At 42.1% G+C, this 57,671-nt stretch carries 58 protein-coding genes and 1 riboswitch (1 of these 59 cut by a window edge); of the genes, 23 read left to right on the top strand and 35 right to left on the bottom strand.

Going from position 1 to position 57,671, the window contains the following annotated elements; translation table 11 throughout:
• The 14 genes from TY16_RS25370 to TY16_RS18210 all read right to left on the bottom strand — a co-directional run.
• A protein-coding gene (locus tag TY16_RS25370) for a carbohydrate binding domain-containing protein (RefSeq protein ID WP_052342791.1) crosses the window boundary here: on the bottom strand, positions 1-3,458 show its 5' portion. Its footprint begins 394 nt before the window's first position; 3,458 of the gene's 3,852 nt are visible here — the first part of the coding sequence; it begins with the start codon at positions 3,456-3,458; its stop codon lies off the left edge, out of view.
• A gap of 432 nt (positions 3,459-3,890) precedes the next feature.
• On the bottom strand, positions 3,891-4,106 hold the full coding sequence (locus TY16_RS18270; protein WP_043934829.1) for a DUF6366 family protein: 216 nt from the start codon (positions 4,104-4,106) through the stop codon (positions 3,891-3,893).
• A gap of 158 nt (positions 4,107-4,264) precedes the next feature.
• Positions 4,265-4,726: a GNAT family N-acetyltransferase gene (locus tag TY16_RS18265; protein ID WP_052342790.1), complete on the bottom strand. Its 462-nt coding sequence runs from the start codon at positions 4,724-4,726 to the stop codon at positions 4,265-4,267.
• A gap of 326 nt (positions 4,727-5,052) precedes the next feature.
• Positions 5,053-6,132 carry a tartrate dehydrogenase gene (locus TY16_RS18260; protein ID WP_043933246.1) on the bottom strand — a complete coding sequence of 360 codons (1,080 nt, stop codon included), beginning with the start codon at positions 6,130-6,132 and terminating at the stop codon, positions 5,053-5,055.
• 9 nt (positions 6,133-6,141) lie between these two features.
• Positions 6,142-7,140: a hydroxyacid dehydrogenase gene (locus TY16_RS18255; protein ID WP_043933245.1), complete on the bottom strand. Its 999-nt coding sequence runs from the start codon at positions 7,138-7,140 to the stop codon at positions 6,142-6,144.
• A gap of 19 nt (positions 7,141-7,159) precedes the next feature.
• Positions 7,160-8,353, bottom strand: a complete 1,194-nt coding sequence (locus TY16_RS18250) for a thiolase family protein (RefSeq protein ID WP_043933244.1) — start codon at positions 8,351-8,353, stop codon at positions 7,160-7,162.
• Between the two features lie 12 nt (positions 8,354-8,365).
• Positions 8,366-9,517 carry an acyl-CoA dehydrogenase family protein gene (locus tag TY16_RS18245; protein WP_043933243.1) on the bottom strand — a complete coding sequence of 384 codons (1,152 nt, stop codon included), beginning with the start codon at positions 9,515-9,517 and terminating at the stop codon, positions 8,366-8,368.
• Between the two features lie 12 nt (positions 9,518-9,529).
• Complete coding sequence (locus TY16_RS18240; RefSeq protein WP_043933242.1) at positions 9,530-10,306, bottom strand: enoyl-CoA hydratase/isomerase family protein; 777 nt, start codon at positions 10,304-10,306, stop codon at positions 9,530-9,532.
• Between the two features lie 41 nt (positions 10,307-10,347).
• Positions 10,348-11,034, bottom strand: a complete 687-nt coding sequence (locus tag TY16_RS18235) for a 3-oxoacid CoA-transferase subunit B (protein ID WP_043933241.1) — start codon at positions 11,032-11,034, stop codon at positions 10,348-10,350.
• The gene (locus tag TY16_RS18230; RefSeq protein ID WP_043933240.1) at positions 11,015-11,728 is read right to left on the bottom strand and encodes a CoA transferase subunit A; all 714 of its coding nucleotides are present in this window, start codon (positions 11,726-11,728) and stop codon (positions 11,015-11,017) included. The genes TY16_RS18235 and TY16_RS18230 overlap by 20 nt, the downstream gene beginning before the upstream one ends.
• A 154-nt stretch (positions 11,729-11,882) precedes the next feature.
• Entirely contained in the window at positions 11,883-12,731 is an 849-nt protein-coding gene (locus TY16_RS18225) for a 3-hydroxyacyl-CoA dehydrogenase (RefSeq protein WP_043933239.1), read from the bottom strand.
• A gap of 130 nt (positions 12,732-12,861) precedes the next feature.
• Entirely contained in the window at positions 12,862-14,331 is a 1,470-nt protein-coding gene (locus TY16_RS18220; protein WP_442853254.1) for an aldehyde dehydrogenase family protein, read from the bottom strand.
• A 30-nt stretch (positions 14,332-14,361) separates the two neighbouring features.
• Positions 14,362-15,537 (bottom strand): LL-diaminopimelate aminotransferase, encoded by a 1,176-nt coding sequence (locus TY16_RS18215; RefSeq protein ID WP_043933237.1) that lies wholly within the window; start codon positions 15,535-15,537, stop codon positions 14,362-14,364.
• Between the two features lie 757 nt (positions 15,538-16,294).
• A complete protein-coding gene (locus TY16_RS18210) occupies positions 16,295-17,716 on the bottom strand; it encodes an amino acid permease (protein ID WP_043933236.1) in 1,422 nt (473 codons plus the stop codon).
• Positions 17,717-18,001: 285 nt separating this feature from the next.
• On the opposite strand from TY16_RS18210, the gene TY16_RS18205 reads away from it, so the two are divergent.
• From TY16_RS18205 to TY16_RS18190, 4 genes are all read left to right on the top strand, one after another.
• Positions 18,002-19,237, top strand: a complete 1,236-nt coding sequence (locus TY16_RS18205; RefSeq protein ID WP_043933235.1) for a PucR family transcriptional regulator — start codon at positions 18,002-18,004, stop codon at positions 19,235-19,237.
• Positions 19,238-19,602: 365 nt separating this feature from the next.
• Positions 19,603-20,733 (top strand): alanine dehydrogenase, encoded by a 1,131-nt coding sequence (gene ald / locus TY16_RS18200; RefSeq protein WP_043933234.1) that lies wholly within the window; start codon positions 19,603-19,605, stop codon positions 20,731-20,733.
• 72 nt (positions 20,734-20,805) lie between these two features.
• Complete coding sequence (gene alr / locus TY16_RS18195; RefSeq protein WP_043933233.1) at positions 20,806-21,993, top strand: alanine racemase; 1,188 nt, start codon at positions 20,806-20,808, stop codon at positions 21,991-21,993.
• Between the two features lie 548 nt (positions 21,994-22,541).
• Positions 22,542-24,134: a long-chain-fatty-acid--CoA ligase gene (locus tag TY16_RS18190; protein WP_043933232.1), complete on the top strand. Its 1,593-nt coding sequence runs from the start codon at positions 22,542-22,544 to the stop codon at positions 24,132-24,134.
• 49 nt (positions 24,135-24,183) lie between these two features.
• Here TY16_RS18190 and TY16_RS18185 read toward each other — a convergent pair whose 3' ends face one another.
• On the bottom strand, positions 24,184-24,672 hold the full coding sequence (locus TY16_RS18185; protein ID WP_197028422.1) for a hypothetical protein: 489 nt from the start codon (positions 24,670-24,672) through the stop codon (positions 24,184-24,186).
• A 103-nt stretch (positions 24,673-24,775) separates the two neighbouring features.
• On the opposite strand from TY16_RS18185, the gene TY16_RS18180 reads away from it, so the two are divergent.
• The 3 genes from TY16_RS18180 (at position 24,776) to TY16_RS18170 (ending at position 26,794) form a co-directional block, all read left to right on the top strand.
• Positions 24,776-25,591, top strand: coding sequence for a cobalamin-binding protein (locus TY16_RS18180; protein WP_043933231.1), 816 nt, complete (start codon positions 24,776-24,778; stop codon positions 25,589-25,591).
• A 23-nt stretch (positions 25,592-25,614) separates the two neighbouring features.
• Positions 25,615-26,442, top strand: coding sequence for a sulfurtransferase (locus tag TY16_RS18175; protein WP_043933230.1), 828 nt, complete (start codon positions 25,615-25,617; stop codon positions 26,440-26,442).
• 103 nt (positions 26,443-26,545) lie between these two features.
• Entirely contained in the window at positions 26,546-26,794 is a 249-nt protein-coding gene (locus TY16_RS18170) for a hypothetical protein (RefSeq protein WP_043933229.1), read from the top strand.
• Positions 26,795-27,438: 644 nt separating this feature from the next.
• On the opposite strand, the gene TY16_RS25360 is transcribed toward TY16_RS18170, so the two are convergent.
• From TY16_RS25360 to TY16_RS27330, 3 genes are all read right to left on the bottom strand, one after another.
• Positions 27,439-27,966 carry a DUF2268 domain-containing putative Zn-dependent protease gene (locus tag TY16_RS25360; protein WP_052342788.1) on the bottom strand — a complete coding sequence of 176 codons (528 nt, stop codon included), beginning with the start codon at positions 27,964-27,966 and terminating at the stop codon, positions 27,439-27,441.
• 443 nt (positions 27,967-28,409) lie between these two features.
• Positions 28,410-28,499 carry a putative holin-like toxin gene (locus TY16_RS27335; protein WP_442853230.1) on the bottom strand — a complete coding sequence of 30 codons (90 nt, stop codon included), beginning with the start codon at positions 28,497-28,499 and terminating at the stop codon, positions 28,410-28,412.
• A gap of 445 nt (positions 28,500-28,944) precedes the next feature.
• A complete protein-coding gene (locus TY16_RS27330; protein WP_442853229.1) occupies positions 28,945-29,034 on the bottom strand; it encodes a putative holin-like toxin in 90 nt (29 codons plus the stop codon).
• A 243-nt stretch (positions 29,035-29,277) separates the two neighbouring features.
• Positions 29,278-29,387, top strand: a riboswitch (TPP riboswitch).
• Positions 29,388-29,505: 118 nt separating this feature from the next.
• On the opposite strand from TY16_RS27330, the gene TY16_RS18155 reads away from it, so the two are divergent.
• Genes TY16_RS18155 through thiW form a run of 5 tightly spaced genes read left to right on the top strand, consistent with a single transcriptional unit; the run spans position 29,506 to position 33,077 of the window.
• The gene (locus tag TY16_RS18155) at positions 29,506-30,267 is read left to right on the top strand and encodes a 3-oxoacyl-ACP reductase (RefSeq protein WP_043933227.1); all 762 of its coding nucleotides are present in this window, start codon (positions 29,506-29,508) and stop codon (positions 30,265-30,267) included.
• A 13-nt stretch (positions 30,268-30,280) separates the two neighbouring features.
• A complete protein-coding gene (thiM, locus tag TY16_RS18150) occupies positions 30,281-31,105 on the top strand; it encodes a hydroxyethylthiazole kinase (RefSeq protein ID WP_043933226.1) in 825 nt (274 codons plus the stop codon).
• Complete coding sequence (gene thiD, locus TY16_RS18145; RefSeq protein WP_043933225.1) at positions 31,102-31,911, top strand: bifunctional hydroxymethylpyrimidine kinase/phosphomethylpyrimidine kinase; 810 nt, start codon at positions 31,102-31,104, stop codon at positions 31,909-31,911. The genes thiM and thiD overlap by 4 nt, the downstream gene beginning before the upstream one ends.
• A gap of 6 nt (positions 31,912-31,917) precedes the next feature.
• Positions 31,918-32,589: a thiamine phosphate synthase gene (thiE, locus tag TY16_RS18140; protein ID WP_043933224.1), complete on the top strand. Its 672-nt coding sequence runs from the start codon at positions 31,918-31,920 to the stop codon at positions 32,587-32,589.
• Positions 32,586-33,077, top strand: a complete 492-nt coding sequence (thiW, locus tag TY16_RS18135) for an energy coupling factor transporter S component ThiW (RefSeq protein WP_043933223.1) — start codon at positions 32,586-32,588, stop codon at positions 33,075-33,077. The genes thiE and thiW overlap by 4 nt, the downstream gene beginning before the upstream one ends.
• Before the next feature lie 465 nt (positions 33,078-33,542).
• Here the strand turns inward: thiW and TY16_RS18130 are convergent, their stop codons facing one another.
• The gene (locus TY16_RS18130; RefSeq protein WP_043933222.1) at positions 33,543-34,001 is read right to left on the bottom strand and encodes an NUDIX hydrolase; all 459 of its coding nucleotides are present in this window, start codon (positions 33,999-34,001) and stop codon (positions 33,543-33,545) included.
• 116 nt (positions 34,002-34,117) lie between these two features.
• Positions 34,118-34,705 (bottom strand): hypothetical protein, encoded by a 588-nt coding sequence (locus TY16_RS18125; protein ID WP_043933221.1) that lies wholly within the window; start codon positions 34,703-34,705, stop codon positions 34,118-34,120.
• 296 nt (positions 34,706-35,001) lie between these two features.
• Here TY16_RS18125 and TY16_RS18120 point away from each other — a divergent pair, with 296 nt between their 5' ends.
• A complete protein-coding gene (locus TY16_RS18120; protein ID WP_043933220.1) occupies positions 35,002-35,376 on the top strand; it encodes a nucleotide excision repair endonuclease in 375 nt (124 codons plus the stop codon).
• A 529-nt stretch (positions 35,377-35,905) separates the two neighbouring features.
• Here TY16_RS18120 and TY16_RS18110 read toward each other — a convergent pair.
• A complete protein-coding gene (locus TY16_RS18110; protein ID WP_043933218.1) occupies positions 35,906-36,742 on the bottom strand; it encodes an STAS domain-containing protein in 837 nt (278 codons plus the stop codon).
• Between the two features lie 250 nt (positions 36,743-36,992).
• Here TY16_RS18110 and TY16_RS18105 point away from each other — a divergent pair, with 250 nt between their 5' ends.
• Positions 36,993-38,300 (top strand): alkaline phosphatase family protein, encoded by a 1,308-nt coding sequence (locus tag TY16_RS18105; protein ID WP_043933217.1) that lies wholly within the window; start codon positions 36,993-36,995, stop codon positions 38,298-38,300.
• A 115-nt stretch (positions 38,301-38,415) separates the two neighbouring features.
• Positions 38,416-39,687, top strand: a complete 1,272-nt coding sequence (locus TY16_RS18100; protein ID WP_043933216.1) for an MFS transporter — start codon at positions 38,416-38,418, stop codon at positions 39,685-39,687.
• Between the two features lie 37 nt (positions 39,688-39,724).
• Here TY16_RS18100 and TY16_RS18095 read toward each other — a convergent pair whose 3' ends face one another.
• On the bottom strand, positions 39,725-40,543 hold the full coding sequence (locus TY16_RS18095; RefSeq protein ID WP_043933215.1) for an STAS domain-containing protein: 819 nt from the start codon (positions 40,541-40,543) through the stop codon (positions 39,725-39,727).
• A gap of 273 nt (positions 40,544-40,816) precedes the next feature.
• Here TY16_RS18095 and TY16_RS25355 point away from each other — a divergent pair, with 273 nt between their 5' ends.
• Entirely contained in the window at positions 40,817-43,006 is a 2,190-nt protein-coding gene (locus TY16_RS25355; protein ID WP_052342787.1) for a SpoIID/LytB domain-containing protein, read from the top strand.
• 79 nt (positions 43,007-43,085) lie between these two features.
• Here the strand turns inward: TY16_RS25355 and TY16_RS18085 are convergent, their stop codons facing one another.
• The 5 genes from TY16_RS18085 to TY16_RS18065 form a co-directional block, all read right to left on the bottom strand.
• Complete coding sequence (locus TY16_RS18085) at positions 43,086-43,559, bottom strand: SRPBCC family protein (RefSeq protein ID WP_043933214.1); 474 nt, start codon at positions 43,557-43,559, stop codon at positions 43,086-43,088.
• A 201-nt stretch (positions 43,560-43,760) separates the two neighbouring features.
• A complete protein-coding gene (locus tag TY16_RS18080; protein WP_043933213.1) occupies positions 43,761-44,321 on the bottom strand; it encodes a histidine phosphatase family protein in 561 nt (186 codons plus the stop codon).
• 36 nt (positions 44,322-44,357) lie between these two features.
• The gene (locus tag TY16_RS18075) at positions 44,358-45,071 is read right to left on the bottom strand and encodes an alpha/beta fold hydrolase (RefSeq protein ID WP_043933212.1); all 714 of its coding nucleotides are present in this window, start codon (positions 45,069-45,071) and stop codon (positions 44,358-44,360) included.
• Between the two features lie 187 nt (positions 45,072-45,258).
• Positions 45,259-45,993: a hypothetical protein gene (locus TY16_RS18070; RefSeq protein ID WP_043933211.1), complete on the bottom strand. Its 735-nt coding sequence runs from the start codon at positions 45,991-45,993 to the stop codon at positions 45,259-45,261.
• Positions 45,994-46,148: 155 nt separating this feature from the next.
• On the bottom strand, positions 46,149-46,982 hold the full coding sequence (locus TY16_RS18065) for an aminoglycoside adenylyltransferase domain-containing protein (RefSeq protein WP_043933210.1): 834 nt from the start codon (positions 46,980-46,982) through the stop codon (positions 46,149-46,151).
• Positions 46,983-47,398: 416 nt separating this feature from the next.
• On the opposite strand from TY16_RS18065, the gene TY16_RS25845 reads away from it, so the two are divergent.
• Positions 47,399-48,747 (top strand): IS3 family transposase gene (locus tag TY16_RS25845; protein ID WP_155922279.1). Its coding sequence is split into 2 segments (ribosomal slippage): positions 47,399-47,858 and positions 47,858-48,747, totalling 1,350 coding nucleotides; the frame shifts between segments, so codons are not numbered across the junction.
• A 152-nt stretch (positions 48,748-48,899) separates the two neighbouring features.
• On the opposite strand, the gene TY16_RS18050 is transcribed toward TY16_RS25845, so the two are convergent.
• From TY16_RS18050 to TY16_RS18040, 3 genes are read right to left on the bottom strand one after another with little or no spacing between them, the layout of a single operon-like run.
• Complete coding sequence (locus tag TY16_RS18050; protein ID WP_043933207.1) at positions 48,900-49,451, bottom strand: hypothetical protein; 552 nt, start codon at positions 49,449-49,451, stop codon at positions 48,900-48,902.
• Positions 49,452-49,466: 15 nt separating this feature from the next.
• Positions 49,467-50,342, bottom strand: coding sequence for a nucleotidyltransferase domain-containing protein (locus TY16_RS18045; protein ID WP_231505645.1), 876 nt, complete (start codon positions 50,340-50,342; stop codon positions 49,467-49,469).
• A complete protein-coding gene (locus TY16_RS18040) occupies positions 50,275-50,604 on the bottom strand; it encodes a class I SAM-dependent methyltransferase (RefSeq protein ID WP_052342786.1) in 330 nt (109 codons plus the stop codon). Before TY16_RS18040 ends, TY16_RS18045 begins: the two co-directional genes overlap by 68 nt.
• A 150-nt stretch (positions 50,605-50,754) precedes the next feature.
• On the opposite strand from TY16_RS18040, the gene TY16_RS18035 reads away from it, so the two are divergent.
• A complete protein-coding gene (locus TY16_RS18035; protein WP_043933205.1) occupies positions 50,755-51,045 on the top strand; it encodes a DUF5316 domain-containing protein in 291 nt (96 codons plus the stop codon).
• Positions 51,046-51,110: 65 nt separating this feature from the next.
• Here the strand turns inward: TY16_RS18035 and TY16_RS18030 are convergent, their stop codons facing one another.
• From TY16_RS18030 to TY16_RS18020, 3 genes are all read right to left on the bottom strand, one after another.
• A complete protein-coding gene (locus tag TY16_RS18030; protein WP_043933204.1) occupies positions 51,111-51,323 on the bottom strand; it encodes a hypothetical protein in 213 nt (70 codons plus the stop codon).
• Positions 51,324-51,356: 33 nt separating this feature from the next.
• Complete coding sequence (locus tag TY16_RS18025) at positions 51,357-51,812, bottom strand: GNAT family N-acetyltransferase (RefSeq protein WP_043933203.1); 456 nt, start codon at positions 51,810-51,812, stop codon at positions 51,357-51,359.
• Positions 51,813-52,049: 237 nt separating this feature from the next.
• Complete coding sequence (locus tag TY16_RS18020) at positions 52,050-52,979, bottom strand: SDR family oxidoreductase (RefSeq protein WP_043933202.1); 930 nt, start codon at positions 52,977-52,979, stop codon at positions 52,050-52,052.
• Positions 52,980-53,140: 161 nt separating this feature from the next.
• Here TY16_RS18020 and TY16_RS26660 point away from each other — a divergent pair, with 161 nt between their 5' ends.
• Positions 53,141-53,302 (top strand): hypothetical protein, encoded by a 162-nt coding sequence (locus TY16_RS26660; RefSeq protein ID WP_197028421.1) that lies wholly within the window; start codon positions 53,141-53,143, stop codon positions 53,300-53,302.
• Between the two features lie 195 nt (positions 53,303-53,497).
• Here TY16_RS26660 and TY16_RS18015 read toward each other — a convergent pair whose 3' ends face one another.
• Entirely contained in the window at positions 53,498-54,649 is a 1,152-nt protein-coding gene (locus TY16_RS18015) for an acyltransferase family protein (RefSeq protein WP_043933201.1), read from the bottom strand.
• A 238-nt stretch (positions 54,650-54,887) separates the two neighbouring features.
• Positions 54,888-55,307, bottom strand: a complete 420-nt coding sequence (locus TY16_RS18010; protein ID WP_043933200.1) for a VOC family protein — start codon at positions 55,305-55,307, stop codon at positions 54,888-54,890.
• 159 nt (positions 55,308-55,466) lie between these two features.
• Between TY16_RS18010 and TY16_RS18005 the strand changes: the two genes are divergently transcribed.
• The 4 genes from TY16_RS18005 to TY16_RS17985 all read left to right on the top strand — a co-directional run bounded on the left by TY16_RS18005 (position 55,467) and on the right by TY16_RS17985 (position 57,617).
• Positions 55,467-56,216 (top strand): FixH family protein, encoded by a 750-nt coding sequence (locus TY16_RS18005; protein ID WP_043933199.1) that lies wholly within the window; start codon positions 55,467-55,469, stop codon positions 56,214-56,216.
• A gap of 322 nt (positions 56,217-56,538) precedes the next feature.
• On the top strand, positions 56,539-56,859 hold the full coding sequence (locus TY16_RS18000) for a YbjQ family protein (RefSeq protein WP_043933198.1): 321 nt from the start codon (positions 56,539-56,541) through the stop codon (positions 56,857-56,859).
• Positions 56,860-57,087, top strand: a complete 228-nt coding sequence (locus TY16_RS17995; protein WP_043933197.1) for a hypothetical protein — start codon at positions 56,860-56,862, stop codon at positions 57,085-57,087.
• A gap of 326 nt (positions 57,088-57,413) precedes the next feature.
• On the top strand, positions 57,414-57,617 hold the full coding sequence (locus TY16_RS17985) for a hypothetical protein (RefSeq protein ID WP_043933195.1): 204 nt from the start codon (positions 57,414-57,416) through the stop codon (positions 57,615-57,617).
• Positions 57,618-57,671: the final 54 nt, after the last annotated feature.

Here is a 57,671-nt window from a genome sequence, read left to right as displayed (position 1 = left end):
TCACCACCAAGTGCATAATAAATGCTTCCATCAACCCCGACGGTCATGCTGTTCATGAAATCCTCTACAAGCACTTTGTAATCTAGTGTTTTAGGATCAATCACAATCAGGCTGCGTGATAATGTTGTATAGAGCATGCCATCTGGTCCCCATTTAAGGCGATAAGGAACCCATTTACTGCTATTGTATAAACTTGGCCGTATAACTTTACTATCCACCACTTCATAGGTTTCAGGATTCATTTTAAAGATTGTTCCCTCAACGGCACCCCATAAGAATCCATCTGGTCCGATTGATAAATCACCTATCATTCGAGGTGTTACATCAATTCCCGGGATTTTCGGTGTGAACTCCGCAATCTTTTCACCTTTTTCAACATCCCAAACAAAGATTTTTGCTTCATCTGCTTTAGGATTTATTCCTAATCCACCCCAGACAGATGTTCCTCCAAATAGCTTTCCATCGTGGTAGGCCAAGCTAATAATACTTTGATCCTGAACGACATTTCTCTGCTGAGACCATTCATCTGTTTCAGAATCATAGATAGCCAGAGCTCCGCCTAAGACACCATAGTCAGGGATTGTTCCAACAAACAGCTTATTTTCACCTGATGTGATGGCAAAAGGGCGGTCTTGTTCATCTTTTATATCATATTCAAGCTTTGGATTGCTATTTAAATCTACTGGCTTTGTTGAATCATAGCTGTACATAATAGCCCCTACATATGTTCCAAAGTAAACGGTATCGTCCATGAATCCAATTCCCTCTGGCTGGGCAAACGAAGAAACATTCACTTCGACTTCATCAGTGAACGGATTATATACACTCATGCCACGCTGATATCCGCCCATATAAAGCTTTCCGTCCGGACCGGATTCAAGGGATTGAATCGCTACCGCAGTTGCGGCGAGGTCTAACATGACGAAGGAGAACTCATTTGTTTCTGGATGATAGAGCATATATTCGCCATACTGTGTCACCATCGCCAATACTGTTTTGCCAGTAGATAACGTAAGCCAAGCCATATCCTTTACCCGTGGAGTATCCGGAAGAACTGGAAGTCCCTCAATTAATGTTTCTTTATTTTCATTCAGATCATATTTGTACAATTGTGTTCCTTTTTTATAATAAATCATATTGGGCTGATTCGGATCAGGTTCAGATATCATATTGCTAAACTCGAACGAACCTTCAACTTCCATTGTCTCTGGATCAATGACAAGCATATTGATGGTTGAAACGGCAACAAGAAGCTTCCCATTCACAACCCAGATATCTTGAATGATTCCATTTTCACCAGACTGTCCTTCGATTAGTAGCTCCTCTTTTTCACCAGTATGGCGATTAATTTTATATAGATGCTTCGTTGTTCCAATTCCAACGTAAATATAATCACCATCAACAGCTACTCCACGTGCATAATCCTGATTAGTGACACTACTAAAGTCTTTGAATTGGCCTGTGTTGATATCATATTCGAAAATTCCAGCGCCTGGGTATGTAGCGCCATAAATCTTACCATCTTCCGTCGCTTCAATATCCCAGACCCAGGCAGCAGAAGGATTGGCTCCTAGGTATTCAACTGTTTTTAGTTCAGGAACATAACGATATAATTTTCCATCTGAAGTACCCGCAAAGTATACATTTTTATCAGGGCCAATGGCCATCGCCCATACGGCTTCTGTGTTATCAATAACTTTAGAAAATTTAAGTTTCCCTGTTTCTGCGTCTAGTACCGAGAAAGTTCCTGGGTGGCCGTTTGAATGATAGTATACTTCATTCTCACCCAAACTATTTTTTTGAATAGCTCCCGCTTGTCCCAGTTGAACATGGACCATCTCGCCAAGATTAACCGGGTCGACATATTCACGGTCTAATTGGGAATCATCTTTTACTTTTTTGAATGTAACATCGTCAAAATAGACTTCTGTGAAACTAATACCTCCAGAATAGAATGCCAGTCTTGCATATGCTGCATTCTCTGGAACAACACTAAATACTTTTAAATCAATCCACTCATTTTTCGGCAAGTTACCGTTAAGTTCCCTATGGTCCGTAATTTTCTTATCAGCTTTATCAAAATAACGAATTTCGGTCACGACATTATGTGACTGGCTTAGCACATTAGAAAAGACGGTCAATAAATAGGAGGCACCAGGCTCAACAGCAATTTTATCACTTAAAACACTAACACCCGCTTTGTCTGTTGTATCGTGTAAGTGTAAACTTTGCACTCCTGTACGAACACGTTCTGAACTAACTTGAATGCCTGGTCCTTCAAACTCTGAGTTCCAACCTGTTATGTTACCATCCGACACTTTATCTTCAAAGCCTGGATTCACCACTTCTTTGTTAATATCTTCTGTTGGTGGTTCTTCAATGGAAGTACCTTCAATTGTTACATCATCAAAATACGCTTCCGTAATGGAAATATGACCGGAGTTAAAGCGCAGTTCGACTTTGGTTGCACCATCAGGAACCTCAAAAGGAACTTGTATTTCAGTCCATTTGTTTGTTCCTAAAACAGCTGAACCGAAGTTAATAAATGTAGCTGTTCCAACCCTAAGATTGTCATCATTGAAATAATGAACCTCAAAACCAATACTATGTGATTGGCTGACTACATTTACATATGCTTTCGCTATATATGACTCTCCTGCTGTTACAGAAATCTTTTCACTCGTTACTTGTAAATTGCCTCCCGGGTTACTGCTATTTGAATCTTTAAGATATAAACTTTTATTTCCAGTGCGGGATTTTTCTTCGCTGAATGCGATACTTGTGGACGGATTTCGAGTTACGAGACTCCAGCCTGGAAATACGACTTCCGCTTCAAATGATGCGTTTACCGGCAGTGTTTCTGTAGAATCCAAATCACTTACAATTCTCACATCATCAAAGTAAGCTTCAGTTATAGAAGGATTCCCCGAATTGAACCGAAGCTCAGCCTTAGTTGCCCCTTCGGGAACTGTGAATGGCACACTGATTTCAGTCCATTGATTTGTTCCTAAGACTGCTGCCTGGAAGTTAATAAATGTTACTGATCCAACCTTATTATTCTCATTATTAAAATAATGAACCTCATATCCTATACTATGAGATTGTTTAACAACATTAACAAATGCTTTCGCTGTATAAGACTGTCCTGAATTAACAGGTATTTTTTCACTCGTTACTTGCAAATTACCACCAGTATTGCTGCTATTAGAATCTTTAAAATGTAAGCTTTTGTTCCCGGTATTTGCCCTTTCATTACTGATAGCAAAACTTGTGGATGAATTATTTGTGACAAGGCTCCACCCAGGAATGACCACCTCTTCAAACCCAGCATTCAAAACCGCCCCGGCCATAGCACTGGTACCTATTGCTTGTGAATTTGAAAAAGGAGCAAGTAAACTAAAAACAAGAGTAAAACAGAAAAAAAGCGCAGACCGTCTTTTCAATTTTTGTTTCTTCATTATTGACCTCCCCATTTTTAAATAAATTGACCGATACACCAGTGAATCTCTCCCCCTCTTCGAACGTTTGCAGAACATTGTACTAAGTCCTCAATTAAATAAGATAGCTCTCCATTTCCCGGTCTCGTCCTCCTAAACTTTCTCATTAATAGACAAGATTCCTGCTAATACGTACTGACGGGAATATGACCGTAAATAAATAGAGTAATAAGGAGCAGGAATGATGACCTAGATCCTCACAAACTACATGTGAATAAAAAAAATAACCTCCCATCTTAAGTGATAGGAAGGCTATGAATATTTTTAGATTTTATGATTTTCCAACTAACACTAATATTTTATAAGCCTGAGTCAGTAACTAATCTTCTATCCTGCTCAACTGGTTTGAACCGCTAACCTACTAGTTGTAAAAATGATCCGAATTAACTCAAGTTACTTAAAGAAGAATGAGGCGAGAATAAATCCTATAATGATTACAAGAATAAGCACCCCAGTGCCTTTCCAACCCAAACTGCCTACTAAATCCACAAAACTACCACTGTTTAATCTATTAAAACCATCGTTCACATTACCCATTGGATTTCTTTTCAGTTCTTCTTGTCTTAATCTCTCTCTAATTTGTTCAGGAGTTTCTTTATTATCTTGCATGCCCCATCCCCCGGATAACAATATTTTTTTATTCAATAAGAGCTTCAAAATAAAATGGTACATACTCCTTCCTAAATCAACTCATCCGTATATTTAATAAGATTTACTAATAGACTAAAAGTCCGCTTCCTTTCCTCATTAATTAGTCCCTTAGTTTTTCAAGACGGGAAGTATTCCATTGGTTCAGTACATTGAACATATCCATTTTTCTTGTAATAATTAATAGCTTCCTCACTCGGCCAAACAATTGCAAACTCATATTTATTCTCTTTAATCCAATGGTTTATTGAACTTAATACTTTACTTCCAATGCCTGCATTTCTATATTCAGGAATGGTGTACACATTTGTCATATACAAAAACGGATGAGTCACTCTCCCCGGTCTCGGCACTTTTTGTATTACTTCTATGTATATATGCGAAACTATTTTCTTATGGTCTTCTGCCACCCAAATGAACCACTGATTACTATTTAGAGCATTCTCTAAAAATGTTTGACATTCCTTTTCAAACTCTTCAAAGGACTCATCCTTCTTGCTCTCATCAAATTCAATGGTATTATCCCATCTCATTTTAATTAACTGCTTAATATCTCTTAGTTCCGCAAGTCTGATATTCACTTATATCACCTCTTATATTTCTTTGTTTGTAAAACTGCTGCTCCCTCTGCTTATTAAGAAATTCTCCCGGTTATTATTACTAAACTAATACAAATAGACGTTATTATTTCATTCAGCTTTATCCCCCACTCTCTCTATATATTTTATTTATGCTTTTTATGAATTAGGATCCGTTTTGGTTTAATAAAGAGCTTCCATAAAAAGGGTGCTAAATCCTTCTTAATAAAAATGTTTTCTTAAAACCTCCTCAAAACAAAGAGACCAAACCGCTAGGCAATTTGGTCCAGAACTTAATTATTATTGTTTTTTAAAAAGGCAGGTAATCTTTAGCCCAAACGGATTTTAAGTTTTTCACAAATATAGCTGCCTACCTGATCCGTGGTAGCCTTTCCGCCTAAATCAGGTGTAACCATTTCTTTTTCCTGAAGGACATCTTCCATCGCGTCAATTATTGCTCTTGCAGCTTCGGTTTGGCCAAAGTGGTCCAGTATCATGCTGGTGCACCAAATCGACGCAATTGGATTGGCAATGCCTTTTCCTGCGATATCTGGTGCGGAACCATGGACCGGCTCGAACATCGAAGGGTATTTTTTTTCAGGATTGATATTTGCTGAAGGCGCAATTCCCAGCCCACCAACAATTGCTGCGCCTAAATCAGTCAGGATATCGCCGAAAAGATTGGAGGCAACTACAACATCGAATGTTTCCGGCTTGCTGACAAAAAAAGCAGCCAGTGCGTCGATATGTACAGTACTCCTTCCCACATCAGGATACTCCTGGCCAATCCGTTCGACATACTCATCCCAAAATGGCATCGTGTGATTAATGCCGTTGGATTTTGTGGCAGCTGTTACATGCTTTTTCCCGCCGCGCTTTTGTGAAACATCATAGGCATATCGTAAAACCCTTTCAACACCTTTCCTGGTAAAAACACTGTTCTGGATCGCCATATCCATATCGGTGCCCTGATACATCCGGCCGCCGATGCTGGAATACTCCCCTTCGTTATTTTCACGGATTACAATGAAATCAAGATCATCACAGGTTTTTCCTGCAAGCGGTGAGGTAATTCCTTTTAGCAATTTGATTGGGCGTATATTTATATATTGTTCGAATTGGCGCCTGATCGGCAAAAGCAGCCCCCACAGAGAAACATGATCTGGCACACCTGGATAGCCGACAGCCCCAAGGAAAATCGTATCAAACGCTTTTAAGATATCCAAGCCATCATCCGGCATCATCTTCCCATGCCTGGCATAATACTCGCAGCTCCAGTCAAATTCTTTATAGGAAAAAGATAGGCCTCCGTGGAGCGAGGAAACCGTATCCAATACTTTCTTGCCTTCCCTTACAACATCGACCCCGATTCCATCTCCAGGAAGCAGGGCAATAGAATACTTCTCCATAGTTATCTCCTACTCAAATGTTTTAGAAGTTAACACTTCGGGGTTGCCAATATAAGCTGGTTTTTTACCATTCAGCACGTTTATGACATTTTCGGCTACTGTTCTTGCCATGATTTGGTTGCATTCCACGGTTGTTCCCCCAACATGTGGAGTAGCTACAACATTGGGAAGAGTTAATAATAGCAAATCTTTTGGAGGCGGCTCCGGATCGAACACATCCAAACCAGCTCCTGCCAATTGGCCTGCCTTCAAGGCATCATACAGATCGGTTTGATTAACGACCGCACCTCTCGCTGTATTGACCAAATAGGCTGTGGGCTTCATTTGGGAAAACAGCTTTTTATCTATGGAATACTTGGTATGCTGATTTAATGGAATATGGAGGGAAACAAAGTCCGACTCACGGAAAACTTCGTCCATATTGGTTGCTATCTTTATGCCGATTTCGTCTGCATACCCATGTTTTTCCGGTTTATATTCCCTGACCCAAGCGGTAACATCCATATCAAATCCCAGTTTCATGCGTTTTGCCACTTCTTGTGCAATGTTACCAAACCCTATTAAACCGACCTTTTTCCCTTTCAGTTCATATGAAGGGATTTCCATTCTCGAGCCAAAGTTTCCTTCTTTCATATTTTCATGGAAGGGAATCATTGATTTCGCTAGAGCCATGATTAACATGACCGCATGCTCGGCGGTTGAAACCTTATTGACGGATGGAGCATGGAGCACGGGTATTCCTTTTTCGGTCGCATAAACAACGTCGATATTGTCCAGCCCGACACCTGCTCCTGAAATAACCTTTAATCCCGGACCAGCAGCGTCGATTACTTCGCGGGTAATTTTAGCTGGCGCCCTGAGGACAATTCCATCTACATTTTTTACCGCCTCGCATAAACGGGGAATATCATATTCATCTGTCCGGATGACCTCGGCTCCCTCATTCAACACCCTTTCCCCGTCTGGATGATACATCGACAGGATTTGCAATACTTTTGGCTTACTCATATTTTTTCCTCCCGAATCCTTAAACCCGAAGATTTTCAACAATCGTAGCAATTCCCTGACCGCCCCCGATACAAGCGGTTATCAACCCATACCTGGCACCGCGCCGTTCCAGCTCATTCATAATTTTAACTGTCAGGATTGCACCTGTACCGCCAATCGGATGCCCAAGTGCAATTGCCCCGCCATTGACGTTCAGCTTCTTTTGATCAACTCCAAGCTCCTTCACACAGGCCAGCGCCTGGGCTGCGAATGCTTCATTTAGTTCTATTAAATCTATATCATCTAATGTTAAGCCTGCAAGTTTAAGAGCTTTGAGAGTTGCTGGCACTGGCCCGATTCCCATAATTTCAGGAGCCACACCGACTGCTGCCTGTGAAACAATCCGAAGACGGGATTTGAGGCCGCGCTTCTCAGCTTCTTCTTCTGCCATAACAATAAGGGCCGCGGCACCATCATTCCGCCCGCTTGCATTCCCGGCTGTAACAGTACCGCCCGATTTAAATACAGGCTTCAACGAGCCAAGCTTCTCAAGGCTTGTCATCCTCGGGTGTTCATCTGTGTCAAAAACAATTATATCTTTTTTATGCTTGATTTCATAAGGAACAATCTCGTCTTTAAATTTGCCGGCTGAGATTGCCTCAGCAGCTTTTTGCTGGCTGTGGAGAGCAAATTCATCCTGTTCTTCGCGGCTGATGGAGTACCGCTCGGCAAGGTTTTCCGCAGTTAACCCCATCGTTAAATTTCCATACACTTCGATTGGCTGTGCTCTCGGCTGGCTTTCTGTATTGGGGTCGACTAGTTCTGCATTTCCGGCCCCATAACCGTATCGAGCTTTACGCAAATAATAGGGAGCTGTACTCATGCTCTCTGCACCGCCTGCTAAAATTACATCGGATAACCCGCACATAATTTGTTGTGCCGCATTATTGATAGCCTGCAGCCCTGAACCGCATTGGCGGTGTACAGTGTAACCGGGAACCTCAATCGGTATCCCTGCCCGAAGCAGCGCTAGGCGTGCCAAGTTAGGTACATCTGAACTTTGCTTGGCATGGCCCCAAACCACTTCGTCTACATTTACTTCATCTATATTAGATCTTGTTACTGCTTCCCGCATGACTTTCCCTGATAAAAAATCAGCTTCTACATCCTTTAACGCTCCGCCCATTCTTCCGATTGCTGTACGGACACCATCAATGATTACGACATTTCTCATTTCCAACCCCACCTATTTTAAGAACTCGCGTTTTAGTTCATTGGCAATAATATTCCTTTGAATCTGGCTTGTTCCTTCATAAATCTTCGTAATTCGGGCATCACGGTAAAATCTCTCAATCGGATAATCCCTCATATAGCCGATGCCCCCGTGAATCTGGACCGCTAAATCAGCAACACGGTTGTAGACTTCAGAACCGTACAGCTTAGCCATCGCCGCTTCCTTTACTACCCTCATTCCTTTATCCGCCATCCAGGCGACCCGATAGGTAATCGAACGGAGCAGTTCTATTTCCATCGCCATGTCTGCCAGCATGTGCTGGACTGCCTGCTGTTCGAAAATCGGCTTGTCAAACTGGGTCCGCTGCATCGCGTAATCCGTGCTCAGTTCCAGCAGTTTTTCACAGGAACCGAGATTTCTTGCTGCTAGTCCCGCGCGTCCGTTGGCAAGGATTTTCAAGGCATTGACGTATCCTTTTCCCTCTTCTCCCAGTACATTTTCAGCTGGAACCTCGCAATCTTCAAAAAATAGTTCAGCGGAATGTGAGCCGCGCAGACCCATCTTCTTCTCGACGTTTCCTACTATGAATCCTGGAAAATCTTTTTCTACGATAAAGGAGGTAATACCCTTGGCACCCTTGCTTGGGTCCGTTACTGCCATTACCGTGAATACGTGGCCGCAAACGGCATTGGTAATATAATGTTTGGAGCCATTCAGAATGTATTTATCGCCTTTTTTAACAGCTTTTGTTTTTAAATTGGCTGCATTCGACCCGGCACTCGGTTCTGTTAATGCGAATGCACCTATCCACTCACCGCTCGCCATTTTCGGCAGGTACTTTTCTTTTTGTTCGTTCGTGCCTAGCTCGACAATTCCTACAGAACCGATTCCTGTGTGAGCCCCAATTAATGTCGTATAGCCGTTATGGGTCATTCCCAATTCTTCATATATCGCGCATTTGCCGACCATATCGAGCCCAAGTCCGCCGTATTCTTCCGGGATGCTCAGCCCGAAAAGCCCCATTTCCTTAGATGCTTCTACAATATGTTCTGGAATTTCATCGTTGTCCTCGATTTCCATTGCTACTTTTTCTACTTCCCCTTGAACAAAATCATGAACAGCCTTTTTTAAAAGCTGGATATCTTCTGAAAATGTAAAATCCATTTATACTTCCCCCTATCTCCCCTGAAAGTTTGGCTGCCTTTTTCCCAGGAATGCCTCAGTTCCCTCACGTTTATCATCTGAGCCCATTAATAATGCCTGGGACAGCTTTTCGAGGTAAAGAGCTGTTTCCATATCAATATCGGCGCCGCGGTTCACAGCAGCTTTTGCCAGCCTTAGCGCAAGTGGTGCCTTCCTCGATAATTTATTTGCATATTCCTTTGCAGTTTCAAGTAAGACTTCGGGCGGCACTGCCCTGCTGACAAGGCCTATTCTTTGGGCTTCTTCAGCAGTAAGAATATCGCCTGTTAAAATAAGCTCCATTGCTCTCCCTTTTCCGATGATCCGGGTAAGCCTTTGTGTTCCCCCGGCACCAGGGATAATCCCCAATCCCGCTTCTGGCAGGCCAACCTTCGCATTCAGTGAGGCAACTCGGATATCACAGGCCAACGCTAGCTCGAGCCCTCCACCTAGAGCAACCCCGTTAATTGCTGCAATGGTCGGTTTTTCATAGTCTTCGATTTTACGATAAGTGGCGGTCATATTCGGCTGAAGCGCTTCAATCATCGTCCGCTTATTCAACTGGGAAATGTCCGCGCCGGCGGCAAACGACTTTTCACCTGCCCCGGTAAAGATGACAACACGAATGTCCTGGCTGCTGCGCCATACGTCTAAAGCTTTTTCTATTTCATGCAGTGTATCTAAATTTAATGCATTCCTCAGTTCGGGCCGATTTATAACAATCCAGCCGATATGCTCTTCCTGGCGGGCTAGGATATTGGTAAATTCCATTTCCTCAACACCTCTTTGAAATTGAAATTGTTGCAGTTCCCCTAATCAACACTCATGGTTTTAAGCTTTTCAGATACCGTAAACTCGGCCTCTGTTAGTGCCCTTATTTCCTCGAGACTTGAATCAGAGGCGATCTCCTCTAAAATCAATTCTCCCTGTTCAATGCGGAAGACCGCTTTTTCTGTGACGATCATCTCGGCGCTTTGTATCCCGCTTGTTGGGTAAGTAAGCTTTTTTACTATTTTAGGCGAGTTGTTCTTGGTAACATGCGTAATTGCAATGATGATTCGCTTCGCACTCGCAACGAGGTCCATGGCTCCTCCTACACCGAGAATGTCCTCTCCCGGTACAGCCCAGTTGGCAACTTCACCCGTTCCGCTGACCTGAAGCGCACCCATTACCGCGGTATCCACATGACCGCCGCGAATCATCACGAATGAATCCGAGCTTGAAAATATCGATGCCCCCACCCCAGCTGTTATCGGGTGTTTACTCGCACTAATTAAATCCATATCAATCTGATCTTTTGGCGGTGTCGGGCCCATCCCTAACAATCCGTTTTCAGACTGAAGATAAATCCCGCTGTCCGGTTTTAAATAATTTTGAATCAGAGTCGGAATCCCGACCCCAAGATTCACAACAGTTCCTTCATGCAGTTCACGGGCAATCCGTTTCGCTATTCTAATCCGGTATGCTTGCAGCTGATTTTTATCCGTTGCGTTCAACATACACGCCTCCTACCTTTTCATACCGTTCATTCATGACAACGATGTCCACATAAGCATGTGGGGTAACAACCTGTTCCGGGTCAAGCGAACCCGCTTCTACAATCTCATCCACCTCGGCTATCACAAGGTTTGCAGCAGTTGCCATCATCGGATTGAAGTTCCGTGCCGTTTTTGAATAAACCAGATTGCCAAGCGTATCAGCTTTAGCTGCTTTAATTAACGCTACATCCGCCTTAATTCCTCTCACAAAAATAAACCGTTCGCCGTCAAAAACTCTTTCTTCCTTTCCTTCAGCAAGCTTTGTCCCGACCGCTGTTTTCGTATAGAAACCGGCAATCCCGGCACCGCCTGCCCGAATGGCTTCAGCCAATGTTCCCTGAGGAATCAGTTCTATTTCCAGTTCTCCGCTCTTCCACGCTTTTACTGCATCACGGTTGGAGGTAAAATACGATCCAACCGCTTTTTTTACATGTTTTGAGAGTAATAGCTTTCCCAGGCCCTTTCCAGCCTCGCCAAGATTATTGCTGATGATGGTAAGCTCCCTCGCATGGTCTGATTCCGCTATCATATCAATCAGCGTAAATGGTGTGCCGCAAAGGCCAAAGCCGCCAACCAGTACCCGGTCACCCTGCTTGATCCAATTGATAGCATCCTTAGCCGATCGGAGTTTTTCACACTTAAGCGTTTTGCTCATCGTTCGCCCTCCATTTTGTAAAACTTATAAGCCTAGTTAGTGCCGATATTAGCCGAATCAGCACCGATATGAGCCAATTCTGTACCGATATGAGCCTCATATGAGCCATTTTGGCATTGATATGAGCATTTAGACATTTACTGGAAATTCCTTGTTATTTTTCATACGTATAAAATCCCTGCCCTGATTTGCGGCCCAACCTGCCTGCTTTGACATATTTAATAAGCAGCGGACATGGCCTGTATTTTTCTCCGAGTGATTTATAAAGATATTCCATGTTTCGAAGCCTGGTATCAAGGCCGACAAGGTCTGCAAGTTCAAGCGGCCCCATTGGATGGTTCAGGCCAAGTTTCATTGCTTTATCGATATCTTCAGCTGAGGCTACTCCTTCCATCAGCATGTTCATGGCTTCGTTTCCAATCAGGCAATTCATCCGGCTCGTAACAAACCCGGGGAATTCATTGACCTCAACTGTTTCCTTGCCTAATTTCCGGCTCACTTCTCTTGCTCTATTCATCGTTTCATCAGAAGTTTGCAAGCCTCTGACTATCTCAATAAGCTTCATTTTGTGGACAGGGTTAAAGAAATGCATGGCGATACATTTTTCTGGTCTGGAGGTTTGTGCAGCTATTTCTGTAGGACTCATCGTAGATGTATTGGTTGCAAGGAGAGTGTGGGCCGGACAGATTGCATCCAGCTTTTTAAAGACTTCAACTTTCAGTTCGATCAATTCAAAAACGGCTTCAATAACGACATCTGCATTGCCTGCAGCTTCTTCAAGGCTGCTCGTATAATGTATGTTTTGTAAAGCCGTTTCAACCTCTTCTCTTTTTAAAAATCCCCTATCAGCACTCTTGGACATTTCGGTTTCAATATATACCTTCGCTTTTTCAAGATTTGCTTGACTAACATCGTTTATAAAAACCTGGTAGCCGCCTAAAGCAGCTACATATGCAATTCCGCGGCCCATTACTCCGGAGCCGACAACCGTTAATTTTTCCACGAGCGTTTCCCTCCCAATCTGTTGGCTGCATTTAAACACGTTACAGGAAAAGAATCAGCAGAAACTCTCCTGCTGATTCTATTTTCAGGTTTTAGATAATATAAATTTGAGAGTTTGTTGTTGATGGTTACTACTGGTTATCAATCTGTGCCCGCTGCAGTTTGCCGCTGTAATCAACATAGATCGATTTCCATTCTGTATACACATCCAGCGCCGCGACACCGGAATCTCTATGGCCGTTGCCGGTTCCTTTTGTTCCGCCGAATGGCAGGTGGATTTCCGCCCCGGATGTTCCTGCATTTATATAAACAATACCGGTATCAATATCTCTCATTGCCTTATAAGCCTGATTAATATTGGCGGTATAAACTGAACTTGAAAGACCAAATTCAACGCTGTTGTTAATCTCGATTGCTTCTTCAAGGCTTTTAACCCCAATGATTGAAACGACCGGCCCAAAGATCTCTTCCTGTGCAATTCTCATATCCCTTGTTACATCGGTAAAAATAGTAGGCTGATAGAAATTGCCTTCTCCCAACTCATTTTCATCGGCTATTTTTCCGCCGGTAAGAAGTTTGGCTCCCTCCTGCTGCCCAATTTTGACGTAGTCATCTATCCTTTCAAGGGAAGAACGGTTGATGACAGGCCCAACCTTAACAGATTCGTCCAAACCATCGCCAAGCTTAAGTTCGCCTATTCGTGAAAGCAGTTTTTGTTCGATTTGCTCTTTAACCGATTCATGGACAAGTACGCGGCTTGTTGCGGTACATCTCTGGCCGCTAGTTCCGAAAGCTCCCCACAAAATCCCTTCGACAGCAAGATCAAGGTCTGCATCTTCCAACACAGTAACAGCATTTTTCCCGCCCATTTCCAGCGAGGTTCTTTTTAAAAGCGAACCGGCACGGCCATTGATTGCCTTTCCAACCTCATTTGATCCGGTGAAGGAAATTAAATCAATACCTGGATGTTCGACCATGGCATTGCCTACCTCGCTTCCAGACCCATTTACTAGATTGATAAGCCCTTTTGGCAGACCGGCCTGTTCGTAGATTTTTACAAACTCCTCAGCAACCATCGGCGTTTCTGTCGCCGGTTTCCAAACAACTGCATTCCCGGAGACGAGGGCTGGAAGTGACTTCCATGAGGCAATGGCAATCGGGAAATTCCATGGAGTAATCAATCCCGCAACACCAACCGGCACCCTAACACTCATGGCAAATTTATCGCGCAGCTCGGAAGGGACCGTATCGCCAAAAAGCCTTCGTCCTTCACCGGCCATATAAAAAGCCATATCAATCGCTTCCTGTACTTCCCCCCTGGCCTCTTCAATCACTTTGCCCATTTCGCTTGTTAGTGTCTTGGCGAGTTGTTCCTTTCTTTCTTTTAATAAAAAGGCAACTTTATATAAGTAATCAGCCCGTTCAGGTGCCGGTACCAATCGCCATAACTTTTGTGCCTGTCTTGCCGCCTGTACAGCCTTGTCGACATCTTCCTTTGAAGATTGGGCAACCTCACCAAGCACCTCTCCATTTGCCGGATTCATAACTGGAACAAATCTCCCGGTTGATGGCTCGCTCCATTGCCCATTGATATAGTTCATTATTTTTCTCAAGTCCTATCCCTCCATTTGTTAATTGTTTGTTGATTTTAGTTTTTGTTTGATTCTATTTACTGCTTCAAATAATCTCTCGGTTGGCACTGAAAGTGAAACGCGGAAATATCCCTCTCCGGAAGGGCCAAAAGCACTGCCTGGAGTGAGGATGACTCCGGTCTGTTCCAGTACATTCGTGACAAACTCTGCAGAAGTATATCCATCTGGTACGGGCGCCCATATAAAGAAACTCCCTTTTGGCGGTTCGACTTCCACCCCAATTGTTCTTAGTCCCTCTACCATGGCCGCCAAGCGTTCCTGATAAATATGATTGTAGGAAGAGATGCAGCTTTGATCACCAGTTAGAGCATGAGCAGCCGCCTTTTGAATCGGTGTATACTGCCCTGTATCTGTATTACTTTTTAAAATTGACAATGCCTGTATTATTTCTTTATTTCCTGCCACATAGCCAATCCGGAAACCAGTCATGCAGTAGGTTTTTGATAACGATCCAAACTCGACAGCGATATCTTTAGCACCTTCAACCTCTAGGATGCTCGGTGCCTTATACCCACCAAAGGTGACCATGTTATAAGCCGAATCATGTGCAATCGGGATTCCGTTCTTCGCTCCAAACTCTACAGCCTTTTTAAAAAAATCAATATCTACTGTTGCTGCAGTAGGATTACCAGGATAATTTAAAAACATGAGCTTTGATTTGGTAAGTATCTCTTTGGGAATTTCCTCAAAATCGGGCTGGAAATTATTTTCTTTTAAAAGCGGCATATTATAGCACTGGCCATTTGCCAGCAATGTTGCCATCCGATAAACCGGGTAGCTTGGGTCTGGTATTAATACATACTCCCCAGGATCCACAAGGGTTGGCACGATATGAGCAATCCCTTCCTTGGAACCAATCAATGCCAGTACTTCCGTATTGGGGTCCAGCGATACCCCGAAATGTCCCTTGTAATAATCGGCAACTGCCTCTCTGTATTCCTTGATTCCTATAAAACTTGGGTATTTCAAATTCCTCGGATCCTTTGATTCTTTTACTAATTTTTCAATGATATGTGTAGGTGTAGGTAAATCAGGATCACCAATTCCTAAATCGATAATATCTATTCCCGCCTCTGCCATTGCTGCTTTTTTCTTATTGATTTCGGCAAATAGGTAAGGAGGTATCTGTGACATACGAAGCGATTGGAAATTCATTTGTTCACCCGCTTTCCACTTGTCAATTCAGAAAATTCAATCTACATCATAAATTTATCGGTTTTCCACTTTTATAACTATGGTCGATTTATACAAAAATGAGTGAAAATACCTCACTTATTCCGTATTGTTTTAACAAAAGGTGGTATAGGACCACTTCATAAGTAAAGGGTGCGTAGGGGGCAGCCATAAGCTGATGGAATTTTATGTAGGTTACTATATAAAATAAATTTAAGCATTTCTTTTTAAATCCCGTGATTTCCGTTCCACAAAGGGAAGCACCTAAGAATAATCATCGCAGGGCCAGGCGTTCTTTGCCTGTCGCGAGGTGCTTCGCTTTCCGTGGCGCGGGCGGTGAGCCTCCTCGGCGTGTACGCCTGCGGGGTCTCACCTGTCCCGCTGCTCCCACAGGACGTTGAATTATCTTCCCTGAAAAAGCACCGCAGGAGAAAATGCGCTAGCATTTTCGAACGAGTCTTCGCACCTTCCACTGCAATCACTTGATATCTTCAAATCCGTTTTTGTTTAGTACAGCATATGTATTTAAGCTTTTGCATTTTTGCTTAAGGAGCGCGCTGGTCACCTCTATAAAAATTACTCATTAGCTATTTAAAGACTTCCCTTCCCGATGAATTCCTTTAGTCGTGGTATCAAACCGCCACTCATAATACACCGTCGTCTCTAAGCCACCTTCATAACTTTGACTTCCGCAGCAAAAAAACAGGTTCCTCCCATAGGGTAAGGAACCTGTCTACATTTAAGCTTCTTTTATAGGTCTTTCTAAATCTACTGTGGATTGTTGATTAGCTATCTGATTTTTCTTATGATAGCCCTTGCCATAATAGAAGGCTACTAAGGTTGCCAGGAATAACGGTCCGACAATAACCGCTATTCTTGTATCTGGCGAATATGCCATCATTCCAATTACCATTGCCAGGAAAGCGAGCGAAAAGTAGGAAGTGAACGGGAATAGCGGCATTTTATATGTAAGTGATGAAGCATGCTTCTTAGACAAAGTTCTACGGTACTTGATTTGTGATAGCAGGATCATAGACCATGTCCAGATTGCACCAAAGGTAGAAACAGCAGTTAACCATATAAAGATTTTTTCCGGCACCAAATAATTTAGGACAACACCGAACAATAACACGCTCCCTGTAAGCATAACTGCTTTGCTTGGAACGCCATTTTTATTCACCATCCCAAGTTTCTTTGGTGCATCGCCGTTTTCTGCGAGGTTGAAAAGCATCCTTGCTGTACTGAATATTCCCCCGTTACAGGAAGATAGCGCTGCGGTCAAAACGACAAAATTTATAATTCCCGCGGCTGCCGGAATGCCCAGCTGGTCAAACACCAATACGAACGGGCTGCCTTTTACACCGATTTCCTGCCATGGGTAAATCGACATCATGACAATCATGGTCCCGACATAAAACAGGAGAATTCGCCAAAAGACTGTGTCGATTGCCCTTCTTAATGTTTTCTTCGGATTTTTGACTTCCCCAGCGGTAATGCCAATCATTTCAACTCCTAGAAACGCAAACATAACCATTTGAAGGGAAAGGAGAACACCAGTCAGACCGTTTGGAAATAAACCGCCATTTTCCCAAAGATTACTGATACCTGTTGCAATGCCTCCGTTTCCAATTCCGAAAATGATGATGCCAAGTCCACTAACAATCATAAAAATAATTGTCACGATCTTAATAGCCGCAAACCAAAATTCAAGTTCTCCAAAGGCCTTAACTGCCAAAAAGTTTACAGCGACCATGATTCCCAGTGCAAGAAGCGCCCAAATCCAACGAGGGACATCAGGAAACCAGTACTCCATGTAAATTCCTGCCGCGGTTATCTCTGCCATACACGTAACAATCCATAGCAGCCAATAGTTCCAGCCAGTCAAAAAACCTGGTAATTGACCTAAATAATCTCGCGCATATTGGCTGAATGATCCGGCCACCGGTTTTTCAATTGCCATTTCCCCTAGCGCCCGCATGATAAAGAAAATGATCATACCGGCAAACGCATAAGCAATAATAATGCCAGGTCCGGCGAGCTTGATAGCCGAAGCCGAACCGAGGAAAAGGCCAACCCCGATTGCTGCACCAAGTGACATAAGCGTAATGTGCCGTTCTTCCAGCCCTCTTTGAAGCTGATTTGGTTGCTTAGTTTTCTGCATACATCTACCCCCACGTTTTAATTTTCCCTGTCCCCCACTTGTTCCCAACTACATACATTTAACCCAAACTATTATTCTAGTAAACCTAGCAGTTGAAATTTATTATACAATTTTTTGATAGCGCTTACATTACCATTTTATTCTTAAAAGTGTCAAATTGTTGACAATTCTCATAATTTTAAGACAAAATCACATTTGTGGTATATACACAAATCGACTCTTTGTGTATTGTGTAATTACGATAAACACTATATAAAAATCATATCATAGAAAAAGGTGTAACGTATGGCTGCAAGTAAACAAGATCCTTTTACCGAAAGTTTTGATAGTCTTGATGAAATAGCGGATAGGATTAGTGAAGTTCTGCACTGCCCGATTACAATCGAGGACGCAAACCACCGTCTGCTTGCCTATAGTACTCATGATGACAGAACAGACCCTGCCCGGGTTGCAACGATAATGGGCCGCCGAGTTCCAGAAAAGGTCATCAATTCATTGTGGAAAAATGGTGTGATTCCACAGCTTTTGAAAACCAGGGAACCAGTACGGATAAAAACCGTTAGTGAAATTGGACTTGGCGACAGGGTTGCTATTTCGGTTTGGAAAAATGATGAGCTGCTGGGGTTTATTTGGGCACTAGAGGTTGAAAAAACGCTTGGCGAAGAAGGAATGGGTCTGCTCAAACGGGCAGCTGAAGCGACAAAAAATAAATTAATTCAAGTTCATGCACGAAAACACAAAACGGACGAACAATCTCACGAATTTTTTTGGAAGCTGCTAACAGGCCATTACCATTCAAACGAGGAAATCCACCTGCAATTCCAGTCGCTAAAAATTACACCCCCTCCTTCCTATTCGATTATGGTGTTTAATTTTTTAAGTGACATAAAAAATGAAACTGAAAAGCAGGTTTCGTATCAATTGCGGACGATTCAAAAACCAGCCGTTCTCCTTTATACCTTTGACCAGCAGCAATTGGTGATGCTCATTTCTCTTGACCGTAATGTAAATCCGGTTGAAACATTGACTATTTTCAGTGAGCAGTTTATTTACAAGATGATGGACAGATATGATGTTCCCTCACTCGTACAAGGATTTAGCGGTATATACAGCGATTTTTTACACATCGAAAAGGCGTATGTAGAGGCACAAAAGGTTTTAGCTATTAAACGAAAATTTCCGGCCGAAACTAGGGAAATATACAGCTATCAAAGCTTGGGAATTTTTAAACACCTAGACATCCTTTTGGAAAAATCAACAAAGGGAGAGCTTGGGAACTCTGCTCTTAAACAATTGCAAGACTATGACAGAAAGAACCATACCGACCTGATTGAAACCTTGGAGACGTATCTGAATAAAGATTGCAATATACAGGATACGGCCAAGGCCCTCAATGTCCATATCAACACGCTGAATTACCGCTTAAAGCGAATTTCTGAAATAGGAGACATTAATTTGAAAGACCCAAATCAGAAGGTGAGTTTATTTGTTGATATTAAGCTGGAAAAATTCAATCACTGACTTTCTCGTCGTTTATCAGGAAGTTATAAATTTCGCGACTGTGGATAACTTTTATATAAAGTGTGTCTACATCTAGCTCCAGCACCTATCGCCTAGCAAACTTCAAGCCTCCTCCCTACGATAAGTCATCATCGAATCGCTTACGCTCTTCGTGATTCCTTTATCTCAGTCAAAGTCCTTCCAGTTTGTACGGCGATGACCAAGGCGCTTGCGCTTTTGTTTATTTGTGAATTACTGAACGATTTGTGAAATCCACACAAAAGAAAGCGCTTACTTTCTCTTCTTTGAACAATGTAAATTTCCTTTTCCATGGATTATTCTAAGGATAAAGAAACACAAACCCATTTTTCAAGGAGGATTTCCGAATGATTATTGGTGTACCGAAAGAAATTAAAAACAACGAAAACCGTGTAGCCCTCACTCCAGCAGGGGTTCTTACACTTGTCCAAGCAGGCCACAAGGTGCTGATTGAAAAAGAGGCCGGCGTTGGAAGCGGCTTTACGGATGAAGATTATATCCAGGCCGGTGCAGAAATAATTGAAACAGCTGAAAAGGTATGGCAGGCTGAAATGGTTATGAAAGTTAAGGAACCACTTGAAAGTGAATACAACTACTTCGGTAAGGGATTAATCCTGTTTACCTACCTTCACCTTGCTGCTGAGCCATTCCTTGCCAAGGCACTTAAAGAGGCCGGCGTAACGGCTATCGCGTATGAAACGGTTTCCGTAAATCGCACGCTCCCACTTCTTACGCCAATGAGTGAGGTAGCTGGACGGATGTCTGCGCAAATCGGCGCTCAGTATTTACAAAAAGTCAATGGCGGACAAGGCATCCTTCTCTCGGGAGTACCTGGGGTAAGCCGAGGCAAAGTTACAATCGTCGGCGGTGGGATCGTCGGCACAAATGCAGCCAAAATGGCAATTGGCCTCGGCGCAGAGGTTACCATCATAGACTTGAGCGCTGACCGTCTCCGCTATTTGGATGATATTTTCGGAAACAACATCAAGACATTGATGTCCAATCCTTACAACATCGCCCAGGCTGTAAAGGAAGCAGATCTTGTCATCGGTGCTGTCCTGATTCCAGGTGCAAAGGCACCAAAGCTCGTAACAGAAGAAATGGTCAAATCCATGAAGCCAGGTTCGGTCATTGTGGACGTAGCCATTGACCAAGGTGGAAGCGTTGAAACGATTGATCATGTAACAACTCATGACAACCCTACTTACATCAAGCACGGAGTTGTTCATTACTCTGTTGCGAATATGCCTGGTGCCGTACCAAGAACGTCTACCATGGCTTTGACAAATGTAACGGTTCCTTATGCGCTTCAAATTGCCAACAAAGGCATTGAAAAAGCCATCTCTGAAAATCCGGCACTGAAGCTCGGAGTCAACGTGGCTAACGGTGAAGTAACGTACGAAGCAGTTGCACGCGACCTGCAATATAACTATGTATCCGTAGACGATGCTTTTGGCAAAATTGCAGTTGCAAGATAATAATAGCTAATACATCCCTCAAGGTATTTTTCTTGAGGGATTTCCCATCTAAGTTGAACTGGGGGGATCAGCGTGATTCAGCAGAGCTATCGGGATACATGGGCAGAAATTTCATTAGAGGCCATAACATACAATACAGAACAATTTAAAAAGCACATTGGGGAAAACGTGAAGTTAATGGCGGTCGTAAAAGCTGATGGGTACGGCCACGGTTCTGTCCGAGTCGCAAAGGCGGCATTGCTGGCTGGTGCGGAATATCTGGCAGTCGCCCTTCTTGATGAGGCGCTTGAACTTAGACAAGCTGGTATAAATGAGCCCATCCTCGTATTAGGGCATACCCCTGCCCGCTCTGTGAAAAAAGCTATTTTGGCAAATATAGAGCTGACGGTTTTTTCAGAGGAAACCCTACAAGAAATTATCAATCAATCGAGGGAAATGAAAAGAAGTGTTGCGGTTCATCTAAAAATCGACACTGGAATGACCAGAATTGGTGTCCAAACGAAAGAGGAAGCCTTGGCGTTGGCAAAAATGTGCGAGTCTGGAGACAATGTACTCTTAAAGGGAATCTTCACCCATTTCGCAAATGCGGACAGCGAAGACCCTTCTTATACGGCTAAACAGTTTTCACAATTCCAAATGGTGGTTTCATTTTTGGAAAAGCACAAAATCGACATTCCTTTCAAGCATTGCTGCAACACTGCCGCAACAATGTCTTTCCCTTCCATGCATCTTGATATGGTCCGCGTCGGCATTGGATTGTATGGTTTGTATCCAGATGCATCATTGAAAAAGCGTATTGTAACGCTAAAACAGGCTATGACGCTGAAAACGAAAATCGCCTCTCTTAAAATTGTCCCTGCCAACCAGCCGATCAGCTATGGGTGTACATTTTTACCACCGAAGGAAAGCGTCATTGCCACCCTGCCGATCGGGTATGCTGACGGCCTTTCAAGGCTGCTCTCAAACCGCGGCCAATTCCTTGTTAAGGGACAAAAGGCTCCAATTGTAGGCCGGGTTTGCATGGATCAGACCATGATTGACGTAACTGATATCCCCTCATGTCAATTTGACGATGAGGCAGTCATTTTTGGCCAAAACGGCAATGCATTTCAAGAAATTGACGAAATCGCCCGCCTAATGAGTACAATAAATTATGAGGTTGTTTGCCTGGTTGGCAAGCGGGTGCCGAGAGTTTATCTAGAATCGAGTAGAAACTCGTCCAAGGGCTCGCTTGGTTCCTCTTTACTCGAATATGTATAGAAAATCCCCGCTACTGCTTTGGCGGGGTTTTTAATTTTGAAATTTCATAATCATCCTTACTGACCGACTTTGCGTAGCGGCGGCATAATAAATCTTATTGGAATAAACATAGCTAGGGTAAAAATGGTTACCCTTCCTAGTCCGATTTTGATAGTTATGACTATATACCATATGGCCCGGGTCTGACCCTCACTACCTTATCAAGAGGAATCTAGTCAGTTACTACTACGGTATTGAATAGTAATTACTATTTAAATATTCTCTTTTCACTAGCCGTCTTATTAGTCAATACTATTACGAAGTTCACCTGGGCCAGGCCCCTACTATATTCTAGTTACAAAAGTAGTTAGTATTTGCTATGGCTTTTATAGTCATTGCTATAAAAATAACTCCGCATCTAATTCCAATAATGGAATTCAAAATATTGATAGTTTTCTATTCTATAAAATGATTGAAATTCCTTTCTTCCACCATCTTACTGCTCATTTTTATAAGAATATGTTAAAATTGGTCTGTCAGAAAATTCAAATTAAAAAGGAGGCAATGGGATGAATGTACCTTTAGTTTTGAATGAATTTTTAGATCGGGCGGCGAATTTATATGGTGACAAACAAGCTGTGTTTTGTGATGATCGGGTGTTTACATACAAGGAACTGCTTGGCAGGGTCAATCAGCTGTCACATGGATTAAGGTCGCTAGGTGTCAAAAAGGAAAACAGGGTTGCCTACCTCGCGCCGAACACCGTTGAGATGCTTGAAGGCTTTTATGGTGTGTTCCAGCTTGGCGCAGTGATGGTTCCACTCAATATCCGCTTGAAGCCGGAAGATTATTTGTTCATTTTAAATCATAGTGAATCAAAGGTTCTCCTTGTTGATGAGGATTTGTACCACCTCATTCATCCGATCAAGCAGCGCTTAGCCACAGTCGAACACATCATTGTTCACTATAAATCCGCTGAAACAAATGAAACCGATTACAATAGCTGGCTCGGAAGTTTTCCAAACACAACCTTTGACCGTGAAGAACTCGATGAAAACGATGTGTGCAGCTTGTTATACACGAGCGGGACTACTGGAAACCCAAAAGGCGTCATGCTCACCCACCGAAACAACTATTTGCATGCTTTGAGCACGATGCATCATTTACGTGTCCGTGACGAGGATGTTTACTTACATGTCCTGCCAATGTTCCATGTTAACGGCTGGGGATCGCCATTTTATTATACAGCCAACGGCTCAACCCATATTTGCTTGAAAAATGCAACACCAGAATCGATTTTCAATGCCATACAAGACCACAAAGTAACAGTTTTACATATGGCACCAACCGTCCTGAATTCCTTGCTGCAATACAACGAGAAACATCAGTTGAAAATTGAGCAGCCGGTCCGAGTGGTCATCGCTGGCTCTGCCCCTCCTCCGGCATTCGTTACCCGGGTTGAAAAAGAGCTTGGCTGGGAATTCATCCAGGTCTATGGAATGACGGAATCAACACCGTTAAGCTTGGTTTCGACAATCCGTTCCCAGCATAGCCACCTAACCTCCGATGATAAAACGCGTATTAAGGCTAAAGCCGGTTACCCAATGATAGGCTGCGATGTCCGGGTCGTAAATGAGCATGGTGATGATGTAGCCCGCAATGGCAAGGAGATTGGCGAGATTGTTACAAGAAGTCATGGTGTAATGCTGGGCTATTGGAAAAATAACGAAGCAACAATGGAAACGATTCGCAATGGCTGGCTCCATACAGGCGATATGGGGACCATTGACGAATACGGCTATATTGAAATAGTCGACAGAAAAAAGGATATCATCATAAGCGGCGGTGAAAATATCTCTTCGATTGAAGTTGAAGGGGTGTTGTATGAGCACCCTGCAGTCCTGGAAGCGGCTGTCGTTGCCGTCCCTCATGAAAAATGGGGTGAGACACCACACGCATTTGTTGTCGTCAGGGATGGACAACTGGTCACAGATGCAGAACTTATCGCTTTTTCACGGGAAAAATTAGCCCATTTCAAGGCAGTAACCGGGATTACCTTCGTCGAGGAACTTCCGAAAACAGCATCCGGTAAAATACAGAAGGTTCATTTACGGAACGAGTATTGGGAGAAGCATGGCAAAACAGGCCGTTTTGTGAATTGAGGAGATTCACTGAAGTGTTCCCCAGCGCTTTTCGGCTGGGGTATTTCTTTTAATAAGAAGAATCTGTACGATTCCCCTTCAGTTTTTCAAACAAATATTGCACCCCATACAAAAGATATGCTTTATAATGCAGGTAAACAAAAAACTGGAGATGGGTTAATTTATTCAGGCCGATGATTTTCAGTTTCTTGAGGATTTTGATAAAAACGAAAGCAAAAAGCCCGTCGGCAACCACATTCATCACCACAAATTTTTTAAAATTCCCATACGAAAATTTTAGGATCCACATTGAAAGTGGCATATATAGCCCGACAGTAAATGGCAATTCGTCCTTAAAAAACGATTTTCGTCCATCATAGAATTTCCACCAATTTCTCCTGTGTCCATAAATATGGTTTAATAGTTCAAAAAAAATAATGAATACGCCGCTAAACCAGTAACGTTTGAAGCTTCGCTTACCAATAAACAGCAATGTCAGCCAGGGAAAAAGTATAATCGATACGTTAAATGCAAGGTGGCGCCTGGTTATTTTTCGCACAATCTTCACCTCAAGCAGTTTGGTCTGTTTTTAATGTATCCAAAAATAGAATTAAAACACACGGTCTTTTACGTGTATTTTTAAATTAGGGAGGGATGATTCTTTGAAACTAATCTCACTTTGTCCTAGCAATACCGAACTTGTTGCCTATTTAGGGTTGTCGTCATCCTTGATTGCTGTTGATGATTTTTCCGACTGGCCAGCCGAAGTTAGTACCCTTCCAAGGCTAGGGCCTGATTTGAACATTGATATGCAAATGGCTGCAGCTTTAAATCCCGATTTGGTGCTGGCCTCCTTATCTGTCCCTGGAATGGAACGGAATATTGAAGAATTGGAAAAGCATAACCTGCCATATGTAATCGTTCCTAACCCAAAGACACTTAAGGAAGTTGGCGATTGTCTTTTGTTTGTCGGAAAGGTTACCGGTACACTAGAAAAAGCAACTCGCGTGCATGAAAAGTTCAACCGTATTTTGGAACACTATGATTTGCTAAGTAAGAGAGTAACTGTCCCGAAAACGGTTTACTGGGAATGGTGGGCAAAGCCGGTCTTCACTCCTGGCGGCTCGAATTGGCTGACTGAAATGAGCAGGCTCGCTGGCGGAAGGAATGTATTTGAGAACCACTATGAAGCTAGTGTCCAAACTGATTGGGACGATGTCAAACAGCGAAACCCTGACGTCATTGGCGTTGTTTGGGTAGGTGTACATAAAAAGAAAGTGAATCCAAAGGTCATTAAGAAGCGCCCCGGCTGGGACGAGATGCAGGCCATGCAAAACAATCAGCTTTATATCCTTGATGAGCCATTATTTTGCCGCCCCTCTCCCCTTTTACTGAACGGTCTCGCTCAAATCGCTCATATCCTTCACCCCGAGATTTTTCCAGAATACAAGGAAGGCACTGACTTGCTGCTAAGTTGATGGACTTATAGGAGGAGAATTAAATGAACTATATTATTGAAAAAGAATGGCTGCTAGAAAAAATGAAAGACGAAAATGTACGAATTGTCGATTGCCGGTTTGCGCTAGGTAATCCAATTAAAGGACAGCAGGAATACGAAAAGGGCCACATACCGGGAGCAGTTTATTTTGATCTGGAAAAAGATCTGTCCGGTGAGGTACGAACACACGGCGGGAGGCATCCGCTTCCTGACCTGAATGTCTTAATTGGAAAACTTGAAGAAGGTGGTATCGATGAAAATAGAGTGATTGTGGCGTATGACAATGGAGAAGGTGCGTTTGCATCAAGGTTTTGGTGGATGCTCACCTATCTCGGCCACGAGAAAGTCTATGTACTAAACGGCGGTTACAAAGAGTGGCTTGTAGCTAATTACCCTACAACAACTGAAGTCCAAGTATTTGAAAAAGGCAATTTCACAAAAAACATTCAACGTGAACTGCTAGCTGATGTTGAAGAAGTACGTAAAATTGCTTCAGGAAGAAATCCCGGTGCAGTCCTAATTGATTCACGTGAGGAAAAACGATACCTGGGAATTGAAGAACCGATCGATAAAAAGAAAGGCCACATCCCTGGTGCAGTTAACAAGCAGTGGATGGATGGTCTTGAGAAGGGCCGTTTCAAGCCGGCTGCTCAGCAATCTGCAAGATTTTCTGACCTAAATAGACAAAACGAAATCGTCGTTTACTGTGGATCCGGGGTAACCGCTGCCCCGAATTTCCTGACATTGAAAGAAGCAGGTTTTGAGAATGTAAAGCTATATCTTGGCAGCTTCAGTGACTGGATTTCTTATGAGGACAATGAAATAGAATGAGATTAAAACAAAATATTTCTTCTTAAAAAAACCCTGGTATTTTTAATTCACTCCTGCAATAAATAAGGAAACACTTGGAAAAAATTTCAGAGGAGTGATAAGAATGGTGTGGAAGCTGCGGATTCCTTTATTTTTATTGACCCTGGGTACTCTTTCTGGCCTTGTCCAGAAGTACCCGGAATTCTTTCTAGTTAACTCAACTTACCTCATAAGAAGTGCTTTTTTCCTTGGACTAGTGGGTGCTCTTTATCTTCTTTTAGAGAAGACAAAAATTAATGACATCAAAGTCCATTACTCAATTGGCATTGTCTTAATTTCAGTAGGAATTTTAGTGGATTATATTTTGATATAAATTTTCCTTTCATTTAGATGAAAGGTTCTTTTTTTGGACTTGTTTAACAAGTAGAGAAGCTTTCATAAATAATGATCGCTTAGAGCAACAACTCCTATTGATTTAGTTGCTCATTTTTTAACTGTCGGATACTTACCATAAGACCAGTGAGCCCAGCCGAAAACGAAGGAATAATACTGTATACTAAATACTTCCACTCTCCAGTAAGTAAAGAAGGTATAAGAAAAATAACTGGTAATCCGACTAATACAAATAACGATACGAACAGTCCAAGTTTAGGATTACTTTTCATTTAACATCACCTTTGTTTCGTAATAAGAGCTTCCTGTTATTTTCCTCCAGCATGTTTATTATCTTTCAACACTTCTCTTTTATAGCATTCAATTAATTTAGCAGATTCTAGCTTAAACAGCTCTCTTATATCTTTCGTTGGGTTAGTTGAGACATAGTTTGAAACGAGGCTTAAGGCGAAAAGATAGCCTGCAAATACCGGAATTCCTCTTTTACGGCTTCCATAGCAAAGCGGCCCCTTTATCATATCGTCCGCCGATTGAAGATGATCCTTACATTCATTCCAATACCAAATTTCTCTTTCTTTTGGAAGGTTATCTTTCCACCATCGCTTGTCTTTATATAATGATAAGCTAAACTAATTCCGCTGTCCCTTCCATCCTGAACCAGTGTTCTAATGTAAAGCTGCTTAAGGATATTTTGTATATAGGATTTTCAGGGCACGCGTGATGCATTTCATGAGCAAGCAGGTATTGTAAAAATTCGATATCTGGTTGTGGCGGGATTGCTACAATTATGTTGCCGGGACCATTTGTAAAAGCATTTGACCAAAGAGATAAAGGCTGATTTTCAAAATAAGAGAAAGGCAAGGCTGGTACAATCATGATACGCATTTCATCGAAGGGTAGATAGCGAGAAACGATTTGAAATGTTTCTTTAACTATCTGTTCTATCTCAGCAGTATTCCATTCCATACTAATTAGTTCAGATTCAGTTAGTTCCAAGAATTTAAACATCTGAAACCGTTGGGCAAGTTGGTCCCATTCAGTCATCCAAGTTCTTTCGGATACATGCCCAGCAAATTCTTCCCGCAAAAATTCTTCCAGATGATTACGGTTCGATACAAGATCAATAGGAGTAATTTGTTTAGTCTCAAGCATTCTATAGCCCCCTTTCAAAAAATTGAAAAAATTCTTAATCCTAGTATAGCAAAAAATTCCAAATTAAATTAGTATGATTTTAAGAGATGATTAAAATGCTGCTGTATGGCCCCCTGTTGTTATTAGCTATTTCATTGCTAATCCTTGGTCTTTGTTTTACTTTACGCTCTCTTTCTTCCAATACTTGCACCAAAATGATGAACGCGCGATGCTGCAGAGCAAGAAAGCAGCAACTCTTTGCCTGATATTAGCTATTGGATTAATCCCATTTGGAGGCAGTCTAATTCGTTTTCTTTTCGGCTAAATATGGTATAATTATTCCAACACATCATATACTAAAAACCGGACCATGCTGGGAACATGGGCCGGTTTCAATAGACGGTTCCCACTAAGGGGCCGGCGTTGGAAGATAATCCACCTGGAGCCGTTAACTCAAGGGTGGATTATTTTTTTTGTGAAGAAGACAGAATCGCGACTACAAGACCTGCGAACGTGATCATCAGCGTTAACGATTCGAATACTGTCACCGGCATCCCCCCTTTCAAATCGGAGTAAACCGGCCACCCTTGAGAAAAACCTATTCTATTGTCTTTCTATTATACCATTTTTCTTTCAAAAACTCGAACGTGTATTCGTATTTTTAGAAGTGAAGATTGGGAAATTCCTTTTTATTTTTTTCCAATCTAGTAAACATGAAATTTATTTACTGCCCAATTGATCCTCTCCTCCTACAGCATAATACACAGGAACACGAAATGTTTTAATTTTTAAAAATAGGATAAGTACATAAAGAAAGAATCTAACTGGTCAGGTTATTAGAAGTTTGAAATTCTTTAAAATATGGTATAATGATTTCTGTTTAGACGTATATAAAAAAGACCGAACATGCTGGTACCATGTTCGGTCTACAATAGGCGGTTCCCAGAAGGGGCCGGCATTGAGGCGCTTAATCCACCCGGGCTTGCACTTAAGGGTGGATTATTTTTTATTTGTAAAAGACAGTATTGTGACAACGAATCCCGCGAATGTAATCATTAGCGTCAGTGATTCGTATACTGTCACCGGCATCACCCCTTTCGTATGGAGTATACCGGCCACCCTTGGACAAACCTATCCTATTGTCCTTCTATTATACCATCTCGTGTATAATAATACGGACATATATTCCCATTTATAATTTTCCCAACTTCGTTATTGTTAAAAACAATTGAACCACTAAGAAGTAATGAAAAATCTATATTTCCCCACCCCCAATCCTAATTTCTTTACTTATTCCCTGAATCGTTTTACTATTATAATAATTGCATATTTGATGACTACTAGGGGTGCCCTGTTATGGGCTGAGAGAAAAACGCAAAGTTTTTTAACCCTTCGGACCTGATCTGGATCATACCAGCGTAGGAAAGTAGAGGAGAAGCAGTTTCCGCTTACTTTAGCTATTTGGCCAGGTCCGTTTCACGGATCTGGCCATTTTTGTTTCTTCCTCCTATAGTTCCGAAAGTCTCCCTCATGCAATTACATTATTAAGGGGGAATTTTAATGGAAATCAAAGACCAAATTGTTCTTGTTACGGGTGCAAGCCGCGGGCTCGGCCGGGAAATTGCAAGATCTTTTGCACGCAAAGGAGCAAAAGTTGTCATTAACTACTTCAACAGTGAAGAGCATGCAGTTACTCTTGAAAGGGAACTCGGAGACCTGGCTATTGCCATCCGGGCAGACGTCCGAAATGCCGACCAGGTCATCGCCATGTTCGAAAAAGCAAAAAATCATTTCGATACACCAATTACCACCATTATTAACAATGCTCTTGTCTCGTTTAAGTTTGACCCTGTCAAAAACAAAGATGCCTTTAAAGTTGCGTGGGAGGATTATCATCAGCAGTTGGAAGGCGCAATTCGCGGCGCTCTAAATACTGTTCAGGCAGGATTGCCCCGAATGAAGGAAATTCAATTTGGGCGAATCATCAACATTGGAACCAATCTTGTCCAGAATCCAGTCGTCCCCTACCACGACTACAATACGAGCAAAGCAGCTCTGCTTGGGTTTACCCGATCAATGGCCGCAGATCTTGGCCAATATGGGATAACCGTTAACATGGTATCAGGAGGATTATTGCAGACCACTGATGCAAGTGCGGCAACCTCTGACGAAGTCTTTGACCTTATCAAAGCCTCCACCCCATTGAAAAAGGTTACAACGCCAGCGGAAATGGCAGATAGTGTGCTGTTTTTTGCTTCACCATGGTCAAGAGCTGTTACCGGCCAGAACATCATGGCCGATGGCGGACTCGTAATGTCTTAAGGAGGTTATTAACATGAAAAATACTGAAATTACTACATTGGTAGATAAGGTTCGCCAAACAAACCCGCTTGTTCACAACATAACCAATGTGGTTGTCGCTAATTTTACCGCAAATGGACTGCTGGCACTCGGTGCATCCCCTGTCATGGCCTATGCGGCGGAAGAGGTTGCCGATATGGCAAGAATAGCCGGCAGCCTGGTTTTGAATATTGGCACACTGACTCCGTCTGTAGTCGATGCAATGGTAATAGCCGGAAGCTCAGCCAATGAACATGGTGTCCCCGTCATCCTTGACCCTGTTGGGGCCGGGGCAACTCCTTATCGGACAGAAACCGCAAGGCAGCTGGCAAGTCAGCTCCGCCTTTCAATCATTCGAGGAAATGCTGCCGAAGTTGCCAACCTGATCGGGGAGCCGTGGGAAATTAAAGGTGTCGATGCCGCCGATTCTGACAGAGGTATTCGGGAACTTGCAGTCCTCGCCGCGCGTCAGTTAGAGACTGTTATTGTGATTACCGGTAAAGAAGATGTTATTACGGACGGCAAGTCAACCTATGTGATCCATAACGGCCATCCCCTGCTAACTAGGGTGACCGGCGCAGGATGCTTGCTTACATCTGTAATTGGGGCGTTTTCAGCTATTGAAAAAAATAGCATTAAAGCTGCCGCGGCTGCAGTAATTACCTATGGTGTTGCAGCAGAAATTGCTGCAGAAAAAGCCGGAGTACATGGGCCAGGCAGTTTTCAATCTGAATTCTTAAACCAGCTTTATAAGATAAACAGCACTGATATTGAAAAACGAGGCTCGTATCAATTTTTCAAGGAGGAATTGCAACCATGAAAAAGGTGTTAACGATAGCCGGTTCAGATAGCGGCGGCGGTGCCGGTATTCAGGCTGATATAAAAACATTTCAGGAGCTTGGAGTGTATGGCATGTCTGTACTTACAGCTGTTACTGCACAGAACACTCTTGGGGTCCAGGCTGTTTATCCAATGTCAGTGGACACTGTCGTTGAACAAATCCGTTCGATTGGGAATGATATCGGAACCGACGCACTTAAGACCGGGATGCTGTTCAATGCCGAAATCATTGAAGCGGTGTCGAGAAATATTGCAGTCTATAACTGGAAAAATGTCGTCGTCGACCCGGTTATGATTGCAAAAGGCGGAGCCTCTTTGCTCCAGCAGGAAGCTGTCACCGCTATGAAAAAAGACTTATTGCCGCTAGCAAAAGTTGTAACACCAAATATTCCTGAAGCCGAGGTGCTGACGGGGTTGAGCATTACAACCGATGAAGATAAAAAGAAAGCAGCTAAACAACTCTATTCCTTAGGCGTGCAAAATGTGGTCATTAAAGGCGGCCACGATGAAAATACCAGTCAGTCTATTGATATCCTTTTTGATGGAAAGGAATTTTTATATTTTGCTAGTGAGCGAATACAAACAAAGAACACTCACGGTACCGGTTGTACCTTTTCTGCGGCAATAGCGGCGGAACTGGCTAAAGGTAGTACGGTTTTTGACGCTGTTTCTCACGCTAAGCGGTTTATCCAGGCAGCTATTGAACATCCGATAGATATTGGCACTGGCCACGGGCCGACTAACCATTGGGCCTACAACCAAACTATTCTTGCGGAAAGGCGGTAAGCTAAAATGACAAGAATCGAACCAATAAAGATGAAAGAGTTACTTAAGGTTTATTTTATAGCTGGAAGCAATAATTGCCTGAAACAGCTAGAAGAGGTTCTTGAAGAAGCGATTAAAGGCGGCATCACACTGTTCCAGTTCCGTGAAAAAGGAACGAATGCCCTTAAAGGTGAGGATAGAACAAATCTGGCAAGGCGGCTTTTCAATATATGCAAACAATATAATGTTCCGTTTATCGTAAATGATGATGTTGATCTTGCGCTTGCAATTAATGCGGACGGTGTCCATATTGGCCAGGATGACGGATGTGCTGAGGAAGTTAGGAAAAGGATCGGTGATAAGCTGCTGGGTGTTTCCGCTCACAGCGAAAAGGAAGTCCAGCTTGCTATCCAGGCAGGTGCCGATTATGTAGGAATTGGCCCCATTTTTTCAACTACAACAAAGGAAGACGCAAAATCAGCACGAGGAACTTCCTTGATTAAAGAGCTGCGGAAAAAGGGTTATGATATTCCGATAGTTGGAATTGGCGGAATTACAACCAGCAATGCTGCCTCGGTCATCGAAGCTGGCGCAGACGGAGTATCAGTGATTACCGCAATCAGCCTGGATGAAAATACGATTGATGCCGCGCGCCAACTTAAACAGGAAGTCACTGTGGAAGGAGGGATTATTCTATGAAACCTACACAAAAGCTCACGCTGACCGCGATGTTTATTGCAATTGGAACATTGACCAGCCACCTTTTCTACATCCCGCTCGGCGTGGTCAAAGCTTTTCCTATTCAGCATGTTATGAATGTATTGTCTGCCGTTTTGCTAGGACCCTTTTACGCGGTCGCCCAGGCGTTTGGCGTGTCCCTTTTAAGGAACCTGATGGGAACTGGATCAGTGTTCGCATTCCCTGGCAGCATACTAGGCGCCTTGTTCGCAGCTTATTTTTATAAAAAATCCAAGAGTTTTGGAATGGCATTTACAGGTGAAGTGATTGGAACCGGAATTCTGGGCGCGTTTGCCTCCTATCCTATCGCCTTATTAGTCATTGGCCAGGAAGCCACCCTGTTCGGCTTCATTCCGGCATTTGTAACAAGCTCCTTTGTTGGCGCGGCAATGGGCTTTGGCGTCCTAAAGGTAATTGGACGCACTAAAGTGACAGAACTGAAATTATAATGTAGGTTTTGAACTCATGAATAAGCAATGGTTCCGTTTTCGGGTGGTTTCTTATTAATATTCACAAGAAAAGACGTATGACTCGGCATACGTCTTTTCTCTTATTTATCAAGGTTTTTTACAGTTTTCTATTAATTACTTTATTGGTGGATTAGGTTAAGTACCGAGCTGATAATTAGACGGAAGGATTCCGCTTAATTAATTAAAGCATTAAAAATATCTTGCATAGACGGAGAGATTCCGCCTATTGATTCAAGACCGTATGTAAATGAGGGCTTTTGCTTTGCAAAGACGGAAAATGTCCGCTTATTTACACCCAATCAAAGCTCCATCCTCACTCAAACCGGAAAATCTCCGCTTATTTACTTTTGCTGGTTAACGATTAAGGACATGACATCAAATTTAAAAGGAGGTAAACCCGTATTACGAGTAAGTGAGGTTTCGGCTTTTTTCCTAGCAGTACCCTTATTTTTTTACCTTTATAGCGGGTGATACCAGTTTCAGTGCTTCACTCACTGCCCAGCTTTGATGTTCATGGAAAAGAGAGTTGATAGCCTCTTCCGGCTTCATCCAGACGAGGTTATGGTCTTCCTCTGTTGGCATTTGTACCTTTTCACCGGCTTCGCATAAGTAAAAATAGCCATCACTAAGATAATAGGTTTCATCCAAAGTTGAAACGAAGTAACGCTGTGCTCGGCCAATAAATGGGCCAATTTCGCTCTGGATCCCGAGATCCTCCAGGTTCTCCCTTTTCAGGCATTCCTCATGGGTTTCGCTCCCTTCCAGCCCTCCCCCCGGCAGGAAGTACTTCCCCCCGCATTCCACTAGTCCGATTTTAGCTTTTGTACTGTTGAACATCAGGCCATATACTGCGGGCCTCTCCAAATATTCTTCCCCTTCAATCTTTTCCCCAAAAATTCTCATTGCCTCTCCCCCTTTCATAAAACCGCAAGCGCCTTCGCGACAGGCAAAACCGCCTGTCTCCCTTGTGGAGCTAGACAGCACAGAAAAAGCAGCGATTGTACGCTGCTTCCCTTCTTCTATCCTATTTTACCATTTTCTGCTTTATCAATCAGCTGGAACAGAAAGCGATATATCCGGCTAAATGCTTCACCGATCGTCATATTTTCAAAAAAATCCTTGAGCTTGTTAACGGAGAAATTGAAATTCCATATGCCCTCGTTTGCATCAAACATTAATCCATAATCAAGCTTGTCAAAACCAAATTCTTCTTCCAGTACTTTCCTTAACTGTTCGCCGTATTTTTTCTGAAGCTTAAGTCCAACCAGTGCAGAGTAGTGGCCAAAGAGGTCGTCCATCTCAAGTGAGACCGCATCGACGCCAATAAGTTCAAACCATTCCGACTCCATGTAAAGAAATTCATTTTTGTTTTCCTGTAGATAGGTGAGTGGCTGTTCAAGCAGCTCTGGCCCTGCTTCGGCAATCAGCTGTTCGGTTTCCTTGTTACTTCGTTCAATATACGCATTCATGAACCGGTCCCGCGCATCCCGTTCAGCTATCAATCCTGCCTGAACCATAGCATGTTTTTCGGCAAATTCCTTTTCTTCCTTAAACAACGCCTGGGCTTCATTCTCTTTTAAAAATTCTTCAAATTTGTATTTAAGCATATACGCTTCCTCCGAAACATAGTTTTGTTTGTCTTTACTTGGTTATACCATTAATAGTGGGATTTACAAACTTCTAGATATGAAGGGATTTAGCTTTTTCTTAAAAAAACTCTCTGCTTCGGTTGAGATGGGTACGGTTAAAGTACTGTAACTACTGCCTATTGCCAATGCAGATTGGATGCACTATCTAGCTGATATTTTCTGTTTTTTTGGCAAAAATAATCTTTGCGGGGTTTGATTGGATTATTGTCCAGGCTATGGTAAAGTAAGTGAAGTAAAGAAAGCGAGTGATTGTAATGATAAAAATTGATCTTCCATCACCTGATGTGGTCCTGACTCGAAAAAGCCAGTTAGGGGAGCCAGTTGAAGCAGTGATTAGCAGTAAATATGGGTTTACCGATTATAACCGGATTCCACGCGATAAAGGCGGCATCATTCTGTTTTACGATGCAAATGATGACTTGATGTTCGTCGGCAAGGCTAGAAAGCTGCGCCCGCGCGTTAAGCGCCATTTCGAGGATACCGTTTCGCCAATCAAGAATCATCGTGACGACGTAAAAAAGATTGCAGTCCTTGTCATTGATGACCCAATGGAGCGCGAAATTTATGAAACTTATGCCATCAACACACTGAAGGCAAAGTATAATGTTGATAAAGTTTTCTACAAATAAACCTGTGATGTAACGCTCAGATTTAAATCTGGGCGTTTTTCGTTGTTTTTTTCAGCTATGGAGGCTATAGTGTCCGCAGAATAAGGCCTAACACTGGCAGCAAGACTAGTACAAGTATGCTTTGAAAAAAAGTTAGTATACTATCTCGTTTCCAAGTATTTTGTTTCGGATAACGGTTTGTTAGCCTTTGAAAAACAAACAGACAGAACCACCAGAAAATTAAGGAATACAGCACCGAATTAAAGTCTTGATAAATCATCAGTCTCCTCCCCATTCGTTCACTCGGATAATATTTTTAGGTAGACATGGATAGCGGCATCTCTTGATAAATCTAATATTGTGTTACATAAATTTTTGGAAGTGTCACATAAAACCTGAAAAGTGCGCATAAAATCAAAACCGTGTTCCATAAGCCCGAAAAAGTGCGCAAATCTTATTTCTAAATTATACCATAAACACTCTAATTCTAAGGTATGCAGAAAAGCCCAATTCGCAGGCGAATTGGACTGTTAGTTTTATTTTTATAAATTTAAAAAGTTTCGATGGAGAGGTATTTTTTGAGTGTTTCTTGTAAGGTGCCTTTTGTTTCGGCTTTGTCGATAAATGTAATGCCAAAATGAATCATTTTTCTGACCAAGTCTGGGCGAAGACCTGTTATAACACCTTTGCAGCCCATCATATTTATACCATTCAATACTTTCTGTAAGTGGTCGATGACATCCATTTCCATAGTTGCGATACCTGACAGATCCAGGATCAACGTTTGGACTTTCTGGTTGGCAATTTCTATTAACACCTTTTCCTCTATTGTCTGCATCCGATACGAATCAATCAAGCCAATAAGTGGAAGGACTGATACAGTGGGACTAACTGGAATGATTGGAACGGATAAGTGCTCGACAAGCTTGCGCTGCGTGTTTAAAAGCTCGTCCTTGAAGGTTGAATAGCTTAAAAAGAAATTGTTGAGGAATTGGTCTATTTTATCGTTAATTCGTTTCTCCAGACCAAAGAAATCTTCTTTTTTCACCAGGCTGTCATTATGTTGGTCGAATTGGTAGATAAATTTCCATAAAGTACGGCGAACCGCCTGAATCCATTCAAGTTTAAAAGCAAGGGTCAGCGCATGTTCAGCCCAAATTTGCCCTTCCTGCTCGGCAAAACGGATTAGTTCCTCTTCCTTTTCTTCTAAAACATAACTTGCAAGCAGTTCGGCATTCTTTAACAGATCAATATTCCCTTTTTGAAGAATCTCGTGGATTTTGGATGCAACACCCACGGCCTCCGAGAGTAATTCTTGTTTAAAATCTTCACGGTTCTCCGTAACGTACTCGGAAATCTGCAACCCTAAATTTACGGTAGATTCCATTTTATCTCTTTCCCCTTTTTATTTATTTCAAGTTAGTTCCTAACTTACATATAGTGTTAAAAGTATAACACTGATACTTTCCTCAGAAAAATAATTAACCCTTCCTTTTTAACCCAACTTATCTCTACCCTTCTTTCGTTTAGTCTAAACATGTTTTTTATCCTTTTTCCTACAGCTAGAAGGATTTTCCTTTCTATTTTTCCTAATATTTTTTATTATTAACATAGTACTATCTAAATTGGAGGCATTTATGGCTCGACTTACTGATCATTTATTTGTCATTTCTTTTGATTGCCTCGCCACACTTGATGTTCCTTTTTTAATGGAGCTTCCAAACTTTAGAGCTTTTATTGAAAAAAGTTCCTTTTGCAAAGGAGTTGAAACGATTTATCCGTCAGTGACTTATCCGTGTCATACAACTATTGTGACCGGAAATTTCCCTAACAAACACCGAATTGTAAATAATAAACTCGTCCAGCCCGGCCGTCCTTCTCCCGACTGGTATTGGCACCGCCATCATATTCAGGGAACGACTCTTTACGATGAAGCAAAAAAAGCCGGAATGTTGACTGCTGCCCTGCTGTGGCCTGTGACTGCCAGGGCAAATATCGACTATAACCTTCCAGAAATATTTGCAAACAGGCGCTTTAAGCATCAGATACCAGTGTCGCTCATGAATGGCACACCGCTTTATCAGCTTGAACTGAACAGCAAGTTTGGAAACCTGCGCAGAGGAATCAGCCAGCCCTACCTGGATGATTTCGTCCTTGAATCAACCGTACATACCATTTTAACAAAAAAGCCAGGATTGATGCTCACTCATTTGGTTGACCTCGACTCCATGCGGCATTACCATGGATTCTCTTCAGAGCAAGCCCATGCCGCGCTTCACCGCCATGATGAGCGTCTAGGCAGGATTCTAACAGCTATTAAGGAAGCGGGGCTCGAAGACAAATCGACGGTCGTTCTTCTTGGAGATCACAGCCAGCTTGACGAGTCTAAAGTAATTAAGCTCAACGTATTATTTAGGGAACACGGGCTGATCAAGCTGAGTGCGAGCGGCAAAGTTACTGAATGGAAGGCTTTTTGCAATAGCTGTGACGGCTCTGCCTATGTCTATTTAAAAAATGAGAGCGATGAGGAAACAAAAAAAATTGTCGCTAGCCTTCTCGAACGCCTATTAATAGAAGGCAGCAATGGAATTGAAGCTGTGATAACAGGCGATGAAGCTGCCTCGAGAGGCGCAGATGGCAAAGCGGTCTATATGCTTGAGGCGGAACGAGGTTTTTATTTTGAGGAGGCGATTGAAGGAAATTTTATTGAAGATGTGACAGAGGAAACTGCCCGTGAGAAAAATTACACCTTTTCGTGCCACGGCTATTCGCCAACTAAGGAAGATTATAAAACAGTGTTTTTTGCAGCCGGGAAAGGAATACGCCCTGGCGTCGAAATACCAGCCATGAGGCTAGTTGATGAAGGTCCTACCCTGGCGAGGCTGCTCGGTGTTAGTCTCGGAGACACCGATGGCCGGGTCATCGAGGAACTATTAATGGGTTGAGTGTGGTGCTGTGAAAATCATTGTTATAAAAACAGCACATATATATCAAAAACTCTTCGGTTAAATCATCATCTACATGAAAGCAAAGAAAACCAAATATAAGGGGGGTACGTTCATGAAAGGTTTTACTAAAGAAGAAAGCAGCTGGATCCGCTATGACTGGGCCAGCTCGGCCTACTCGATTATCATTTCGACAGCCGTGTTTCCCCTTTTTTACAAGGCGTCTGCAAAAAGTGCGGGAGTCGCTGATGCGGATTCCACGGCCTATCTTGGTTACACGATTGCGATTGCCACGTTAATCCTTGCGATGATAGGCCCTATTCTCGGGACAATTGCCGACTACAAAGGCCTGAAAAAGAAATTCTTTACGATTTTTTTCACCCTGGGCATCACCGCAACAGCTGCCCTGGCATTTGTACCGGGTGATAACTGGCTGGCATTGCTTGTCTGCTATACACTCGCGGTGCTCGGTTCAACGGGGACTAATGTATTTTACGATGCTTTCATTGTCGATGTTACATCCGACGAACGGCTCGATCAAGTATCGGCACGCGGATATGGGATGGGTTATATTGGGTCGACGATTCCATTCATTATCTCGATTGCGGTTATCATAACTGCCCAGCAAGGCATCCTGCCTATTTCCGTGAATGTCGCAAGTAAAATTGCCTTCCTGATTACAGCTCTATGGTGGGGCCTTTGGGCGATTCCAATGTTTAAGAATGTGCACCAAAAACATTATATTGAGCGGGAACCGCAAATTATTTTAAACAGCTTCAAACGCCTTGGCAAGACTTTCAAAGAAATTCGCAAGTACAGGGCATTATTCTTATTTCTATTAGCTTATTTCTTTTACATTGATGGCGTCGGAACAATCATCACAATGTCAACCGCCTATGGCACCGATCTTGGCTTGAACTCCACTACCCTATTGATTGTCCTTTTTGTGACTCAGGTTGTGGCCTGGCCGTTCGCCATCCTGTTCGGAAAGCTGTCAGCCAAATATACGGGCAAAAAAATGCTTTATGTTGGTATCAGTGTTTATATAATTGTTTGTATCTATGCGTATTTCCTCGAGACAGCAGCCGACTTCTGGATTCTTGCGATGCTGGTCGCTACTTCCCAGGGCGGTATCCAGGCGCTTAGCCGTTCGTATTTTGCTAAGCTCGTCCCGAAAGCGAATGCCAACGAGTTTTTTGGATTCTATAACATCTTCGGCAAATTCGCTTCAATTATGGGGCCTCTGCTGGTCGGTGCGACAGCGCAGTTAACTGGAAACTCAAGTATGGGTGTTTTCAGCCTTGTCATCCTGTTCATTATCGGAATCATTATCCTTGCGTTTGTACCTGAGCCAAAAGTGGAAGGCCACGCTTCTCGAATTGCATAAAAAACGAAATCCACTCTGAGAGCCAGAGTGGATTTTTTTAACGAAATTTTTTAAGGGCTTGCTTTACATTTGCGAAGATTTCAAAACTTGAAATCGATAAACCGCTATGTACGATTAATTTCGCAAGGTCGGGACGCAGACCTGTGACAATCGTTCTAATGCCCAAAAGCTGGAAAATATTGCCGATATCATGGAGAGAGCGAGCAATTTCTTCATTAATATTTTTAATTCCGGAGAAATCAACAATAATATGCTTTATTCCCATAGCCGAAACTCTTGGGACAACTTTTTCAACGATATACGCTACTCTGTAAGGATTAATATCCCCAATAAGAGGAATGACTGCAATATTATCAAGAAGCGGGACTATTGGCGCTGACAATTCCGCCATTTCAACTTCTGCCCCCGCTTTGAAGTGATCAGAAATCCGTTCGAACGCCAAAACTGTTTCATTCACGCTAACATCCATGAGCTTATTTATCCATTTTATCAGGAAAGAGGTTTCTTCTCGGGACAGGTCGAATTTCTCGCCAATCGCTGTTAAAAGGTCATTAAAAACTTCTCGTGTAGGTGAATACCGGACAATAATTTTTGAAATGCTGCCCCCTGTTTCAGCCTGTGCTTGAGCATTCTTTTTACTCCAGGTGACAAGCGACTCCGGGATTCCATCGCCCTCGCCATTAAGAAGGGTTTGGCTTAAATAACCCATTAATTCCCGGTACATCTTTTTTGCTTGTAAAACCTCCCATTCAGGAATCGTGTCATCAAGTCTGCTGATCACTTCATGGACAATTTGTTCCGCAAGCTGTTTTGCGTTTTGTCCTAAATAGGTGGATACATTTAACATGGAGCTCATCGCGTGCCTCTCTCTTTCTATTAAATAATATAGTAAAATTTCACATTATCTAAGTGTATAACTCAATTAACTTGTTTGCAATTTTTTCGATTTAATGACAATTATGCCTTAAAAAATGTCTAGCTTATGTAAAAAAACTGTAAAGAATTTAAATAATACTATAAAAGTCGTATTTTGGCAAAAATTAGCTCTTGTTGTATTTAATTGGCTGATATACTATTAATTTGAAATTGATAGATTATCATTCTATGAAAATAGGGAGAGGAGCACTTTTTGAAAGCAATTAATAGACTATTCTTGTTGGCTCTTTCACTGGCTCTTATTTTTTCATCCGTTCCATTCAACACAGTTGAAGCGGCGGAACCAACGGAACCTCTTATCTCAGTAAAACTGGTTAACACAGCATATGTAGGCAATAAATCGGAATTAACGATTATTCCGGAGATGGCCTACACAACCAATCTTCCGGGTGTATCTCTTGAAGCACAGCAAACGTACCGTCTGAAAGTTAACGGTACAAATGTAGACCTTCTAAAAGGGACAACCCGTCTTGGAAGTGCAGCCATAGTCGATTTGAAACCAGTTAAAGGAAATGGCCCGCTTTCCATTAATGGCAATCCGTATTTAGGCAGCTTTAGTTTTTCAAGTGAAAGCGGCAAGTATGTCCGCCCTGTGAATACACTTGGCCTCGAAGACTACCTAAAGGGTGTCGTACCGGCGGAAATGCCCGCTCTATGGAATATGGAAGCCTTAAAATCCCAGGCTGTTTCCGCTCGCACCTATGCATTGGGTTATGTAAATAAATTACCAAATGACACAGTCAGTTATCAAGTATATGCCGGTTACAAGTGGCATGAGAGAGCAACTCAAGCTGTCGAAGCAACTGCCGGAGAAGTGATTACCTACGGAGGTAACTCTATTGGAGCAGGTGCCGTCTTTTCTTCTAGCAATGGCGGTATGACAGAGTCCAACAAAAATGCTTGGGGAGGAACCCAGTCCCCCTACCTGAATGTAAAGCAAGATCCTTACGATCCAAAGACTGTTTGGACCTTTGGTATGAAAAAGCAACAAATTAATCTTACCGGCCTTGACCTTAACAAAGCTGACTCCTGGTGGGCAACCACAAAAGAGGCAGAACAAACAAAAGTTATTAACAACATCAAAACCTGGATTAAGGCCAATGGATATACCGGTAAGGATATTAAGCTTACCTCCATTCCTTCCCTTTCGCTCGGCAGCAAAACCTCTGGCGGGCGTGTAAGTAAAGGAAGCATCACAATTCAGTTTTTGGTTAAAGAGCTAGGAATAGCATCTGTAAAGACTATTCAGCTTACAGATGTATCTGCTTCGAAAATCCGATCAATTATCGGACTTGACCTGATGAAAAGCTATCTTGTGGATAAAGTGGAATCCTCCACTGACACATGGTCAGTATCAGGATTAGGCTATGGCCATGGAGTGGGATTAAGCCAGTATGGCGCGAGGAAAGCTGGAGACTCCGGGAAAACTTATAAGGAAATCCTGGCCTTCTATTATGACGGTACTGCTTTGAAAAAAATGTATCAGCCAGCACCTGAAATTGTTGAGCCAGTCACTCCCGACCCTGCACCAGCTGTTCCCGCTCCGCCACCTGTAACTCCGGCGCCGGCACCAGCACCAGCCAAGGATGAAACTGCTCCTGTAATCGAAGGAGCCAAAGCTACCTTTAATGCGAAAACTAATCAGGTCAATGTTAGCTTTACAACAAGTGAAACATCGAAACTGACTTTAAAGGTTAAAAATTCAAAAGGTACTGTCCTTGCTACCCTGTTGAACGGTACCGAAAAGCAATCAGGTATCCAAACCGCTATTTGGAATGTATCAAAAATAGCCAACGGCAACTATACATTTGTTATTGAAGCAGTGGATGGCAGCGGCAACAAAGCCACAGCTACATTGCCATTTAAGCTCGCAAAGCCTGCGCCAAAAGATACAGCTGCACCAATCATAAAGAATACAGCAACTTCTTATGATGCAAAAGCAAACAAAGTTTTCCTTAAGTATGAAATCAATGAGTCCGCAAAAGTAACGATTGTCGTTAAGGACTCAAAAGGGAAAACTGTTGCGACGCCAGCTACAAACCTTGCAGTGAAATCAGGTGTCCGCTGGGCATCCTGGGATGCCTCAAAACTTGCAAATGGCACATATACGGTTACCATTACAGCTGTTGACTCCAGCAGCAACAAGCGTATCGCAACTGTTACGAACAAATTAGCGAAGCCCGCCGCGAAGAAATTGACCGGTAAGGTAACGGCTACGACCCTTAATGTCAGGGCGACAGCATCATCGAGCGGCAAAAAAATAGGATCCTTAAAAAAGAACCAGATTGTTACGATCATTTCCAAGCATGGCAGCTGGTACAAAATTCAATACCTTAAAGGCACCGGGTATGTCCACTCATCCTATGTAACGATTTTAAAATAGGTTGAAAGAATAAAGCAGAGCAGAATCCACTAATGTGAATTCGCTCTGCTTTTTTTGTTTTGGTGTTGATAATGAAGTTTTAAATCTTGAAATCAAATTCAACTGAAGATTCAGCAATGTCTTTTAATCCTTTGGCACGGGACTCAATAAATACCTTCATATACTTTTCTAAAAAGAGCTTATCAGCAAGGATTCCAATTACACCGAGCGGCGACTTATACTTGAATGTATCCATCATTAAAGTACCACCCTTTTCTTCAACAAACTTATGGGTATGAACAAAAGACGCGAAGGCTCCCTTCACCATAATATCCACAAAAATATGAGGCCTTTCCATCATAGTCACTTTGGCTGTCAATCTTTGTTTAATACCAAAATGAACGGCTTCCCACGTAACAGTATTCCCTAACTCTAATAATCCTTTTGCTACTCCGCCGACTGCCCGTTCTTTTGTCGCAGAAGTCGTTTGTATATGTATGTCTACGTTCCTTGCAAGGTCAAAGCATACCTCAATTGGTGCATTGATCCATTCTTTATGCTGAATAATTGGCATGTTAATTCCTCTCTTTTGAACTGGGCGAAGCTCTTTGGACTAAAAACTTTAAAAGAAGTAATCGGCATATCGAGATATCATTGGTATTCCTATATACCCAACAAAAATTCCAAACAAAAATACCCCAAGATAACTCCATTTCAGATATTTTTTCATCCCGATCCCCCACTTTATATACTATTTAATGCTCTGTCTTTACTGTCAACTTCTTTCCCATATTTTCCTCACTTCTATTAATTCTGTTTTATAAAAAGTAAGTTTATAAATATCAGGCATATCAAGGTGCTTCCAAAACTCGAAATCGTATTTATTATCAAAGTGGTTCATAATCAACACCATAATATTGCCGTGGGTTCCTATTACTATGTTATGACCCTGGAACCTTTCTAAAACCGTTAATGTTGCCTTTGTTCCCCGCTTTTGGGCAATCATATTGGATTCCCCGCCTTCCCAGGAAAATGAAGGGTCCTCCCAAACTTTATTAATAGCATCTTGAAAATCATCAATAGGACCACCAGCTAAATTCCGCTCTCTAAAGTCGTCTTCCAGAATAATTTCCTTTCCAATACAATCCGCTATACCCGTCACTGTTTGAATCGCTCTTTGGTATGGACTCGCAACAACAAAATCGATAGATTCTTTTTCAAATAACTTTGTAACTTTTTGTGCGTCAGTTCGACCTTGAAGGGATAACGGCCTTCCGAGTTCATCCGGCGTATAGTCGGAGTGTGCATGCCGGACAAAATACAAATTCGTAAGCAATATTGCTTTCCCCCATCAAGTGATAGATTCGTTGAATTAGAGTTTATCAAGCGTATGTAAAAAATCCTTGATCACGTTTAAAAACACATCTCGATTTGGCTCCCAAAGTTCATGCCCAGCTTCAGCTAATTCGACTGCCCTCACATTTGGAAGCAGCTTTTTGTATTTATCTGTTTCAGCCTCTGTCAAAAGAGATTCCGTCGTTCCTCCCTTAATTATCAATACAGGAACTTCTATCCGTGTTAAATTTTGATCAAGATTAATAGCTGCTGATTCCCTCTGAATGCCTTTTACTACATGTACCATCTCCTGATTTATATAACTGCGGCTGAGAACTCTTTCTGCCCATGATTTTGGTATAAACGGATACGCGGCAGGATAATCACAAAGGATTAGCCCTTTTAATCCCGGCGTTCCCGCGGCATATTCTATTGCATATGGAACACCCATGGAATAAGCCATGAGACAATACTCATGAACCTTGCTATCCATTACTACAGATTCTATATCATGAACATGGTTGTAAAATGAGTAACCAGAAATCGGAGCATCACTTTTTCCCCGCCCTCGTAAACTCATAGATATCCATTTTCTAGGCTTGAACTCCTCTAATAATTCAACCGCTTGTTCAGCATGATTTAAAGCCCCAGGGACATAAACCAAAGGAGTTAATCGCCCATCGTACCGACTGCTCTCCAGGTAATGAAGTTTTACTTCTTTCGAACGGGTCCATCTATCAGCAAATTCCACTTTCAACCCTCTTTTCTTCTATTACAATAGAATTCGCCCAACTTCGCCTATTTCCTTCCAATATTCTTGATTCAAAAAAAACACCTTCATCAGGCGGCATATGGACTTCATATGTATGTGTTAAAATATTTACTAAAGTTTTTTTATCCGGAATTTAAAGGCTAAATTTATTCTCAAATTTGGGATTCTATTCGTGCTGCATAAAGAATTGATCCAAATTGTCTTCGGTTACCCCTTTCTGCAAAGAATTCTTGGAAAATCTCCAGCTAAATGAAGGGATTCTTTCCTTCATTTCAAATACGTCTTCGCTTTTTTTCCCGCTATTAAAGTAAAGCCATTCTATTGAAAAGTCATTCAAATCCCGATTCAACGCATGGTTTGCCACTTCCATTATTTTGGCTGTTTCTCTTTCCTTATCAAAGGAACTTTCAATCTCGCCGATGAATAGGTACTCACGCATATTATGTTTGTGTACCTTGTAAATATCACCGTATGTATCGTCCACGCTATATTGATTGGCTATTTCTTCAGGAATATGGATATTAACTGCATACGAGATATCTCCAAACCGGCTCATAAATGGTTCCCATAATTTGATTGCCTCGCTTCTCCATTTGGTTTCTTTATAGGATTCATGAATAATACTTCCGCCTTCGGAAACATGGACCTGGAATTCCAAGTCTCTTTGATCCTGAGGATAAACACTGGCTGTATAAATCCCTTCTTCATCTCCCAAAGCTTTTGCAAACTTGGTTTCACTAACTTTAAAAGGAATTCCGTATTCCACCGATAACTCCTTAAGCATTCTCGTTTCCAAAGTATGCAGCTGTTTCGGCTGGAAGTAATAAATCTCTGCCAAAATGCCTCCGAGCACTAGTAAAACAAAACAACACCCAATGATCATAAACACTTTTTTCTTCATTTGAATCTTCTCTTTCCCCTGTTATTAGAATTTCTTCCAACAAATAGACGAAAGACATTTTTATTAGTTTCACATCTTGACTGAATTAGCGTAAACCAAAAAGTGTGAGCGCTACACATAGAACTTAAAGGGAAACTGTTGCAACTCATTATCCTTTAAGTTAATTTGCACTCTATTATATTATTACAAAGCCTAATTAAAAATTTTGAAAACCTTATAGTATGAGCCATACGCTCCATCTCTGTTTTGAAAATCTTTGCCTTTATACCCATACGTAAATTCATAGCTTCCTTGATAATATCGTGCCATTCAACTGCAATTTCCGTTAATCCATACTCCCCTGCACCCAACTTTGAAACAATATCAAATTCCTTTAGAGTATAGAACTGGCGTAGTAGCCCGAGCACGATCCATTCTATTTCAAAGTCAATCTCATCTGTCGGCAGCTTAACTAAATCATCAATTGAATCCTCTGCCTTTTGAATCCTATTAACCCAGTAAGTGTTCATATTTTCAAGTACATAAGAAAACAACTCTTGTGGTTGAATATCAAACTGAAAGTCTCTGGGGTCTGTTCCTAATATATTAATTCCCTTTTTTTCAAATACCCACCAAGTTACAGGGTTAAAATTAAAGTAATTACCGAAACTCAGTTTTTTATTGTTGTAAAATGGATAGTTATAATTTACATCATTACTTTTTTGATTGAGTTTCCCCAAATCCTCCCAAAGAATATATACTCCGTCCATTTCCGGTTTTTTATATTTTTTGGCTAGGTGGGAGTGAATAAAAGACAAAGCATCTGAATCTTTCTCTGTTAAAGGACGGTTTGTTACAGTGATAAAGTCAATATCACTTGAATCATCAACATAGGAATTCAGGGCAATCGATCCGTGTATATATAACCCTTCCATCGTTTCAGGAAAATGCTCATAAAACAGGTTAATATACTCTTTTAAGACAGTGTCTACGATACTTGGAATTCCCATCAATAATTCTCCCGTATAATTCTTTTTACCTATATTTTACAACAAGTTTAATTTTCAAAAAACAATTTGTTTTTTACTAACCTGCTCCGTTATCAGAATAAGTGTTCGAATAAAAAAGCCGTTAATCTCAACGGCCACTCAGTAACACCAAGAGAGCAGTATGTCACTAGATTTATCGAATTGGTCACGTTTCGTTATGATGCAATAATAGGTCACTAATTTTTTACAAACAACCAATTTATCAACTTAGCATACTAATTAGTATCACTACGTCATAATATGTAAGGAATTGAGCTTCTAATTGGCCCTCGATTCACTAAAAATCCTTTAAATACAACACAAAGAAGCAGTCCAATTGTTTGTGAACTGCACCCCAATTGTTAGACACACCTGACAATTGGAGGTGCAGTTTTTTAATGGCAAAATATACTTTTGATACAAAACTACAAGCCGTTCTTGCTTATCTGGAGGGCAAAGAGTCATACCGTGAAATTGCGAAACGGTTCAATATAAGCCTTACCCCTCTCAAAACCTGGGTTGCCCTATACAAGGAGAATGGTGAAAAGGGTTTGTGTCCTAGCTATACAAACTATGATTTTCAATTTAAAATGGACGTACTAAACTACATAAACGATACTGGAGCGTCCTTGAAACAGGCTGCGGCACTATACAATATTCCATCTCCTCGTAACATCCTAGAATGGAAAAGGCAGGTAGAGGAGAATGGAGTGGACGCTCTTATACCAAAGAAAAAGGGGCGTCCATCCATGAAAAAAGAACCGGGAAAACCAGCACCTCCAGAGGGATCTTTTGAAGCTTTACAAGCTGAAAACGAGCGTTTACGCATGGAGAATGCCTATTTAAAAAAGTTACGAGCCTTAATTCAAGAAAAAGAGAAATCACCGAACGGGACAAAGCGCAAATAATATATGAGTTAAGGCATGAGTTTAAGGTGATAGAGCTAGTGAAGGTTGCCGGAATTCCAAGGAGTACATATTATTATTGGGTAAAACAGATGGATCGTCCCGACAAATACAAGGAAATAAAGGAGTTAATCAAGGAGATATTTGAGGAAAACCATGAGCTTTATGGATATCGCCGTATTACTTTGGAGCTGCGTAAAAAAGGAGTGAAGATCAATCACAAAACTGTCCGTCGTTTAATGATCGAGATGGGGCTGAAATGTCTGGTTAGGATGAAGAAGTACCGATCTTATAAAGGGCAGGTTGGCAAGATTGCCCCTAACATCCTGAACCGGGATTTCAAAGCTACTCAACCCAACCAGAAGTGGGTAACGGATGTGACTGAAGTCCATTTACACGGGGAAAAGCTATATTTTTCACCAGTCCTTGACTTATATAATGGAGAAATTATTGCTTACCATATGGAAAACCGCCCGGTATACACGCTTGTTTCAACCATGTTGGAAAAGGCGTTCACACGCTTGAGAAAGGGGGACGCTCCCCTCCTTCATTCCGATCAGGGATGGCATTATCAGATGGGTCAGTATCAATTTGCATTAAAAGAAAGAGGCATTACCCAAAGTATGTCCAGAAAAGGAAATTGTTTAGATAACGCAGTCATGGAGAATTTCTTTGGCTTATTAAAATCTGAATTACTCTATCTAAGAGAATTCGAGAGTATGGAGCATTTTAAAAAAGAATTGGAAAAATACATTTATTACTATAACCACAAACGGATTAAGGCAATATTAAAAGGCATGAGCCCGGTTGAATACCGAACTCATGCCCTGGTAGCTGCCTAAAATCCTGTGTCTAACTTTTTGGGTTCAGATCATTGATTTGGACTGCTAAAATGGTGTGCTAATTTAGTTCCTTTACTCGAAAACATACCATGTTTCTAAAAAAATTTAATTATAAGGCTAATGCTGTACTTGCACCCATTTAAAATAATCTCTTATTTATTCCGCCAAACTGCTGCGTATTTCTTCATATATTTCGGATCTTCCTCAAGTTCTATAAGGCTGAGAGCGGTTGTTTTTAAATCTTCTTTTCCTGTGGCTATGTAGAGCTTTAGGAAGTCTTCTATGATGTCGTACCTGACTAGTGTGTGATTTTTTTCGGAGCTGCAATTTTGATAGCGATCCTCGAGATGCCGTATAACGAGTTCGAGCTGTTCCTCACCGGCAAGGCCAATTCTCCAAATTGCCTGAAGGCTATGCCGAGCGGTCACAGTCTTTGGATCTTTGGTCACTTGCCAAATTGGTGGAAAATCAGACAGAATCCTTTTTTCTGGGTCGCTAATGGCCAGATTGGATAGAAACTGTGCGGCTCTGGACCGTTTGTGGTTGTCTTTGTTTGTCAAATCTGACTTCAAATCATCCCAGACTTCATAGGCCCAGTCCACCTTCTCTTCTGTTATTGCCAAAAGATTTAACAGGGCTTCGTATTGGAGATTCTTATCGCTTGATTCAAGCTGTTCAAAAAGCGTACTAATTGAAGTTTCCATCATAATTACCTCATTTCATAGGGAGACCATATCCAAAATAGGAATAAGGCTTTCTTCATCAGCTGGCAACCCAACTTTGTTGCTTAAAGTTCGATTTAAACGCAGATATTCAGGAAAAATTGAAGATAGCGTTGCGAGAATTTCCATGTTGTTACGGCTGCATTCCCAGTTGGCAAGTGCTTTTAGCTGCCATTCATGCAACCTGCTTCTCTTCCCTTCGATCTTTGACCAAACTCCATAAGGACTATCCAGATGCTCGTCTTTTTCCATATACCAGCCAGAAGCAATCAGCCAACGAATCCGGTCGATGTTTGCCAGCGCATAATATAGTTCTTCCCTCATAACTGCCCGGTATGTTTCATGGGCAAAAGCAAGTACTTTGGTCCGCCAAAAAATGACTTCTTTGCTGGTTGGAGCATAGTTAAATTCAGTTGATTTCATGATAATCTCGCTAATCAAGTTATGAGGGTCAAAAAGGACCTTTAACCCTTTCAGCCAGATAGAAGGCGAAACTTCAGAGGGCTCGTGATACCAGCTATCTACCTTTACAAATGAAGTATAATGGGTCACTATGACTGGGGACGAGGGATCCCAATCCTCATAAAACAAAACATCTCCCCATCTTTCCGATCTACTTGCTTTCGCTTTAATGAATTCACCCTTCCGGCCAGGAGCAACGATAATATGCAAATCAATATCCGAGTACCAATCAGCGTTTCCTTTTGCGAGGGAGCCATTTAGGTAGATTGCCAAAACATCTTTATCGTTCGTTAAATCTTCTAGCGCCTGTTTTAGCAATTCTTCACGGTGAAGAGAAAGCAACTCATCCCACATCGAATTTCTGGTGGATGCTGCTAAGGTCGAGAGCATTTCCCTGAATGAAGCCTTCAAGGAAGACTCCGCTTTCTGCCGTTTTGATTTTGGCGGTTTCAAGATTGCGCTTTGAAAGGTCAAGCAATGTGACCCTGTGCCCTTTTTCGGCCAGAAAAATTGAATATCGGCCAGGACCGCCGCCTATGTCTAAAATATTGAGATTGTCTCCAGTTATGTAATCGTTCAGGTAAAGCTTTGTAATATCGAACTCAATCCTATGCCTGGCCAGCCGTTCCCACTCATCATATTCTTCATCATAATAACGCTGGATCTGTTCCATTTGAACTCCTCCCTTACTGTAATTTAATCAAACCACAATTTCCGAAAAACTAATATACTTTTTGAAAAAAATGGGATATCTTTGAGTCAGTTATCTGGTTTAGTGGTAACCCAACAGCAAGAAAAATTCAGTTTAGGAGTGTGAAAGACATTGAAATTCCTTACAATCGGAATTATGATATCAGTTATTTCGGCTATTGTTTCGTATTTCATGTGGGATGCTGCCCATGCTTATCAATTGCCTGGTGTTGCAGGTGTGGCATTCATCATATTATCCGCCATTTTTTCAGGTAATCTTGTAAGCGGCGACAGGATGCGAGCTAATTTTGCGACTGAAACGGAGGATACTCGGCGTGAACGGCATCAAAACATGGTCCATTTTGCCTTACTCGGACTTCCAAGCCTGGTTGTTGCTGTGTTCCTTTACTACCTTTTTCAATAGCCCGTAATGTTAAAAATACAAGCGCATTAGTGTTTCAAAATGTACCCTTTCGCAACCAACCTCTTCTACTGGCCACGCTTTTGCTTTTGAATTAGCTTTACCACCTGTTCCTTTGGATTCCAGCAATTGAACTTATAGGCCGGTTTTGTTTCATAACCCAATCGGCTGCATAAATAGTACATTCCAGCAGACGTCTTGCTAGCTCTAAAATGCTGGCAAGTTGCGCAACAATGGAAGTCCTTTATACTTGCATTCAAAATTTCATCCACCCTTTTCATAAGATAATCTCCTATTTTCACACCACTGAGCACTTAAATTTCTAAGGACATAAATACACTATTCGGGTCTTCCGCGTAATCGGAAAACGGCTTGCAATGCTGGAAGCCAAATCCTTCATATAGTTTTCTGGCAGGCATAAAGGCAGGCTGTGACCCGGTTTCTAGACTCAGGCGTTGATAGCCACGTTGGTTAGCTACTTCGATGATGTGGTGGAGAATCATTTTGGAGATCCCTTTTCTAAGGTAATTCGATGCAGTCCTCATTGACTTTACTTCGCCATGGACAGAGTCCAGCTCCTTTAATGCCCCGCAGCCAAGCAATTCATCTCCATTCCAAGCACTCCAAAAGGTAATAGAAGGCTGTCGCAGTTTTTCAAGCGGCAATGCATGGATGCTCTCCGGTGGGGAAAATTCCCTCATTCCGTTCAAGTGTTCGTTTATTAGGCCGATGACTTCTGAACTCGTTAAGTCGTCTATTTTTATATTCATAACATTCCTCCGAAAAAACTATAAGTATGTAAATCATGCTAAATAATTCTAAAACCTGCAACTAGTTTGTCAGAAAAGTTGGCAAAAAAGCCTCAGCAAGTTAGGAAGCGAAGGCTTTTCTGCAAACATAGATCATATGGCCGCTACCTTTCGTTAACGGTGATTCGTCAAAGCCACCGAAGCATTGATGATTTCAAATCCGTGTGTTTTCAATAAACAAACCATTTCCTTTGGATTTTAGGAACCAGTTACTTGCCCTCCATTCACATGGAGCGTTTGACCGGTGACGAATCTGGAATCATCGGAGGCAAGATAAACGAATGTTGGAGCGATTTCGAACGGCTGGCCCTGTCGCTGCATCGGATTGCCAGCGAGGACGACCTGATCAGCGGAGAAGCTGGAAGGAATCAATGGTGTCCAGAACTTGCCCGGTGCGACTGCGTTCACCCTGATTCCCTGCTTTACTAAGTTGTTGGCAAGAGCGCGGCTAAAGCCGACGTTTGCAGCCTTGGTTGCGGTATAATCAATCAGCTGCTCATTACCGTAAAAGGCCACAACGGAAGCAGTATTAATTATAGAGCTGCCTGGTCTCAAGTGGGGCAAAGCCGCCCTGGTCACATAGAAATGGGAATATATATTGACCTTGAACGTATCATCAAATTGTTCATCTGTGATATCAAGCAGGCTCAGCTGTTGGAACTGGATGCCAACATGGTTGCAAAGGACATCCAGCCTGCCGAACGTCTGAATGGTATCTTCGACAATTTTTTTGCACTGACTTTTATCCCGTAAGTCGCCAGGAAGCAGCAAACAATCCTGGCCAATCTCCTCAATTCGGCGCCTTGTTCTGTTGGCATCCTCGTGTTCATCGAGATAGGAAATTGCCACATTCGCTCCTTCCTTGGCAAATGCAATTGCAACTGCCGCTCCCATACCGCTATCACCACCGGTAATAAGTGCAACCTTTCCAGCAAGCTTTCCTGTGCCTTTGTAAGCCGGGTTCTCAATGATTGGTCTCGGCACCATAAGGCCTTCAACACCAGGCTGTCGTCCCTGCCGCTGTTCCGGAACTGTCAGCGGAACATCTTCATATTGGGTGATCTTCCCATAATGCGGATGCATCGGGTATTGGTTTTCATTTGTTTCGTTTTGTCTCTTGTCGGCCATGGCCATCCTCCTAAAATGCAGATTCCTGTTAGGTGTAAGCCCATTCGGGATAGTGTATGTGGGCGTAGGAATGATGTGCCAAACCTTAGGCGCGTGGCCGGGCACTTTTTTTCAAAAAAGAGTATATCCTAAAGAGACGATTGTATTTGGAGGGATATGTGATGCTAAGACCAGAAATTAGGTTTTTGGTGATGGATGAAAGCGAGGAAAAGCAGCAGACTGTATATGCGAAAGATCAGACGAGAATTGAGCAGCCGGTAATAGGACCCCGGCCGCCGTATTATACGAATGTTCGGATCGAAAAGGAATACCCGGTGATATAGTAGAATAGGTGTTGGCAATCCGCTTATAGCAAGCTTGGGAATTCGCTATATCAAACAAAATTAATATTTATCGGTCATTCTGAAACGTTTATCGGTCTTTGCGAATGATTTATCGGTCATAGAAAAGGATTTATCGGTCAAACCGCAGCTCCTGCACAAATTAAAGGGCCCTCCAATTTTCGGAGGACCCACTTATTACATCAGCGTCTTTAGGTAGGGAATCTTTCTCCAGACATAGATACTGAATAGAAAGCTGAGGAGAATTCCGAAGGACGCAGTTAATATGAATTTGCTTAGCGTAGAAACCGGTAAATCCGTGACCATGTATTGCAGAAAAACAACGACTGGTACATGAATGAAGTAAACGACAAAAACATTGCTTGCAAGCAGTTTTGAGAGTTTGCCAGTGCCATTCAAGTGCTCACGGAACAGGATAATTAGCCCAATGATCAGCGAAGTACAAAGAACGGTTTCTACTATTGATTTTGCAAGATTGCCAGTGTTAAAGCCTCCTTTTGTAAAAAAAGAAATAATCCCCTCATTGCTTAAATAAAAGAATGCAACGAAGACCAGGCCAACTCCAAGCCACGCATACCCGGTATGTGCGTTCATGGTTTCAAGCCATTTTTTTCGTGAGGCTAGTAACCCGAGGACAAAAAAGCTTGCATATTGCGGCAAATGGGCATATTCAGTCTGAATGATACCAAGTGCCCCTGCCCATCGGTCAATCGGAAATTCAATTCGAATCAGGAAGGTTGCAGCAGACAAGGCAGCTATGAACCCGATGATTTGGTAGGTTTTCAGTTTGCTGGAGTGTGATTCTTTCAATGGAAAAAAGTACGTCCACACTGCGAGGATGACAGCATATACAAGCAAATGTTCAAGGAACCATAGATGCCCAAATTGCATATCAGGCCATGACGGACCAGTCCAGCCCCTTGGCTGCTCAGCCATTCCAAAGAAAATCCGGCCATAATAACTGAAAAAAGATGGTGTACCGTATTCCCGGAAATTGATGTAGTAAAAATACATCAAAATCGGAATCATCAGGAGAAAGCCTGGAATAAGAGGAATCCCTATCCGTTTGAATCGCTCTATCAGGAACTTTTTGGGGCCTTTGCTCTCCAGCGATCTTGGGAGGAAATAGGCTGAAAGAAAAAAGAACATGCTCATGAAAAAAGATGCATTGACGGCAAAGAAGCGCCCGAGCCATTGGACGGACTCCCCTTCCTGGAAGTACCACCACCCGCCCGGTCCATATGCCTGCCCGGCGTGATGGGCAACCACCAGCATGCAAATGGCAATTTTCAAATTATCGATATAATAGATATGCTTTCTTTCTTGCATCCCTTTTTACCCCTTTTTGGAAAATTTCTCAAGGTCTATGGTAGCACAAACACGGCATTGCAGGAAAATTTTACTATCACAAAAGGCCCAGAAATACTCTGGACCTAGATTTATTTTTATTATAATTTTTTTCAAGTATTCTTGAAGAATTTCTGTTCTTTCACACTCGAACACTTTTTTACCAGAAAGCTATAATTCAAAGATTGGAATCAGGTACTGTATTATATTTTAAACTCGTTTATCCTTTTGGCTCCTGGTCAGGATTTTCCATATGGAAAACCTCCCAAAGGTGCCCGTCTAAATCCTCGAAACTCTGGCTGTACATGAAGCCGTGGTCCTGTGGCTCTTTGGACAGTTTGCCACCTGCATCAACGACCCTGTTCACAAGCTCATCCACTCCGCTTCTGCTGCCGGCTGTAATGGCAAGGATCACTTCAGTCGTCCTTGCGCGATCTGCTATTTCCTTTTTGATAAAGCTTTGGAAAAATGGTTCAACGAGCAGCATCGCATAGATGTTTTCACCAATGATCATGCATGTCGCATTTTCATCGGTAAATCGGGAATCAAATTCGAATTCAAGCTTTGTAAAAAATTCAATCGACCTGTCCAAATTCTTCACCGGCAAATTGACAAAAATACTGTTTGCTTTAAAAGCCATCCATATAACCTCCTAAATTGGTATACCATTACTATTCTGTATTATTCACTATACTCCTGTTAATAAAATAATCTGTTCTGGACTTTATTTTTGGTTGGTGTACTATGAAATTGCGAGATACTTAGCAGGCTCTCTTTTTAAGATAAAGGAGGAAGTTTTATGAAAAAGCTGATGGTCATTATGGTTGGCCTTTTGGCACTTGTTTTGTCAGGCTGTGGCAGTACTCAGGAAAAAAATGATGCTTCGAACGGGGCTAAAAAAGAACCGCCAAAAATGGTAGAGGTCATGTTTATGGTTCCTGAAAAACTTGAACAAAACAAAGAAGCTGAATTGAAGGTGCACGTCACCCAGGGGAAAGAAAATGTAGACGATGCAAATGAAGTGAAATTTGAGATTACCAGGCAAGGTCAGTCAACTAGTGAAATGATTGACGCAGAGCTACAAGGTGATGGTATTTATTCAATTAAAAAAACTTTTACAGAGGCCGGCAAATATGAGGTTGTCAGTCATGTTACCGCTCGTGATATGCACACTATGCCAAAGGTTGTTATCGACGTAGCTGGGGATCCTGCGGCCAAAGATTCGGGAGATGCGTCCTCTGAACATGGCCACCATGGTCACGGGGTTCAGATGGAATTTTCGACTGGTACCCTTCAAGCTGGAAAAGAATCTACATTGAAGGTTTCACTTGTGAATGATGGTAAGCCTTTAACAGATGCCGCCGTCCGTTTCGAAGTATGGAAAGACGGTGCAGAGAAGCATTATTTCATAGATGCAGCGAGTGCAACCGCCGCGGGAACATATGAATCCAGTCACACATTCGGCGAAGCTGGCTCCTATCAAGTTAGAATTCACGTTGAAAAAGGCGACATTCACGATCACCAGGACAAGAAGGTTACAGTAAAATAGTTGGAGGCTCGGGATTGTTTTCTCGGGCCTCTTTCTTTGTATTCAGGGATTTCCAGCAGCTGACTAATTTTATGAATGACACTTTGGCTTCCCGGCGGGGATGAAATGTTATTCATCACCTTTATGAATTACATTTCCATTTCTCAAAAGGTGTGAAGTGTTATTCATGGCCTTTATGAATGACATTTTGGCTTCCTGCAAGCTGTGATTTGTCATTCATCGTTTAATTCAATTTCGATATTCTAGTAACTATTTCTAAATTTCCTGTAAGGTAAAGGAATTTCATTGTAAAAAAACGAATAGTTATACTGAGGTGATAAAAATGTTGGTAGTGACGACGGAAAAAATTGAAGGATATCAGGTTAAGGAAGTTAAAGGCCCTGTTTTCGGGCTGATTGTCCGAAGCAGAGGTTTGGGCGGCGATATTATGGCTGGCCTAAAGGGCCTTGTAGGCGGGGAAATTAAGCAATACACGTCTATGCTTGAGGATTCCAGAAAAGAAGCGATGGACAGAATGATCCGCAATGCAACAGCAATGGGTGCAAATGCGATTATCATGATGCGCTTTGATTCAGGAGAAATTGGCCAGAACATGAGTGAGATTGTCGCGTATGGAACGGCTGCGGTTGTGGAGAAGCTGTAAATGGAATACGTTATTGGCTTTTATGTTTTACAGGCATTGGGAGCAATTGTCCTGATCCTGCTTGGTTTTTTTATTTATGATAAGCGCTACAAAAACAATCAGGGCAGCAAGGTTCCCCCTGGATTTATTGCAACGGATGAAATCAATGTTGATCCGGTGTCAGGTGAAAAAACTAAAGTGTACTTCAACCCTGAAACTGGCGAGAGGTACTACAGGAAAATTACCTAGAGTTTTTATGGAGAAGGACTCGCAAAAGCGGGTCTCTTTTCTTTTTGTTGTCCGCTTCTTTTTCACATTTTATTCCTACTGCTTGCAAAGACTAGTAATAAAAGGAGGTCTCTTGATGTCTAACTGCCCTAATTGTTCTTCGAAAAATACAAATTTCAGGCAGCTAAGCTCAACAGCGACGAACGGTTCCTTTGTTACTGGCGGGAAAAGCGACCCGAATAAGTACATTTACCATTACGGGTGCAGGGACTGTCAATCTGAGTTTGCTGTAGAATTCCATCAGGGAGCGCTTAAAACTATAAAAAAATAACTTAGGAGGTGATTAGATGGACAAAAAAGATACTATTCGGGAAGAAGCGAATGTTGAATTAGGCGGCATGGGGCTCTATGGAACAACTTCAAATGTCCCTGTTGCTGGCTATGAGGCTTCAGGGGATATTGAAAATGCAGGAGATTTATCCAAGTTCAAAAAAGAAAAGGGCCATATGGGCGCAACCTCTTCCCTGACTGGACACCACCAGCAGGATTAAAAACACTTTGCAAGGTACTTAGGTAGCTGTCTAAAGGAAAGCCTGACACTGTTT

It is taken from the genome of Bacillus sp. EB01, assembly GCF_000613125.1.
In the GTDB taxonomy this organism is placed as follows: domain Bacteria; phylum Bacillota; class Bacilli; order Bacillales; family Cytobacillaceae; genus Bacillus_D.
The sequence above is the reverse complement of the archived record's forward strand: the minus strand, read 5'-3'. Positions and strand labels throughout refer to the sequence as shown.

Coding starts and splice junctions, on each gene's coding strand:
- TY16_RS18270 (WP_043934829.1), bottom strand. CDS start 4,106: ATGCAAGATAATAAAGAAACTCCTGAACAAATTAGAGAGAGATTAAGA.
- TY16_RS18260 (WP_043933246.1), bottom strand. CDS start 6,132: ATGGAGAAGTATTCTATTGCCCTGCTTCCTGGAGATGGAATCGGGGTC.
- TY16_RS18255 (WP_043933245.1), bottom strand. CDS start 7,140: ATGAGTAAGCCAAAAGTATTGCAAATCCTGTCGATGTATCATCCAGAC.
- TY16_RS18250 (WP_043933244.1), bottom strand. CDS start 8,353: ATGAGAAATGTCGTAATCATTGATGGTGTCCGTACAGCAATCGGAAGA.
- TY16_RS18245 (WP_043933243.1), bottom strand. CDS start 9,517: ATGGATTTTACATTTTCAGAAGATATCCAGCTTTTAAAAAAGGCTGTT.
- TY16_RS18240 (WP_043933242.1), bottom strand. CDS start 10,306: ATGGAATTTACCAATATCCTAGCCCGCCAGGAAGAGCATATCGGCTGG.
- TY16_RS18235 (WP_043933241.1), bottom strand. CDS start 11,034: ATGTTGAACGCAACGGATAAAAATCAGCTGCAAGCATACCGGATTAGA.
- TY16_RS18230 (WP_043933240.1), bottom strand. CDS start 11,728: ATGAGCAAAACGCTTAAGTGTGAAAAACTCCGATCGGCTAAGGATGCT.
- TY16_RS18220 (WP_442853254.1), bottom strand. CDS start 14,331: ATGAACTATATCAATGGGCAATGGAGCGAGCCATCAACCGGGAGATTT.
- TY16_RS18215 (WP_043933237.1), bottom strand. CDS start 15,537: ATGAATTTCCAATCGCTTCGTATGTCACAGATACCTCCTTACCTATTT.
- TY16_RS18210 (WP_043933236.1), bottom strand. CDS start 17,716: ATGCAGAAAACTAAGCAACCAAATCAGCTTCAAAGAGGGCTGGAAGAA.
- TY16_RS18205 (WP_043933235.1), top strand. CDS start 18,002: ATGGCTGCAAGTAAACAAGATCCTTTTACCGAAAGTTTTGATAGTCTT.
- ald (WP_043933234.1), top strand. CDS start 19,603: ATGATTATTGGTGTACCGAAAGAAATTAAAAACAACGAAAACCGTGTA.
- TY16_RS18190 (WP_043933232.1), top strand. CDS start 22,542: ATGAATGTACCTTTAGTTTTGAATGAATTTTTAGATCGGGCGGCGAAT.
- TY16_RS18175 (WP_043933230.1), top strand. CDS start 25,615: ATGAACTATATTATTGAAAAAGAATGGCTGCTAGAAAAAATGAAAGAC.
- TY16_RS18170 (WP_043933229.1), top strand. CDS start 26,546: ATGGTGTGGAAGCTGCGGATTCCTTTATTTTTATTGACCCTGGGTACT.
- TY16_RS25360 (WP_052342788.1), bottom strand. CDS start 27,966: ATGCTTGAGACTAAACAAATTACTCCTATTGATCTTGTATCGAACCGT.
- TY16_RS27335 (WP_442853230.1), bottom strand. CDS start 28,499: ATGCCGGTGACAGTATTCGAATCGTTAACGCTGATGATCACGTTCGCA.
- TY16_RS27330 (WP_442853229.1), bottom strand. CDS start 29,034: ATGCCGGTGACAGTATACGAATCACTGACGCTAATGATTACATTCGCG.
- TY16_RS18155 (WP_043933227.1), top strand. CDS start 29,506: ATGGAAATCAAAGACCAAATTGTTCTTGTTACGGGTGCAAGCCGCGGG.
- thiM (WP_043933226.1), top strand. CDS start 30,281: ATGAAAAATACTGAAATTACTACATTGGTAGATAAGGTTCGCCAAACA.
- thiD (WP_043933225.1), top strand. CDS start 31,102: ATGAAAAAGGTGTTAACGATAGCCGGTTCAGATAGCGGCGGCGGTGCC.
- thiE (WP_043933224.1), top strand. CDS start 31,918: ATGACAAGAATCGAACCAATAAAGATGAAAGAGTTACTTAAGGTTTAT.
- thiW (WP_043933223.1), top strand. CDS start 32,586: ATGAAACCTACACAAAAGCTCACGCTGACCGCGATGTTTATTGCAATT.
- TY16_RS18130 (WP_043933222.1), bottom strand. CDS start 34,001: ATGAGAATTTTTGGGGAAAAGATTGAAGGGGAAGAATATTTGGAGAGG.
- TY16_RS18125 (WP_043933221.1), bottom strand. CDS start 34,705: ATGCTTAAATACAAATTTGAAGAATTTTTAAAAGAGAATGAAGCCCAG.
- TY16_RS18120 (WP_043933220.1), top strand. CDS start 35,002: ATGATAAAAATTGATCTTCCATCACCTGATGTGGTCCTGACTCGAAAA.
- TY16_RS18110 (WP_043933218.1), bottom strand. CDS start 36,742: ATGGAATCTACCGTAAATTTAGGGTTGCAGATTTCCGAGTACGTTACG.
- TY16_RS18105 (WP_043933217.1), top strand. CDS start 36,993: ATGGCTCGACTTACTGATCATTTATTTGTCATTTCTTTTGATTGCCTC.
- TY16_RS18100 (WP_043933216.1), top strand. CDS start 38,416: ATGAAAGGTTTTACTAAAGAAGAAAGCAGCTGGATCCGCTATGACTGG.
- TY16_RS18095 (WP_043933215.1), bottom strand. CDS start 40,543: ATGAGCTCCATGTTAAATGTATCCACCTATTTAGGACAAAACGCAAAA.
- TY16_RS18085 (WP_043933214.1), bottom strand. CDS start 43,559: ATGCCAATTATTCAGCATAAAGAATGGATCAATGCACCAATTGAGGTA.
- TY16_RS18070 (WP_043933211.1), bottom strand. CDS start 45,993: ATGAAGAAAAAAGTGTTTATGATCATTGGGTGTTGTTTTGTTTTACTA.
- TY16_RS18065 (WP_043933210.1), bottom strand. CDS start 46,982: ATGGGAATTCCAAGTATCGTAGACACTGTCTTAAAAGAGTATATTAAC.
- TY16_RS18050 (WP_043933207.1), bottom strand. CDS start 49,451: ATGGAAACTTCAATTAGTACGCTTTTTGAACAGCTTGAATCAAGCGAT.
- TY16_RS18040 (WP_052342786.1), bottom strand. CDS start 50,604: ATGGAACAGATCCAGCGTTATTATGATGAAGAATATGATGAGTGGGAA.
- TY16_RS18030 (WP_043933204.1), bottom strand. CDS start 51,323: ATGAAAAGGGTGGATGAAATTTTGAATGCAAGTATAAAGGACTTCCAT.
- TY16_RS18025 (WP_043933203.1), bottom strand. CDS start 51,812: ATGAATATAAAAATAGACGACTTAACGAGTTCAGAAGTCATCGGCCTA.
- TY16_RS18020 (WP_043933202.1), bottom strand. CDS start 52,979: ATGGCCGACAAGAGACAAAACGAAACAAATGAAAACCAATACCCGATG.
- TY16_RS26660 (WP_197028421.1), top strand. CDS start 53,141: ATGCTAAGACCAGAAATTAGGTTTTTGGTGATGGATGAAAGCGAGGAA.
- TY16_RS18015 (WP_043933201.1), bottom strand. CDS start 54,649: ATGCAAGAAAGAAAGCATATCTATTATATCGATAATTTGAAAATTGCC.
- TY16_RS18010 (WP_043933200.1), bottom strand. CDS start 55,307: ATGGCTTTTAAAGCAAACAGTATTTTTGTCAATTTGCCGGTGAAGAAT.
- TY16_RS18005 (WP_043933199.1), top strand. CDS start 55,467: ATGAAAAAGCTGATGGTCATTATGGTTGGCCTTTTGGCACTTGTTTTG.
- TY16_RS18000 (WP_043933198.1), top strand. CDS start 56,539: ATGTTGGTAGTGACGACGGAAAAAATTGAAGGATATCAGGTTAAGGAA.
- TY16_RS17995 (WP_043933197.1), top strand. CDS start 56,860: ATGGAATACGTTATTGGCTTTTATGTTTTACAGGCATTGGGAGCAATT.
- TY16_RS17985 (WP_043933195.1), top strand. CDS start 57,414: ATGGACAAAAAAGATACTATTCGGGAAGAAGCGAATGTTGAATTAGGC.